Source organism: Serratia sp. TSA_130.1 (genome assembly GCF_052691795.1).
Genome location: NZ_JBQZFS010000009.1, coordinates 1 through 56,336, shown reverse-complemented (window position 1 = coordinate 56,336; position 56,336 = coordinate 1). Strand labels below are relative to the sequence as shown.

Annotated in this window: 53 protein-coding genes, 1 pseudogene and 1 riboswitch (1 of these 55 running past the window's edge); of the genes and pseudogenes, 25 read left to right on the top strand and 29 right to left on the bottom strand. The window is 60.1% G+C overall.

What is annotated here, in order from left to right; all coding sequences use genetic code 11:
- Together envC and gpmM are read right to left on the bottom strand one after the other, a co-directional pair.
- Positions 1-93: the beginning of a murein hydrolase activator EnvC gene (gene envC / locus ACUTQY_RS23095; protein ID WP_028128084.1), read on the bottom strand. 1,242 nt of this gene lie to the left of the window's left edge; 93 of the gene's 1,335 nt are visible here — the first part of the coding sequence; its start codon is at positions 91-93; the stop codon falls past the left edge of the window.
- A 9-nt stretch (positions 94-102) separates the two neighbouring features.
- Positions 103-1,647, bottom strand: coding sequence for a 2,3-bisphosphoglycerate-independent phosphoglycerate mutase (gene gpmM / locus ACUTQY_RS23090; RefSeq protein ID WP_033645200.1), 1,545 nt, complete (start codon positions 1,645-1,647; stop codon positions 103-105).
- A gap of 297 nt (positions 1,648-1,944) precedes the next feature.
- On the opposite strand from gpmM, the gene ACUTQY_RS23085 reads away from it, so the two are divergent.
- From ACUTQY_RS23085 to cysE, 5 genes are all read left to right on the top strand, one after another.
- The gene (locus tag ACUTQY_RS23085) at positions 1,945-2,379 is read left to right on the top strand and encodes a rhodanese-like domain-containing protein (protein ID WP_033645201.1); all 435 of its coding nucleotides are present in this window, start codon (positions 1,945-1,947) and stop codon (positions 2,377-2,379) included.
- Between the two features lie 28 nt (positions 2,380-2,407).
- Positions 2,408-2,656 carry a glutaredoxin 3 gene (gene grxC / locus ACUTQY_RS23080; protein ID WP_004931142.1) on the top strand — a complete coding sequence of 83 codons (249 nt, stop codon included), beginning with the start codon at positions 2,408-2,410 and terminating at the stop codon, positions 2,654-2,656.
- A gap of 57 nt (positions 2,657-2,713) precedes the next feature.
- Entirely contained in the window at positions 2,714-3,184 is a 471-nt protein-coding gene (gene secB / locus ACUTQY_RS23075; protein ID WP_004931139.1) for a protein-export chaperone SecB, read from the top strand.
- Positions 3,184-4,203, top strand: coding sequence for an NAD(P)H-dependent glycerol-3-phosphate dehydrogenase (gene gpsA / locus ACUTQY_RS23070; protein WP_033645202.1), 1,020 nt, complete (start codon positions 3,184-3,186; stop codon positions 4,201-4,203). The genes secB and gpsA overlap by 1 nt, the downstream gene beginning before the upstream one ends.
- Positions 4,204-4,309: 106 nt before the next feature.
- A complete protein-coding gene (gene cysE / locus ACUTQY_RS23065) occupies positions 4,310-5,131 on the top strand; it encodes a serine O-acetyltransferase (RefSeq protein ID WP_025304676.1) in 822 nt (273 codons plus the stop codon).
- 61 nt (positions 5,132-5,192) lie between these two features.
- On the opposite strand, the gene ACUTQY_RS23060 is transcribed toward cysE, so the two are convergent.
- From ACUTQY_RS23060 to cpxR, 5 genes are all read right to left on the bottom strand, one after another.
- Positions 5,193-5,864, bottom strand: a complete 672-nt coding sequence (locus tag ACUTQY_RS23060) for a DUF3313 domain-containing protein (RefSeq protein ID WP_033645203.1) — start codon at positions 5,862-5,864, stop codon at positions 5,193-5,195.
- Positions 5,865-5,968: 104 nt separating this feature from the next.
- Entirely contained in the window at positions 5,969-6,742 is a 774-nt protein-coding gene (locus tag ACUTQY_RS23055) for a CHAD domain-containing protein (protein WP_089195303.1), read from the bottom strand.
- A gap of 61 nt (positions 6,743-6,803) precedes the next feature.
- Positions 6,804-7,277, bottom strand: a complete 474-nt coding sequence (trmL, locus tag ACUTQY_RS23050) for a tRNA (uridine(34)/cytosine(34)/5-carboxymethylaminomethyluridine(34)-2'-O)-methyltransferase TrmL (protein ID WP_046687965.1) — start codon at positions 7,275-7,277, stop codon at positions 6,804-6,806.
- A 43-nt stretch (positions 7,278-7,320) separates the two neighbouring features.
- A complete protein-coding gene (gene cpxA, locus ACUTQY_RS23045) occupies positions 7,321-8,715 on the bottom strand; it encodes an envelope stress sensor histidine kinase CpxA (protein ID WP_015379421.1) in 1,395 nt (464 codons plus the stop codon).
- Positions 8,712-9,410, bottom strand: a complete 699-nt coding sequence (cpxR, locus tag ACUTQY_RS23040; protein ID WP_004931124.1) for an envelope stress response regulator transcription factor CpxR — start codon at positions 9,408-9,410, stop codon at positions 8,712-8,714. Before cpxR ends, cpxA begins: the two co-directional genes overlap by 4 nt.
- 148 nt (positions 9,411-9,558) lie before the next feature.
- Here cpxR and cpxP point away from each other — a divergent pair, with 148 nt between their 5' ends.
- From cpxP to ACUTQY_RS23020, 4 genes are all read left to right on the top strand, one after another.
- Positions 9,559-10,038 carry a cell-envelope stress modulator CpxP gene (gene cpxP, locus ACUTQY_RS23035; RefSeq protein ID WP_004931122.1) on the top strand — a complete coding sequence of 160 codons (480 nt, stop codon included), beginning with the start codon at positions 9,559-9,561 and terminating at the stop codon, positions 10,036-10,038.
- A 131-nt stretch (positions 10,039-10,169) separates the two neighbouring features.
- A complete protein-coding gene (gene fieF, locus ACUTQY_RS23030) occupies positions 10,170-11,072 on the top strand; it encodes a CDF family cation-efflux transporter FieF (RefSeq protein WP_033631333.1) in 903 nt (300 codons plus the stop codon).
- A 231-nt stretch (positions 11,073-11,303) separates the two neighbouring features.
- Positions 11,304-12,266, top strand: coding sequence for a 6-phosphofructokinase (pfkA, locus tag ACUTQY_RS23025; protein WP_004931116.1), 963 nt, complete (start codon positions 11,304-11,306; stop codon positions 12,264-12,266).
- A 183-nt stretch (positions 12,267-12,449) separates the two neighbouring features.
- Positions 12,450-13,439 (top strand): sulfate ABC transporter substrate-binding protein, encoded by a 990-nt coding sequence (locus ACUTQY_RS23020; RefSeq protein WP_445583329.1) that lies wholly within the window; start codon positions 12,450-12,452, stop codon positions 13,437-13,439.
- A 65-nt stretch (positions 13,440-13,504) separates the two neighbouring features.
- Here the strand turns inward: ACUTQY_RS23020 and tpiA are convergent, their stop codons facing one another.
- Together tpiA and ACUTQY_RS23010 are read right to left on the bottom strand one after the other, a co-directional pair.
- A complete protein-coding gene (gene tpiA / locus ACUTQY_RS23015) occupies positions 13,505-14,272 on the bottom strand; it encodes a triose-phosphate isomerase (protein ID WP_004931113.1) in 768 nt (255 codons plus the stop codon).
- Between the two features lie 127 nt (positions 14,273-14,399).
- The gene (locus ACUTQY_RS23010; protein ID WP_033645207.1) at positions 14,400-14,984 is read right to left on the bottom strand and encodes a DUF1454 family protein; all 585 of its coding nucleotides are present in this window, start codon (positions 14,982-14,984) and stop codon (positions 14,400-14,402) included.
- Positions 14,985-15,183: 199 nt separating this feature from the next.
- On the opposite strand from ACUTQY_RS23010, the gene ACUTQY_RS23005 reads away from it, so the two are divergent.
- On the top strand, positions 15,184-15,603 hold the full coding sequence (locus tag ACUTQY_RS23005; protein ID WP_016929710.1) for a DUF805 domain-containing protein: 420 nt from the start codon (positions 15,184-15,186) through the stop codon (positions 15,601-15,603).
- An 11-nt stretch (positions 15,604-15,614) separates the two neighbouring features.
- On the opposite strand, the gene fpr is transcribed toward ACUTQY_RS23005, so the two are convergent.
- Both fpr and ACUTQY_RS22995 read right to left on the bottom strand, forming a co-directional pair.
- Complete coding sequence (gene fpr / locus ACUTQY_RS23000) at positions 15,615-16,361, bottom strand: ferredoxin--NADP(+) reductase (protein ID WP_033645208.1); 747 nt, start codon at positions 16,359-16,361, stop codon at positions 15,615-15,617.
- A gap of 3 nt (positions 16,362-16,364) precedes the next feature.
- Complete coding sequence (locus ACUTQY_RS22995; RefSeq protein WP_033631328.1) at positions 16,365-16,976, bottom strand: helix-turn-helix transcriptional regulator; 612 nt, start codon at positions 16,974-16,976, stop codon at positions 16,365-16,367.
- A 298-nt stretch (positions 16,977-17,274) separates the two neighbouring features.
- Between ACUTQY_RS22995 and emrD the strand changes: the two genes are divergently transcribed.
- Positions 17,275-18,459, top strand: coding sequence for a multidrug efflux MFS transporter EmrD (gene emrD / locus ACUTQY_RS22990; protein WP_033645209.1), 1,185 nt, complete (start codon positions 17,275-17,277; stop codon positions 18,457-18,459).
- 194 nt (positions 18,460-18,653) lie between these two features.
- Here emrD and glpX read toward each other — a convergent pair whose 3' ends face one another.
- From glpX to ACUTQY_RS22975, 3 genes are all read right to left on the bottom strand, one after another.
- The gene (gene glpX / locus ACUTQY_RS22985; protein ID WP_033645210.1) at positions 18,654-19,664 is read right to left on the bottom strand and encodes a class II fructose-bisphosphatase; all 1,011 of its coding nucleotides are present in this window, start codon (positions 19,662-19,664) and stop codon (positions 18,654-18,656) included.
- A gap of 129 nt (positions 19,665-19,793) precedes the next feature.
- Positions 19,794-21,302: a glycerol kinase GlpK gene (glpK, locus tag ACUTQY_RS22980; RefSeq protein WP_025304664.1), complete on the bottom strand. Its 1,509-nt coding sequence runs from the start codon at positions 21,300-21,302 to the stop codon at positions 19,794-19,796.
- Positions 21,303-21,344: 42 nt separating this feature from the next.
- On the bottom strand, positions 21,345-22,190 hold the full coding sequence (locus tag ACUTQY_RS22975) for an MIP/aquaporin family protein (protein ID WP_004931095.1): 846 nt from the start codon (positions 22,188-22,190) through the stop codon (positions 21,345-21,347).
- 518 nt (positions 22,191-22,708) lie between these two features.
- Here ACUTQY_RS22975 and zapB point away from each other — a divergent pair.
- Positions 22,709-22,948, top strand: a complete 240-nt coding sequence (zapB, locus tag ACUTQY_RS22970) for a septal ring assembly protein ZapB (RefSeq protein ID WP_004931092.1) — start codon at positions 22,709-22,711, stop codon at positions 22,946-22,948.
- Between the two features lie 60 nt (positions 22,949-23,008).
- Here zapB and rraA read toward each other — a convergent pair whose 3' ends face one another.
- From rraA to priA, 7 genes are all read right to left on the bottom strand, one after another.
- Complete coding sequence (rraA, locus tag ACUTQY_RS22965; protein ID WP_004931090.1) at positions 23,009-23,494, bottom strand: ribonuclease E activity regulator RraA; 486 nt, start codon at positions 23,492-23,494, stop codon at positions 23,009-23,011.
- A gap of 75 nt (positions 23,495-23,569) precedes the next feature.
- On the bottom strand, positions 23,570-24,487 hold the full coding sequence (locus ACUTQY_RS22960) for a 1,4-dihydroxy-2-naphthoate polyprenyltransferase (RefSeq protein WP_046687964.1): 918 nt from the start codon (positions 24,485-24,487) through the stop codon (positions 23,570-23,572).
- Positions 24,488-24,583: 96 nt separating this feature from the next.
- Entirely contained in the window at positions 24,584-25,918 is a 1,335-nt protein-coding gene (gene hslU, locus ACUTQY_RS22955) for an HslU--HslV peptidase ATPase subunit (RefSeq protein ID WP_033645212.1), read from the bottom strand.
- Between the two features lie 12 nt (positions 25,919-25,930).
- Positions 25,931-26,461 carry an ATP-dependent protease subunit HslV gene (gene hslV, locus ACUTQY_RS22950; RefSeq protein ID WP_004931085.1) on the bottom strand — a complete coding sequence of 177 codons (531 nt, stop codon included), beginning with the start codon at positions 26,459-26,461 and terminating at the stop codon, positions 25,931-25,933.
- Positions 26,462-26,563: 102 nt separating this feature from the next.
- Positions 26,564-27,496, bottom strand: coding sequence for a cell division protein FtsN (ftsN, locus tag ACUTQY_RS22945; protein WP_033645213.1), 933 nt, complete (start codon positions 27,494-27,496; stop codon positions 26,564-26,566).
- Between the two features lie 65 nt (positions 27,497-27,561).
- Entirely contained in the window at positions 27,562-28,590 is a 1,029-nt protein-coding gene (cytR, locus tag ACUTQY_RS22940) for a DNA-binding transcriptional regulator CytR (RefSeq protein ID WP_025304661.1), read from the bottom strand.
- A 291-nt stretch (positions 28,591-28,881) separates the two neighbouring features.
- Positions 28,882-31,077: a primosomal protein N' gene (gene priA / locus ACUTQY_RS22935; RefSeq protein ID WP_046687963.1), complete on the bottom strand. Its 2,196-nt coding sequence runs from the start codon at positions 31,075-31,077 to the stop codon at positions 28,882-28,884.
- A 200-nt stretch (positions 31,078-31,277) separates the two neighbouring features.
- Here priA and rpmE point away from each other — a divergent pair, with 200 nt between their 5' ends.
- Positions 31,278-31,493, top strand: a complete 216-nt coding sequence (gene rpmE / locus ACUTQY_RS22930; protein WP_004931078.1) for a 50S ribosomal protein L31 — start codon at positions 31,278-31,280, stop codon at positions 31,491-31,493.
- 77 nt (positions 31,494-31,570) lie between these two features.
- Here the strand turns inward: rpmE and metJ are convergent, their stop codons facing one another.
- Positions 31,571-31,888: a met regulon transcriptional regulator MetJ gene (metJ, locus tag ACUTQY_RS22925; RefSeq protein WP_004931076.1), complete on the bottom strand. Its 318-nt coding sequence runs from the start codon at positions 31,886-31,888 to the stop codon at positions 31,571-31,573.
- Positions 31,889-32,192: 304 nt separating this feature from the next.
- Between metJ and metB the strand changes: the two genes are divergently transcribed.
- The 3 genes from metB to metF all read left to right on the top strand — a co-directional run bounded on the left by metB (position 32,193) and on the right by metF (position 36,916).
- The gene (gene metB / locus ACUTQY_RS22920) at positions 32,193-33,353 is read left to right on the top strand and encodes a cystathionine gamma-synthase (RefSeq protein WP_033645215.1); all 1,161 of its coding nucleotides are present in this window, start codon (positions 32,193-32,195) and stop codon (positions 33,351-33,353) included.
- A 2-nt stretch (positions 33,354-33,355) separates the two neighbouring features.
- Positions 33,356-35,791: a bifunctional aspartate kinase/homoserine dehydrogenase II gene (locus tag ACUTQY_RS22915; RefSeq protein WP_046687962.1), complete on the top strand. Its 2,436-nt coding sequence runs from the start codon at positions 33,356-33,358 to the stop codon at positions 35,789-35,791.
- Positions 35,792-36,019: 228 nt separating this feature from the next.
- On the top strand, positions 36,020-36,916 hold the full coding sequence (gene metF / locus ACUTQY_RS22910; protein WP_033645217.1) for a methylenetetrahydrofolate reductase: 897 nt from the start codon (positions 36,020-36,022) through the stop codon (positions 36,914-36,916).
- A 104-nt stretch (positions 36,917-37,020) separates the two neighbouring features.
- Here metF and ppc read toward each other — a convergent pair whose 3' ends face one another.
- Together ppc and argE are read right to left on the bottom strand one after the other, a co-directional pair.
- Positions 37,021-39,657, bottom strand: coding sequence for a phosphoenolpyruvate carboxylase (gene ppc / locus ACUTQY_RS22905; RefSeq protein ID WP_004931070.1), 2,637 nt, complete (start codon positions 39,655-39,657; stop codon positions 37,021-37,023).
- 261 nt (positions 39,658-39,918) lie between these two features.
- A complete protein-coding gene (gene argE / locus ACUTQY_RS22900; protein ID WP_015379410.1) occupies positions 39,919-41,064 on the bottom strand; it encodes an acetylornithine deacetylase in 1,146 nt (381 codons plus the stop codon).
- A 216-nt stretch (positions 41,065-41,280) separates the two neighbouring features.
- On the opposite strand from argE, the gene argC reads away from it, so the two are divergent.
- The 4 genes from argC to argH all read left to right on the top strand — a co-directional run bounded on the left by argC (position 41,281) and on the right by argH (position 45,768).
- Positions 41,281-42,285 carry an N-acetyl-gamma-glutamyl-phosphate reductase gene (gene argC, locus ACUTQY_RS22895; protein ID WP_025304655.1) on the top strand — a complete coding sequence of 335 codons (1,005 nt, stop codon included), beginning with the start codon at positions 41,281-41,283 and terminating at the stop codon, positions 42,283-42,285.
- A gap of 20 nt (positions 42,286-42,305) precedes the next feature.
- Positions 42,306-43,079, top strand: coding sequence for an acetylglutamate kinase (argB, locus tag ACUTQY_RS22890; protein WP_033645219.1), 774 nt, complete (start codon positions 42,306-42,308; stop codon positions 43,077-43,079).
- Positions 43,080-43,104: 25 nt separating this feature from the next.
- Positions 43,105-44,325 (top strand): argininosuccinate synthase, encoded by a 1,221-nt coding sequence (locus ACUTQY_RS22885; protein WP_004931061.1) that lies wholly within the window; start codon positions 43,105-43,107, stop codon positions 44,323-44,325.
- Positions 44,326-44,394: 69 nt separating this feature from the next.
- Positions 44,395-45,768 carry an argininosuccinate lyase gene (argH, locus tag ACUTQY_RS22880; RefSeq protein ID WP_004931059.1) on the top strand — a complete coding sequence of 458 codons (1,374 nt, stop codon included), beginning with the start codon at positions 44,395-44,397 and terminating at the stop codon, positions 45,766-45,768.
- A gap of 33 nt (positions 45,769-45,801) precedes the next feature.
- Here the strand turns inward: argH and ACUTQY_RS22875 are convergent.
- From ACUTQY_RS22875 to ACUTQY_RS22865, 3 genes and pseudogenes are all read right to left on the bottom strand, one after another.
- Positions 45,802-45,882, bottom strand: a pseudogene (locus ACUTQY_RS22875) (toxin-antitoxin system HicB family antitoxin); the annotation flags it as partial.
- 208 nt (positions 45,883-46,090) lie between these two features.
- Positions 46,091-47,539, bottom strand: coding sequence for a dihydrolipoyl dehydrogenase (locus ACUTQY_RS22870; RefSeq protein ID WP_033645220.1), 1,449 nt, complete (start codon positions 47,537-47,539; stop codon positions 46,091-46,093).
- Between the two features lie 72 nt (positions 47,540-47,611).
- Complete coding sequence (locus ACUTQY_RS22865; protein WP_015379403.1) at positions 47,612-48,343, bottom strand: glutathione peroxidase; 732 nt, start codon at positions 48,341-48,343, stop codon at positions 47,612-47,614.
- Between the two features lie 151 nt (positions 48,344-48,494).
- On the opposite strand from ACUTQY_RS22865, the gene oxyR reads away from it, so the two are divergent.
- The gene (oxyR, locus tag ACUTQY_RS22860) at positions 48,495-49,412 is read left to right on the top strand and encodes a DNA-binding transcriptional regulator OxyR (RefSeq protein WP_033652202.1); all 918 of its coding nucleotides are present in this window, start codon (positions 48,495-48,497) and stop codon (positions 49,410-49,412) included.
- Here oxyR and sthA read toward each other — a convergent pair.
- A complete protein-coding gene (gene sthA / locus ACUTQY_RS22855) occupies positions 49,395-50,792 on the bottom strand; it encodes a Si-specific NAD(P)(+) transhydrogenase (protein ID WP_004931047.1) in 1,398 nt (465 codons plus the stop codon). The two genes, oxyR and sthA, sit on opposite strands and share 18 nt — an antisense overlap.
- A 218-nt stretch (positions 50,793-51,010) precedes the next feature.
- Between sthA and fabR the strand changes: the two genes are divergently transcribed.
- Entirely contained in the window at positions 51,011-51,643 is a 633-nt protein-coding gene (gene fabR, locus ACUTQY_RS22850; protein WP_004931044.1) for an HTH-type transcriptional repressor FabR, read from the top strand.
- A 15-nt stretch (positions 51,644-51,658) separates the two neighbouring features.
- Complete coding sequence (locus ACUTQY_RS22845; protein WP_025304650.1) at positions 51,659-52,030, top strand: YijD family membrane protein; 372 nt, start codon at positions 51,659-51,661, stop codon at positions 52,028-52,030.
- A gap of 34 nt (positions 52,031-52,064) precedes the next feature.
- On the opposite strand, the gene trmA is transcribed toward ACUTQY_RS22845, so the two are convergent.
- Complete coding sequence (trmA, locus tag ACUTQY_RS22840) at positions 52,065-53,168, bottom strand: tRNA (uridine(54)-C5)-methyltransferase TrmA (RefSeq protein ID WP_033645222.1); 1,104 nt, start codon at positions 53,166-53,168, stop codon at positions 52,065-52,067.
- 122 nt (positions 53,169-53,290) lie between these two features.
- A riboswitch (cobalamin riboswitch) is annotated at positions 53,291-53,503 on the top strand.
- A 69-nt stretch (positions 53,504-53,572) separates the two neighbouring features.
- On the opposite strand from trmA, the gene btuB reads away from it, so the two are divergent.
- Together btuB and murI are read left to right on the top strand one after the other, a co-directional pair.
- A complete protein-coding gene (gene btuB / locus ACUTQY_RS22835) occupies positions 53,573-55,444 on the top strand; it encodes a TonB-dependent vitamin B12 receptor BtuB (RefSeq protein WP_033645223.1) in 1,872 nt (623 codons plus the stop codon).
- Entirely contained in the window at positions 55,389-56,252 is an 864-nt protein-coding gene (murI, locus tag ACUTQY_RS22830) for a glutamate racemase (protein ID WP_025921004.1), read from the top strand. Before btuB ends, murI begins: the two co-directional genes overlap by 56 nt.
- Positions 56,253-56,336: the final 84 nt, after the last annotated feature.

The window sequence follows — 56,336 nt, the reverse complement described above, 5'->3', positions numbered from 1 at the left end:
CGTCCTTGGCGCGGTGCGTTCAGGCAGCGGCCGGCTGCCTGCGTTTGCGCTTCGGGTTACCCTTGATAGTGCAAAAAACGCCTTCTCCCTCATGGAGAAGGATTATTCCACGATGAACAGCGGCTTACCAGTCATCTCTTGCGGGATTTCCATTCCCATCAGCGTTAACAGGGTTGGCGCGATGTCCGAAAGCTTGCCGCCTTCGACCGCCTGCGCCGGTTTGCCGACGTAAATCAGCGGCACCGGCAGGCTGGTGTGGGCGGTATGCGCCTGGCCGGTGGCCGGATCGCGCATCTGCTCGGCGTTGCCGTGATCGGCGGTGATCAGCAACTGACCGTCGACGTCGCGCACCGCGTCAACCACCTGGGCGATGCAGGCGTCCAGCGTTTCCACCGCTTTGACCGCCGCTTCATACACACCGGTATGCCCCACCATGTCGCCGTTCGGGTAGTTGCAGATAATGGCGTCGTATTTGCCGCTGCGGATGGCGGTCAACAGTTTGTCGGTCAGTTCGGCGGCGCTCATCTCAGGCTGCAGATCGTAGGTGGCGACCTTCGGCGAATTGACCAGCACGCGGTCTTCCCCTTTGAACGGCGCTTCCACGCCGCCGTTATAGAAGAAGGTGACGTGGGCGTATTTTTCGGTTTCCGAGATGCGCAGCTGGGTTTTGTCGTGCTTCATCAGCCATTCGCCGAAGGTGTTGGCCAGCGACGCCGGCGGATAGGCGCAGGCGGTGTCGATGTCGGCGGCGTACTCGGTCAGCATCACGAAATCGCCGAACTGCACCTGTTTGGCGCGTGGGAAACCGTCGAAATCCGCGTTCACGAAGGCGCGGGTGATCTGGCGCGCGCGGTCAGCGCGGAAGTTCATGAAGATCAACGCATCGCCGTCCTGCATCGCGGCATCGGCCTCGCCGGCGGCGCGAATGACGGTCGGTTTGACGAACTCGTCGTTTTCACCGCGCTGGTAGGCGGCCTGCAAACCGGCTACCGCATCGTCGGCCACGTAGTCGCCTTTAGCCGCGGTCAGCAGGTCATAGGCCAGCTGCACGCGATCCCAACGGTTGTCGCGATCCATGGCGTAGTAGCGCCCAATGAGTGAAGCGATGCGCCCGACGCCCAGCGTGGCGAAGGCCTCGCGGCAGCGCTGCAACGGGGCTTCGGCGCTGCGCGGCGGCGTGTCGCGTCCGTCGAGGAAGGCATGCAGATAGACGGCTTTGGCGCCGCGCCGGGCGGCCAGTTTAATCATGGCCAGGATGTGCTCGTCGTGGCTGTGCACGCCGCCCGGCGACAGCAGGCCCATGATATGCACCGCTTTGCCGGCCGCCACGGCCTTATCGACGGCGGCGGTCAGGACCGGATTGGCGAAGAAGTCGCCGTCGGCGATCGCTTTGTCCAGCCGGGTCAGATCCTGGTATACGATGCGCCCGGCGCCCAGGTTGACGTGGCCGACTTCGGAGTTGCCCATTTGGCCGTCGGGCAGGCCGACATCCAGTCCTGAAGCGGCGATCAGCGTATGCGGCTGCTCCCGCCACAGGCGATCCATCACCGGGGTGCCGGCGTTCAGGATCGCGTTGTCCTGCCGCTCTTCACGGTGGCCGTAACCGTCCAGGATCACCAGTACCATCGGTTTTTTGTTGCTCGACATTGCATTGACCTCTTATGAACTTTTTAAGCTGCGAATAGCCATGCGCCCGCCGGAAGCATGGCTGTTCGCCCTCGAAAAACCGGCTGATTTTACACCGCCGCCGGCGATAAATAGCCCAAAGAGATCAAGGTTGCGGCGAATCGCGCGGGCTTTTATGCTCTGACCTCGGGAATTTCTCAGCGCAGCCCGCAGTTTCTACAATCGCGCTTGCTTATTGGCTGTATTTGCCGCACTCGGCAGGTATACTCTGGAACCTTGACTTATTTATCCCTTAACTGACGGGAGTTGTTACACCCCATGCTGCAAGAAATTATGCCATTCGTAAGCAGACACCCTATTCTGAGCCTGGCTTGGATCGCTCTGCTGGTCGCCGTGATCGTCATGACCTTCAAAAGCCGTTTCTCCAAGGTCAAAGAGATCGCTCGCGGTGAAGCTATCCGCCTGATCAACAAAGAAGATGCCGTGGTGGTCGACACCCGCAGCCGCGACGATTTTCGCCGTGGTCACCTGGCCAGCGCCATCAACCTGACCGCCAGCGAAATCAAAAGCGGCAGCCTGGGCGAGCTGGAAAAACACAAAGCGCAGCCGATCATCGTCGTGTGCGCCAACGGCACCGCCTCCCGCGAACCGGCGGAGAACCTGAGCAAGGCCGGTTTTGAAAAGGTGACGATGCTGAAAGACGGCATCGCCGGCTGGAGCGGAGAAAACCTGCCGCTGGTGCGCGGCAAGTAACCGTTAAACCTATTTGAGGTGGCAATCCATGGCTAACATTGATATCTACACCAAAGCGACTTGCCCGTTCTGCCATCGCGCCAAGGCGCTGTTGAACAGCAAGGGCGCGGCGTTTAACGAGATCGCCATCGATGGCGATAACGCCAAGCGCGAAGTGATGATCGAGCGCAGCGGGCGCACCACCGTGCCGCAGATTTTCATCGACGGCCGGCATATCGGCGGCTGTGATGATTTATATGAACTCGATGCTCGCGGCGGCCTGGATCCGCTGCTTTAAGCAGCTTGCCGGTTCACCGAGTGTCAATAAGGACGTTTAACCAAGGGTATTACTCACATGTCAGAACAAAACAGCACTGAAATGGCTTTCCAGATCCAACGTATTTATACCAAGGACATCTCCTTCGAAGCGCCGAACGCGCCGCAGGTTTTCCAGCAGGAATGGCAGCCGGAAGTTAAACTTGATCTGGATACCGCGTCCAGCCAACTGGCTGACGAAGTGTATGAAGTGGTACTGCGCGTAACCGTGACGGCGACCCTGGGCGAAGAGACGGCGTTCCTGTGCGAAGTGCAACAGGCGGGCATCTTCTCGGTAGCAGGCATCGAAGGCACGCAGCTGGCGCATTGCCTGGGCGCATACTGCCCGAACATCCTGTTCCCGTATGCGCGCGAGTGCATCACCAGCCTGGTTTCCCGCGGCACATTCCCGCAGCTGAACCTGGCACCGGTCAACTTTGACGCGCTGTTCATGAACTATCTGCAGCAGCAGGCGGAAGGCGAAGGTGCCGCACCACATCAGGATGCCTGATGAACACCGTCAATGCTTCAATGACTGTCATCGGTGCCGGCTCGTACGGCACCGCATTGGCCATCACGCTGGCGCGTAACGGCCACACCGTGGTGTTGTGGGGGCATAACCCCGCGCAAATTCAAACGTTGCAGCGCGATCGCTGCAATCAGGCGTTTCTGCCCGACGTTCCTTTCCCCGATACCCTGCTGCTTGAAGCCGATTTGGCGCGTGCGCTGGCCGCCAGCCGCGACGTGCTGGTGGTGGTGCCGAGCCATGTGTTCGGCGACGTGTTGCGCCAGCTGAAGCCGCATCTGCGCCCTGACGCCCGCATCGTGTGGGCCACCAAGGGGCTGGAGGCCGAAACCGGCCGGTTGCTGCAGGACGTGGCGCGTGAGGCATTGGGCGAGGCGATCCCGCTGGCGGTGCTCTCCGGGCCGACGTTCGCCAAAGAGCTGGCCGCCGGCCTGCCGACGGCGATTGCGCTGGCGGCGACCGATGCGCAGTTCGCCGACGATCTGCAACAGCTGCTGCACTGCGGCAAGAGCTTCCGCGTCTACAGCAATCCCGACTTCATCGGCGTTCAGCTTGGCGGCGCGGTGAAGAACGTGATCGCCATCGGCGCCGGCATGTCCGACGGCATCGGTTTCGGCGCCAACGCCCGCACCGCGTTGATTACGCGTGGGCTGGCGGAAATGAGCCGTCTGGGTTCTGCGCTGGGCGCCGATCCTTCGACGTTCATGGGCATGGCGGGGCTGGGGGATCTGGTGCTAACCTGCACGGACAACCAGTCGCGCAACCGCCGCTTCGGCATTATGCTGGGGCAGGGCAAAGGCGTGCAGGAAGCGCAGGACAGCATCGGTCAGGTGGTCGAGGGCTATCGCAATACCAAAGAGGTGTTGGCGTTGGCGCAGCGGCACGGCGTGGAAATGCCGATCACCGAACAGATCTATCAGGTGCTTTACTGCCACAAGGACGCCCGCGAAGCGGCGCTGAGCCTGCTGGGGCGAGCCCGAAAGGACGAAAAACCCAGCGCGTGACATAAAACGATATGTCGGGGCAGCGGAATGCTGACCCCGCAAATGACCTGGGCCGCTCCGCGCCACCGTGTGAAGCGGCCCGTTTGGCAAGGCAAAGGGGTATGTGATGTCGTCAGAAGAGTTGGAACAGGTCTGGAACAGCATTAAATCAGAAGCGCGAGCACTGGCTGATTGTGAACCGATGCTGGCCAGCTTTTTCCATGCGACGTTGCTCAAGCATGAGAACCTGGGCAGCGCGCTCAGCTATATGTTGGCCAACAAGCTGGCGACGCCGATCATGCCCGCCATCGCGGTGCGCGAGGTGGTGGAAGAGGCCTACAAGTCCGACAATCAGATGATCGTTTCGGCGGCGCGCGATATTCTCGCGGTGCGGCTGCGTGACCCGGCGGTCGATAAATACTCCACGCCGCTGCTTTACCTGAAAGGGTTCCACGCGCTGCAGGCTTACCGCATCGGCCACTGGCTGTGGCAGCAAGGGCGGCAAGCGCTGGCGATCTACCTGCAAAATCAAATTTCCGTCGCCTTCGGCGTAGACATCCACCCGGCGGCGACCATCGGCTGCGGCATCATGCTCGACCACGCCACCGGCATCGTGATTGGTGAAACGGCGGTGGTGGAAAACAACGTCTCTATTCTGCAGTCGGTCACCCTGGGCGGTACCGGGAAAACCAGCGGTGACCGTCACCCGAAAATTCGCGAAGGGGTGATGATTGGCGCCGGCGCCAAAATTCTCGGCAATATCGAAGTGGGCAAGGGCGCCAAGATCGGCGCGGGCTCGGTGGTCTTGCAGGCGGTGCCGCCGCACACCACCGCCGCCGGCGTACCGGCGCGTATCGTCGGGCGCCCGGAGAGCGATACGCCGTCGATGGATATGGATCAATACTTCAACGGCACCAACCACGGATTCGAGTACGGCGACGGCATTTGAGTGCCGTCTGCGCAGCCATTCAGGGGGAGCTTCGGCTCCCCCTGTGTTTTTCAAGCGGCGGTCAGCCCTGTTTCGGGAACTGGGTGATATCGGTAACGATATCGTCGATCGCCGCCTTGACGTCATCCGCCGTGACCGGCGTGCTGTCGTTGTTGACGGTTTTACCGTAGGCCTTGCGCACCACTTCCATCACCGTTTTACCGGTATCCTGGTCGATCAACTCGCCTTCGATATACAGCGCGGTATTTTGCGTCCGGTGCCCGGTAGCCGCCATGGTGCTGGCAACCACCGCAGCAACCGGCACCACCTCATAGAACTTCATGTCTTCGTTTTCGGCCGAAACGGCGGTGATGGCGAGTTTGGCCACCAGCACGCGCGAGCCCGCCGGGCTTGGCAGAATGGTAAAGCGGTTCTGCAGCGCGGTTTTGATCCGCTGGGTCGCGTAGGCCTTAATCTTGTTCAACGTGTCCTGGCTGACGCGCGCCGTGGGTTTCTCCGCCGGGAAATAGACCACCGGTTGGAAATAGATGCCGCGATAGTTGGATTCCTTGTAACTCGGATCTACCCAGCGCAGCGTTTTATGACCGCTTGGCGAGGTGGTTTCCTGCAGTTTGCTGTAATCGGACAAGAAGCCCGAATATTGCGACGTTTGGGTGACTTTGGACGAACAGCCCGCCAGCAACAGGCCCGCTGCCAGAACGGCCATGGCAACGCTCAAGCGTTGTTTTTTCATGTGGTTTCCTATGATGAGTGGTGATTACCCTTACAAAACATAGCGCATTATCTGCGGCGTAGCGGGCATTTTCGGGGCCGGGCGTGCCCTGTCGCGGCCTTTTTTCAGGATCGTGATGCGCCGCCGGTTTTTGTCGCCAGCGCCGGTGATAAGGCGGCGAGTGAGGCATCCGCTCTGGCCCGCGTCAGGCGTAGCTCAGCTTGCCACTGTGGCAACAATGGCCAGAGATCCGCCTGATGTTCGGCTTGCAGGCACCAAACCTCCCGGTCGTGCCAATCACCGAGGGCATTTTGCGCCGCTTTCAGGCTCGTCATCGCGGTGGGAGAAAGGGGAAGGCGTTGCGGGTAGGCTTCGGCCGCGTAACGCAGGCGTTTAACCAGCAGCCGAAGACGGTGGCGATCGTAGCCGGTATCAGCCAACGCCCGGCGCAATTGCCGTTGCTGGCGCTGCAGGTGTCGGTTCACACGGTGTTTGGCGGCGCGTTGCGCGGTGCGGCGAAAGCGGTGCGGCCAGGCGTGCAATAGCGAAGGGAAGCTGATGAGCTGCGGGTTGGCGAGCAGTTGGCGGCAGCGGGCCTGAAAATCGCTCTGGCGCACGTTGGCCTGCCAATCCAGATGATGGTGCGCCAGTTCGGCGATCAGCACCTCGAGATCGCGCAGCGGCGTCGTGAGCCTGCCCAACTGGGCGGCGGCCCGATCGAGCCGCGTTGCGCCGGGGCAACCGTGCAACGGGCGCAGCAGACTGCGGATACGGCGCAGACTGACGCGCAAATCGTGCAGCGCTTCGCTGTCCGGCGCCTGTTGCAGCCGCTGTAGCGCCTCGTTCAGCGCCGACTCGAGCCGGCGAAGCGGGGTGACAATATCCTCGACGAAAGCCATGTGCCGTTCCTGGAGAGAGCATCGCAACGATGCCTCCTTCAGTATGGCGCGTCGTTGCGGATTACGCCTTGATCAGCGCGCCGGCATAGTCCAGCTGCCGCCAGGCTTCATAAACCACCACCGCGACGGCATTCGACAGGTTCATGCTACGGCTTTGCGCCTGCATCGGGATGCGGATTTTTTGCTGCGCGGGCAGCGCATCGAGGATGTCGGCGGGCAACCCGCGCGTTTCCGGGCCGAACAGCAGGTAGTCGCCGGCCTGATAGCTGACGGCGCTGTGCGCCGGCGTGCCTTTGGTCGTGAGAGCAAACAGCCGTTGCGGATCCTCGGCGGCGAGAAAAGCGGCGTAGTCGGCATGACGGTGGACGTGGGTGAACTCATGGTAATCCAGCCCGGCGCGGCGCAGACGCTTGTCGTCCCACGGAAAACCCAGCGGTTCGATCAGATGCAGATTAAAGCCGGTATTGGCGCACAGGCGGATGATATTGCCGGTATTGGGTGGAATCTCGGGTTCAAATAAAACGATGTTCAGCATGTTGCAGGCCCCTCGTGAACGAGGGGCGCAGGATAGCAAACTCTTACTGTTCTGTCTTAGACGATAGGCGTTGATGATGCAGCGGCAGCCACAGCACCAGCCGCAGGCCGCCGAGCGGGCTGTCTTCGGCCTTCACCCAGCCGCGATGCTGATTGACCGCCGCCTCGACGATCGCCAGACCAAGGCCGGTGCCGCCGGACTCACGGTCGCGCGCCTCATCGGTGCGGTAGAACGGGCGGAAAATCTGCTCGCGATCTTCGGCGCTGACGCCGGGGCCGTCGTCGTCAACCTGGATGGTCACGCCCTGATTGTCGGCGCTGAACGCCACGGCGATGCGGGTGTGCGAATAACGCAGGGCGTTGCGCACGATGTTTTCCAACGCGCTGTCCAGCGCGCTCGCGTTGCCGAACAGCGTCCACGGGCCGGGAGGCGCAGCGATCTCCAGCTGCTTGCCCATCTGTTCCGCTTCGAAACGGGCGTTGTCCAGCACGTCGGCCCACAGTTCGTTGGCCTTCAACTGCTCGCGCGCCAGCTCGCCCTTCTGCTGCCCGCGCGACAGCGCCAGCAGATCGTTGATCATCGAATCCAGCCGCTGCGCTTCGGTTTCGATGCGCGCCAGTTCGTGGCCTTCGCCGTGGCGGCGGCGCATCAGCGCGGTGGCCAACTGCAGGCGAGTCAGCGGCGTGCGCAGCTCGTGCGAGATGTCCGAGATCAGCCGCTGCTGCGCGTTCATCATGCGCTCCAGCGCGCTGACCATTTGGTTGAAGCTGGCACCGGTAGCCAGGAACTCCTGCGGACCGGCCTCCAGCTCCGGATGCTGCTTCAGGTTGCCGCGCGCCACGTCATCGGCGGCGTTCTTCAGCTTGCGCGCCGGCTTCGCCAGGCTCCAGGCCAGCCACAGCAGCAGCGGGGCGCTGATCAGCATGGTGACGATCAGCAGCAGCAGCGGCCGGTCGAACATCAGGTTGATGAAATCGGATTGCGGGCTGTTGGCGGGACGGATCAGGTACAGCTGGTAGTTGTCTTCGCCGTCGCGCACCGCGAACGGCCCGACCAGCTCGACGCGGCCGTATTTTTTCTTCTTCGGATGATCCGAGTTATCGGATTGGCCGATGAAGTTGCGGACGATCTGCATTTCGTTGCGCTGCGCGCCGATCACCCGGCCTTCGCTGGTGACCAGCAGCAGGCGTTGGCCCGGCGGTGCCCATTTGTCGATGGCGCGGAACAGGCGGCGCCACCACATCAGATCGTTGGCCGGATCGTTTTGCAGCTCGGCCTCGACGTGCTGTTCCAGCATCAACCCCTGCCGCTGCTCGCTGTCGAGCAGCGAGGTCATTTGGCGGGAGTCGAGCTTGGGCACCATCAGCACCAGCATTAGCACCAGGGCTAACGTGAACCAGAAAATGGCGAAGATGCGTGCCGTCAAACTGTTGATCATGTTGCAGATACCATCAAATAACCACGCCCGCGCAGGGTTTTGAACCACGGATGCCCGTCTTTGCGATCCGGCAGCTTACGCCGCAGGTTGGAGATGTGCATGTCGATAGCGCGATCGAACGGAGTCAGGCGTTTGCCCAGCACTTCCTGGCTCAGCAGTTCGCGCGACACCACCTGGCCGAGATGCTGCGCCAGCAGATACAGCAGGGTGAACTCGGTGCCGGTCAGATCCAGCACCTGGCCGTCGAAGCTGGCCTCCTGGCGGCCGGGGTTCAGCTGCAGGCCATCGACATCCAGCGTCGGGGCGCCGCTGTCGACCTGTTGCTGCTGTTCGCTCCAGTTAGAACGGCGCAGAATGGCGCGAATGCGCGCGACCAGCTCGCGATCGTTGAAGGGTTTCGGCAGGTAATCATCGGCGCCCAGCTCCAGGCCCAGCACGCGGTCCAGCTCGCTGCCGCGCGCGGTCAGCATGATGACCGGCGTTTGGTGATGTTGGCGCAGTTCTTTCAGCGTATCGATGCCGTTTTTCTTCGGCATCATGATGTCGAGCAGCAGCAGATCGACGGAGCTGTCCAGCAGCGACAACGCCTGCTCGCCATCGTGCGCGACGACGATATTAAAACCTTCCATTTCAAGCAGTTCTTTTAACAGCGAGGTCAACTCGCGGTCGTCGTCAACTAACAGAATCTTGTTCATTATGATTTACCTCCAGACGCAAAATACGTCATCAACTGTTGCCATTCCATGACTTTACGTAGTTTTACATGCACTGACGCAGGTTTTCAGGTGTGGCGGTACACTGCTCCTCGTTGATTCGCAAAGTGAGAAAGCTTGAGGAGTTGAAATGCGTAAGGTGACCGCATTAGTTATGGCATCACTGCTGGCAATTGGTTCGACCGCTGCCTTCGCTGCCGACACTATACCGGACACAGCCCAACCTCCCGGCAACGACGCGATGACCCGAATACCCGGCCAGCACCATATGTTCGACGGTGTCAGCCTCAGCGAACAGCAGCGCCAGCAAATGCGCGATTTGATGCGCCAGGCCCGGCACGATCTGCCTGGTGTCAATGTAGCTGAAATGGAAGCCATGCATAAACTGGTGACCGCAGAGAAATTTGACGAAGCCGCCGTGTACGCCCAGGCGGAAAAGATGGCCCAACAGCAGGTCAAGCGCCAGGTCGAAATGGCCCGGGTGCGCAACCAAATGTATAACCTGCTGACGCCAGAGCAAAAAAGTGTTTTAGACCAGAAACATCAGCAGCGCATGCAGCAGATGGAGCAACAAATTTCTGGTTTGCAGCAAGCTTCTGCCCAGAAGTGAAGTACGACTGAGTAGTCCCCTGTTTTTCCTTGCCATAGACACCATCCCTGTCTTCCCCGCCATGATGGCGGGGTTTTTTTTATCCGACATTTCGCTATATTGAGCGCCACACCTTTTGGCCGGGGCCCCTTATGGAACAGCGCTATGCACGCCTGGTAAAGTCCGCCGCGTTGGCCGCAACCGCGCTGGCGTCGTCGCTGCTGTTGATCAAAATCGTCGCCTGGTACCACACCGGTTCGGTCAGCCTGTTGGCGGCGCTGGTGGATTCGTTGGTCGATATCGCCGCCTCGCTGACCAACCTTCTGGTGGTGCGCTATTCGCTACAGCCGGCCGATGCCGAGCACACCTTCGGCCACGGTAAAGCGGAATCGCTGGCGGCGCTGGCGCAGAGCATGTTTATTTCCGGCTCCGCCCTGTTTTTGTTCCTCACCGGCTTCCAGCACCTGTATGCGCCGCAAACGCTGCGCGATCCCGGCGTCGGGGTCGTGGTGACAGTGATCGCGTTGGTCAGCACGCTGATTCTGGTCACCTATCAACGCTGGGTGGTCAGAAAAACGCGCAGTCAGGCCGTACGCGCAGATATGCTGCATTATCAGTCAGATGTCATGATGAATGGTGCTATTCTTATCGCTCTTGGGCTAAGCTGGTACGGCTTCCAACGGGCGGATGCGTTGTTCGCGCTGGGCATCGGCGTTTACATCCTCTATAGCGCGTTGCGCATGGGCTATGAAGCGGTGCAGTCGCTGTTGGATCGGGCGTTGCCGGATGACGAGCGCCAGGCGATTATCGCCGTGGTTTCCTCCTGGCCCGGCGTGAAAGGCGCACACGATCTGCGCACGCGTCAGTCGGGGCCGACGCGTTTCATCCAGCTGCATCTGGAGATGGAGGACACGCTGCCGCTGCGCGAGGCGCACCGGTTGGCCGATCAGGTGGAACAAGCCCTGCGGCAACGTTTTGCAGGGGCGGACGTCATCATTCACCTGGATCCGTGCTCCGTGGTGCCGCCGGGTAGGCAGGGGCATTGGGAGCTATAATCATATAGAGGCATAGCGCAACGTATTATCATGAATATCTGAGTTAGCTCAGCGTGCCATGCGGTGTTTTAACCGTTATATTGCGTGACTTGAATCAATTCAGCTGGGTGTTTTTGATATAATATCCAGCAATAAGCCGTAAAGCTGGTTTTCTGCAGCCGGAGAGGTTTCAAGACGATCGGCGGAGACAGAATTCTTAAGAAATTGCATCTACACAGTTCAGAGGTAGTCATGATCAAGAAAATCGGTGTACTGACGAGCGGCGGTGATTCGCCGGGTATGAACGCTGCAATCCGCGGCGTTGTGCGTTCTGCGCTTTCAGAAGGTCTGGAAGTTTTTGGTATTTACGATGGCTACCTTGGCTTGTACGAAGATCGCATGGAGCAGCTGGACCGCTATAGCGTGTCCGACATGATCAATCGCGGCGGCACCTTCCTCGGCTCTGCCCGCTTCCCGGAATTCAGGGATGAAAACGTGCGCGCCAAGGCGATTGAAAACCTGAAGAATCGCGGTATCGACGCGCTGGTGGTGATCGGCGGCGACGGTTCCTACATGGGCGCCAAACGCCTGACGGAAGAAGGCTTCCCGTGCATCGGCCTGCCAGGCACCATCGATAACGATGTCGCCGGTACCGACTACACCATCGGTTACTTCACCGCGCTGGAAACCGTGGTGGAAGCGATCGACCGCCTGCGCGATACCTCCTCGTCGCACCAGCGCATCTCTATCGTGGAAGTGATGGGCCGTTACTGCGGCGATCTGACGCTGGCGGCGGCGATTGCCGGCGGCTGCGAATTCATCGTGCTGCCTGAAATCGAATTTAATCGCGAAGATCTGGTGTGCGAAATCAAGGCCGGTATCGCCAAGGGCAAAAAGCACGCCATCGTAGCGATCACCGAGCACATCTGCGACATCGATGAGTTGGCGCGCCACATCGAGCAGGAAACCAAGCGTGAAACCCGCGCTACCGTGCTGGGCCACATTCAACGCGGCGGTTCACCGGTCGCCTATGACCGCATCCTGGCCTCGCGCATGGGCGCCTACGCCATCGAACTGCTGCTGCAGGGTTACGGCGGCCGCTGCGTCGGTATCCAGAACGAAAAGATGGTGCATCACGACATCATCGACGCGATCGAAAACATGAAGCGTCCGTTCAAGGGCGACTGGCTGGAAACGGCGAAAAAGCTGTACTGATTCGCCGCTCACCGCGCGCCGAAAGCCTCCGCTTGCGGGGGCTTTTTTATGCTCGCCGGTGACATATTCCAGAATCATCTAGCCCAAAATTTTTTATTCTTTAATTGCCGGGAAAGTTTCTGGCAGGCTCTGATGCTAAATCAACCGATTGAGGTTGCGTTAATTTTCTGGGAGAGCCTGTCGATGCGTAAATGGGGTGTAGGTCTGACATTGGTGCTGTTGGCGTCCGGCGCCATGGCGAAGGATATTCAGTTGCTGAACGTGTCATACGATCCGACGCGTGAGTTCTATCAGGCTTACAACACGGCATTCAGCAAGCACTACCAGGCGGAAACCGGCGACAAGGTGACGGTGCGTCAGTCGCACGGCGGCTCCGGCAAACAGGCGACTTCGGTGATCAACGGCATCGAGGCCGACGTGGTGACGCTGGCGTTGGCCTATGACGTCGACGCCATCGCCGAACGCGGGCGCATTGAGAAAGACTGGATAAAACGCCTGCCGGACAACTCGGCGCCTTACACGTCGACCATCGTCTTCCTGGTGCGCAAAGGCAACCCGAAACAAATTCATGACTGGCCTGACTTGATCAAGCCGGGCGTGTCGGTGATCACCCCGAATCCGAAAACCTCCGGCGGCGCCCGCTGGAACTACCTCGCCGCCTGGGGCTACGCGTTGCATCACAACAACAACGATAAGGCCAAGGCGCAGGCGTTCGTCAAAGACCTGTACAAGAACGTAGAAGTGCTGGATTCCGGCGCGCGCGGCTCGACCAACACCTTCGTTGAGCGCGGCATCGGCGACGTGCTGATCGCCTGGGAAAACGAAGCGCTGCTGGCGGAGAAAGAGCTGGGCAAAGACAAGTTCGAGATCATCACCCCGAGCGAATCGATTCTGGCCGAACCGACGGTGTCGGTGGTGGATAAGGTGGTCGATAAACGCGGCACCCGCGACGTGGCGACCGCCTACCTGAAGTATCTGTATTCGCCGGAAGGGCAGACTATCGCGGCGCAGCACTATTATCGCCCGCGCGATGCGGCGGTGGCGGCCAAGTTCGCCGGTCAGTTCCCGCAGCTGAAGCTGTTCACCGTGGGTGACACCTTCGGCGGTTGGACCGAAGCGCAGAAGGTGCACTTCGCCACCGGCGGCGTCTTCGACGAGATAAGCAAACGCTGATCCCGTTTGAGCGGCAATAAAAAACCCCGGCTTGCCGGGGTTTTTTTATGGCAAGCCTAAGACAATCAGGCTTTTTTCGCTGCGGCAGCGGCTTTGACGATCACGGCGAAAGCGTCGGCTTTCAGCGAGGCGCCGCCCACCAGCGCGCCGTCGATGTCCGGCTGGGAGAACAGCTCTGCGGCGTTCTTGTCGTTCACCGAACCGCCGTACTGGATGATGATTTCAGCGGCGACCGCGGCATCGTGTTTGGCGATGTGATCGCGGATAAATTTGTGCACGGCCTGCGCTTGCGCAGGGGTGGCGGATTTGCCGGTACCGATGGCCCAGACCGGCTCATAGGCGATCACGGTGCCTTTCATCGCCGGTGCGCCCAGCGTTTTCAGTACGGCGTCGATCTGGCGCGCACACACTTCTTCGGTTTTGCCCGCTGCGTTTTCCGCTTCGGTTTCACCGATGCACAGCACCGGGATCAGACCGGCTTCTTTCAGCACGGCGAATTTCTCGGCGATCACTTCGTCGCTTTCTTTGTGGTAGGTGCGACGCTCGGAGTGGCCGATGATGATGTACTGAGCGCCGACGTCTTTCAGCATGTTGGCGGAAACTTCACCGGTGAAGGCGCCGGACAGGTTAACGTCCACGTTCTGCGCGCCCAGCGCGATGCGGCTGCCGGCCAGCGCGTGCTTGGCCTGATCCAGATACATCACCGGCGGGGCGATGGCGACGCCACAGCCGTCAACGCTGCTCAGCTCATTGCGCAGACCGGCGATCAGTTCGTTGACCATGTGGGTGCTGCCGTTAAGCTTCCAGTTACCCATAACTAATGGATGACGCATGTTTTTTCCTCCAACTAGGGAACGCGAGAGTCGAAATGACAACTGCCGGACCGGCAGTTTACCTGCCCAACAGTATAGAGATCATTAAGCGCGAAGGCTTTGCTTTTCGTCATTAAATGCCGCGCCGTTACGGCTCGGAAAGCGCCAGCTTAATCGGTTCAACCGCGAAGGTGACCCCTTTATCGCCGTTGTCCGAGACGACATAGCGAATGGCGCCGACTTGCTGTTGGTAAAAACGCGAGCCTTTGCCTTTTTCCAGCAGGCTGTTCACCTTGTTCTGACTCTGTTCCACCGTCAGCGCCGGTTCGAACTGACGCATCAGCGCCGCCATGTAGTTGATGGCGATGGCGCGCGCGGCTTTTTCTTCATTGGCCTGCTGCAGCGGCAGATGTGTGATCTGCAACGTTTTGATTTTACCGGTACCTTTCTCCAGTGCGGTGGAGGCGTACAGGTTTTCGTTGAGTTTACTGGCGGCGCGCGTCAGCAGCGGCGAATCGTCTTCGGCGGCGGGAATGGCGCGGAATTCGCCAATCGGCAGCTTCGGGTTATCGCGGTTGTACTTTTCGCGGAATTTAATCACCGTCAGGTCGAACGTCGGCGCGCCGGCCAGCAGGTAAGGCGCGGTCGGTTTCGCTTCGGCGGCGGGCGGTTCGGCCCAGGCGCTGGCGGCGGCCTGCAGCAGGCAGGCGATGGCGAGGGTTTTTCTCAGCATGGCGTATGGCATCAAGGACAAAGATGGCTCCGATTAAAGCGATAACCCGCAGGCCTTGTCAAAGATCCCACGCCATTATCGGTTCGCTGACGAGAAAGCTGTGCGGCGCGCCGCGTTATGCGAGGCGGAAAACTCGGCCCGGCAGCGCCTATGTTACACTGCGGCGCAGAATATGGGCAGGCTTAGAGCGCAGGAATCGATGACGTTACAACAGTGGTGTTTTTCTTTTAAGGGCCGCATCGGGCGGCGCGACTTCTGGATCTGGATGGGGCTGTGGCTGGTGCTGATGGCGGCGGCGTTTACGCTGGCCAACTATCAGCTGATCGCCATCCAATCCATCGCTTTCTTTATCGTGGCGCTGCTGTGGCCGACGGCGGCGGTGCTGGTCAAGCGCCTGCACGATCGCAACAAGGCCGGCTGGTGGGCGCTGCTGCTGATCCTGGCGTGGATGCTGGCGGCGGGGAACTGGCAGATGCTGGCGCCGATCTGGCAATGGGGCGTCGGGCGTTTCATTCCGACGCTGATTATCGTGATGATGATGATCGATTTGGGTGCCTTCGTCGGCACGCCGGGAGACAATCGGTTCGGCCCGGAAGCCGAACCGGTGAAGTTCCGCTGATCCCCGCCGGGTTACCAGTAGTGTTCGCTGGTGATATGGCCCGGCTTGCGGCGCAGGTGCTTGCGCATCTGGCGTTGGTCTTTCAGCGTTTGCTGCGTATCTCGCACCATTTGCGGGTTGCCGCACAGCATCACGTGGCTGGTTTCGGCGTCGATGGTCAAGCCGATCGCCGCTTCCAGTCGGCCGTCCTCGATCAGCGCCGGCACGCGGCCGGTCAGTGAGCCGGGCGTCTCTTCACGGCTGACGACGGTCTGGATGCGCAGCTTGCCGTTGTAGCGTTGCTGCAGTTGCTGCATCAGCGGCAGGTAGCTCAGGTCGCGCGCAAAACGCGCGGCGTGCACCAGCACCAGGTTGTTAAAGCGCTCAAGGCCGGCGCCTTGCTGCAGAATCGATAAATAGGGGCCGATGGCGGTGCCGGTCGCCAGCATCCACAGCGTGTCGCAGTCGGGCACCTCGTCCAGCACGAAGAAGCCGGCGGCTTCTTTGGTCACCATCAGGTCCGATCCCGGCTGCAGCTGATTGAGACGCGGGCTCAGTTTACCTTCCGGCACCGTGACCAGATAGAACTCCAGGTTGGCGTCATCGGGGGCATTGACGTAGGAGTAGGCGCGCTGCACCCGTTCACCGTCGATCTCCAGCGCCAGCTTGGCGAATTGCCCGGCGGTGAAAGGATCGATGGGGGCATTGACCACCAGGCTGAACAGCCCGTCGGTCCATTGTTTTACCTGCGTAACCTTGCCGTTTACCCATTCAGCCATACTCTAAAGCTCCCGTGGTCGAATCAAATAAGCACAATGTCGTGAGCCGGAAATGGCGTGCGCGGTGCGCTCTACCCGGTAGTCGTTGCCGAACAGGCGGTGAAACAGCTGCAGCTCGGAATTGCACAGGCTGCTGCAGTTGGAACCGGCCACGCCGATCGGACAGTGGTTTTCCACCAGCAGCGCACCGTGCGGATGATCGAGCAATTCGGCCATGTAACCGTCGTGTTGCCGCAGGCGAACCAGGCGGGTTAGCCGATCCTGATGGCTGCGCTCGGCGGACAGCTCTTCGGCATAGCGCAGATAAAGCTGCTCTTCGCGCGCGATGAGCAACGGTTCCACGCCGGCGCCGCCAAACAGCTGCAGCGCGGATTCCCGCAGTCGCTCCTGATCGTCGGCCGTGTAGGCGTGCCCCCGCTCGGTCAGCGACCAGTAGCGCGTCGGGCGGCCGACCTTGCTGCGCGCTTCTTCGTAACAAACCAGCTCACGTTTTTCCAGGGATTGCAGATGTTGTCGGATGCCCATCGGCGTGATGTCCAGACGCTCCGCCAGCATTTTGGCGGAGTGCGGGCCGAGAGCCTTTAACTGCAATAAAATCAGCTCAGGTGTTTTCATGAACCAAATCCCTATGGTGTTATTTTATTTCAAGTTGATGAAAATAATTATCGATTAAATGCTAAAGCGCAGCTACTGCAAACGCGCTAATTTTTACCCCCAAAGCGTTAGACGTACAGTTTAATTTACGAGCCTGGTCGGGTTTGCTGCCAGTGTGACCTGGATCAATATTTGTCTGAAACTCGCTAAAAAAATCAGATTTGATTAGCTTATGCCGCCATAGAGGGCTGCTCGCCGTTCTGGCTGCTGCAACGGCCATACCGGGACGCTGTGACGAGTTGAAACGTTAACGAAGATAATGAGAAAACTAGAGAACTTTCACCTGCTGGTGATGCTTATCCTGTTGGTCGCCGTCGGTCAGATGGCGCAAACCATTTATGTTCCCGTCATTGCTGACATCGCTCACGATCTGTCGGTGCGCACCGGCGCCGTGCAGCGGGTGATGGCGGCGTATCTGCTGACCTACGGTTTCTCCCAGCTGATTTACGGGCCGATATCGGATCGTATCGGGCGTCGTCCGGTGATCCTGACCGGCATGATGATCTTCCTGGTGGGGGCGCTGGGCGCGCTGCTGTCCACCAACCTGACGATGCTGGTCGCCGCCAGCGCCATCCAGGGCATGGGCACCGGCGTGGCGGGCGTGATGGCGCGCACCATGCCGCGCGATCTGTATGCCGGCACCGCGCTGCGCTATGCCAACAGCCTGCTGAATATGGGGATTTTGGTCAGCCCGCTGTTGGCGCCGGTGATCGGCGGCGCGCTGGCGATGGTGTTCGGCTGGCGAGCCTGTTACGCCTTCCTGCTGGCGCTGTGCGCCTGCGTCGCCTTCGCGATGTTCCGCTGGCTGCCGGAGACCCGTCCGGTCCAGACAGAAAAACGCCGCATGCTGGCCAGTTTCCGCCAGCTGTTGAGCGACAGCACCTTCAGTTGCTATCTGGTGATGCTGATCGGCGCGCTGGCGGGGATTGCGGTATTTGAAGCCAGCTGCGGCGTGTTGATGGGCGGTGTGTTGGGGCTGAGCGGCCTGACCGTCAGCATCCTGTTCATTCTGCCGATCCCGGCGGCGTTTTTCGGCGCCTGGTACGCCGGGCGCGACGGCAAGACCTTCCACACCCTGATGTGGCATTCGGTGATTAGCTGCCTGCTGGCGGGAGCGATGATGTGGATCCCGGGCTGGTTTGGCGTGATGAACATCTGGACGCTGATCGTGCCGGCTGCATTGTTCTTCTTCGGCGCCGGCATGCTGTTCCCGCTGGCGACCACCGGGGCGATGGAGCCGTTTCCCTATCTGGCCGGCGCGGCGGGCGCGTTGGTGGGCGGCATGCAGAACATGGGCTCCGGTCTGGCGACCTGGCTTTCCGCCATGCTGCCGCAAACCGGGCAGTTCAGCCTCGGTTTGCTGATGTTCGCGATGGCGGTGCTGATCCTGCTGTGCTGGTGGCCGCTGTCCAACCGGATGCAGCATCAGGGACACACCGCATAACGACAGGGCGCCATTCGGCGCCCTCATTCCGTTGACAAAGGGGAGAAAAAGCGTGGTTTCCCCCCCCTTTGCGGGGATCAGCCGAAAATCAATGAATTGATTTTCCTTGTTTTCTATTTGCTGCTCTCTGTCAACCCGGCAAGGGCATGAGGTTTGTCATCAATCATCAGGGCGCCCTTCGGCGCCCTGTTTCGTTACAGCAGAAACTCGTGCAGCGCCGGGTCTTTGCGATCCAGATAGTGGGTCGAACGGATACGGCGAAGGGTGCGCGACTTGCCGCGGATCAGTAACGTTTCGGTCGTGGCCATGTTGCCCTTGCGGCTGATGCCCTCCAGCAAATCGCCCTTGGTGATGCCGGTGGCGGAGAAGATGACGTTGTCGTTGCGCGCCATCTGGTCCAGGCGCAAGACCTGACCGGCCTCGATGCCCATCTCACGGCAGCGCGCCAGCTCCTGCTCGCCGAGGCGGCGGTTCTCGGGGCTGTCGCCTTTCACTTCATGGCGTGGCAGCAAACGCGCCTGCATGTCGCCGTCCAGCGCGCGGATCACCGCGGCGGAGATCACCCCTTCCGGCGCGCCGCCGATGCCGTACATCACATCGACCTCGCTTTCCGGCATGCAGGTGAGAATGGAGGCCGCCACGTCGCCGTCAGGAATGGCGAACACCCGCACGCCCAACTGCTGCATCTGCGCGATGACGCCGTCGTGGCGCGGTTTGGCCAACACGATGACCGTCAGCTGTGACAAGGGTTTGTCCAGCCGCGCGGCGACGTTCCGCAGGTTCTCCGCCAGCGGCAGATTGAGATCGATGGCGCCGCGCGCCGCCGGGCCGACCACCAGCTTCTCCATGTACATGTCCGGCGCGTGCAGGAAGGTGCCGCGATCGCCCACCGCCAAGACCGCCAGCGCGTTGGACTGGCCCATGGCGGTCATGCGGGTGCCTTCGATCGGATCGACCGCGATGTCGACCGCGTCGCCCTGGCCGCTGCCGACCTGCTCGCCGATATACAGCATCGGCGCTTCGTCGATCTCGCCTTCGCCAATCACGATGCGGCCATCGATATCCACCTTGTTGAGCATGATGCGCATGGCGTGAACCGCCGCGCCGTCGGCGGCGTTCTTGTCGCCGCGTCCCAGCCATTTGTAGCCCGCCAGCGCGGCGGCTTCGGTAACGCGGGAAAATTCGATGGCTAATTCACGTTTCATGGCAAACCTGTCTGTGAGAAAGGGAAGAAAATATCGGCAAAGTCTATCACAGCGCGGCGGCGGCGGGGCGGGGCAAAAAAAAGCGCCGCCCGCAGGCAGCGCAATTTGGGGGTAACGGCAAGGCTGGGTTTAATCGTGATCTTCCCATGCCTGCGCGCGAGCCACCGCTTTTTTCCAGCCGCTGTAGCGGTAGTTGCGTTCGGTGGTTTCGATGCTTGGGCGGAATTCACGCTCAATCACCGCTTTGCTCTTCACTTCATCCAGATCGTTCCAGTAGCCGATGGCCAGGCCCGCCAGGAACGCGGCGCCCAACGCCGTCGATTCACGCACTTCAGGGCGCTCTACGCGGGTGCCGAGGATATCGGACTGGAACTGCATCAGGAAGTTGTTGGCGACCGCGCCGCCGTCCACGCGCAGCGATTGCAGGCGGGTGTTGGCGTCGGCCTGCATGGCGTCCAGCACGTCGCGCGTCTGGAAGGCGATGGATTCCAGCGTGGCGCGGATGATGTGGTTACTGTTGGCACCGCGGGTCAGGCCGAAGATGGCGCCGCGGGCATACGGATCCCAGTAGGGCGCGCCCAGGCCGGTGAAGGCCGGCACCACATAGACGCCGTTGCTGTCTTTCACCTTGGTGGCGAAATATTCGGAGTCGGCGGCGTCGCTGATCAGTTTCAGCTCGTCGCGCAGCCACTGGATAGACGCACCGCCGATGAACACCGCGCCTTCCAGCGCATAGTTCACTTCGCCGCGCGGGCCGCAGGCGATGGTGGTCAGCAAACCGTTTTTCGAGCGCACCGCTTCTTTGCCGGTGTTCATCAGCAGGAAGCAGCCGGTGCCGTAGGTGTTCTTCGCCATGCCCGGTTGAACGCACAGCTGGCCGTACAATGCCGCTTGCTGGTCGCCGGCGATACCGGCGATAGGAATACGCGTGCCGCCCTTGCCGCCGATGTTGGTCTGGCCGTATACCTCGGAGGAAGGACGGACTTTCGGCAGCATGGCGCGCGGAATGTCCAGCACTTCCAGCATGCGTTCGTCCCAGTCCAGCTCGTGGATGTTGAACATCATGGTGCGTGAGGCGTTGGTGTAATCGGTGACGTGTACGCGCCCCTGGGTCATCTTCCACACCAGCCAGGTATCGACGGTGCCGAACAGCAGTTCGCCGCGCTTGGCGCGCTCGCGGGCACCTTCGACGTTGTCCAGGATCCATTTCACCTTGGTGCCGGAGAAGTAGGGGTCAACCACCAGGCCGGTGTTGTGACGGATGTACTCTTCCAGGCCGTCGCGCTTGAGCTTCTCGCAGATGTCGGCGGTGCGGCGGCACTGCCAGACGATGGCGTTGTAGACCGGCTTGCCGGTCTCTTTTTCCCAGACGATGGTAGTTTCGCGCTGGTTAGTGATGCCGATGCCGGCGATTTGATCGGAATTGATGTCGGCCTTCGCCAGCACTTCTACCAGCGTCGAGCTTTGCGACGCCCAAATCTCCATCGGGTCGTGCTCAACCCAGCCGGCCTTTGGATAGATCTGCGGGAATTCGCGTTGCGATACCGCAACGATGTTGGCGTCGTGATCGAGCACGACGGCGCGTGAGCTGGTGGTCCCTTGGTCGAGTGCGACAATGTATTTTTTTTCTACAGTCATGGTAATTATCCTGCTGTTGTTAACCGTTTAAAACTGCACCCATCACGCTTTACGCTGCTGGGTCTTGGCGTCGGGCTCTTCTTCCGTCACGCAGACGTCGCACGGCAGGTGGCGGCCAATCAGCGCGCGGTAACCGAAAGCGCCCAGGCCACAGCCGACGATAGGGGCGAAGATCGGCACCAGGAAGTACGGGATGTCGCGCGCGCCGGTGAAGGCGACTTTGCCCCAGCCGGCCAGGTAGGCGAACAGTTTCGGCCCGAAGTCACGCGCCGGGTTCAACGCAAAGCCGGTCAATGGTCCCATGGAGGCGCCGATCACGGCAATCAGAATACCGATCAGCAGCGGCGCCAGCGGGCCGCGCGGAATGCCGTTGCCGTCGTCGGTCAGCGCCAGGATCAGGCACATCAGGATCGCAGCGATCACCATTTCTACCAGGAAGGCCTGGCCGACGGAGATGTGCGCGTTAGGGTAAGTCGAGAAGATGCCGGCCAGTTCAAGGCTTTCGTTGCTGCCGCGCACCATATGGTGAGCCGCTTCGAAGTCGAAGAACAGGTTGTAGTACAGCCCGTAGACCAGGGCGGCGGCGCAAAAGGCGCCGGCGATCTGCGCAATGATGTAAGGCACCACTTTGCGCCCGTCGAAGCAGGCGAACAGCCACAGGGCGAGGGTGACCGCCGGGTTGAGATGCGCGCCGGAAATGGCGGCGGTCAGATAGATGGCCATGGCGACGCCGAGGCCCCAAATGATGCTGATTTCCCACTGGCCGAAGCTGGCGCCCGCCAGTTTCAGTGCGGCAACGCAGCCTACGCCAAAGAAGATCAGCAGCGCCGTGCCGAGAAACTCGGCGATGCACTGGCCTTTTAATGTCGGACTGGTGGTTTGGCTCATAATGTTGGTGTCCTGCAAAACGGCGGTTGTTGGTTTATAGGCTCAGCCAGGTATACATCTGACCTATGGGCACAGTTTTTTTCATCTCGTCCAATTATTGAATGAGGACGTGATGTAAATTTATCGTTAACGAACATAAACGAGAAATAGCGAAATCAAAATGTGTGTGGCGCGTCATAAAATTGAGCGATTTCGCGTCGTTCAGTGTTCTTTCTGAGCCATAAAAGTGTGATCTGACCAGTGGTTTAGCGAGGGGCGTTAACAACTCGCGGCGGCGGGGATTTTCAGTTTTTACTGATGGCGAGGGCAGGAAAATTGCAACAGACTGCGCGATGATCCGGTATGTTGCTAGACAGGCGGAGACTGGCTACTTACAATCGTTTTTAACGAATCGAGACTGGCGCGCCTTCCGTAACGGCGCGCGTCACTGAGCGCGATGCAATATTCGCAGTAGCTGCAGCCGACGTTGCGGCCGCTACTTATAGATGTACGCCTTGCTATCATGAGGGGACTGAAGCATGTCATTTGAAGTATTTGAGAAACTGGAAGCAAAAGTACAGCAGGCGATTGATACCATCACCTTGTTGCAGATGGAAATTGAAGAGCTGAAAGACAAAAACAACTCTCTGTCGCAGGAAGTGCAGGCTGCCTCCGGCAACCACGAAGCGCTGGTGCGCGAAAACCAACAGCTGAAAGAAGAACAGCACGTATGGCAAGATCGCCTGCGCGCGCTGCTGGGCAAAATGGAAGAGGTTTGATTCCTTACGCCATGCAGCAACGAAAAGGGCGCCTGAGGCGCCCTTTTTCATGTCCGAAAATCACTCGATGTCGAGCGGGTCTTCGGAGAGGATGATGCCGGTGTTGTCGGCATACAGGTGGTCGCCGGAGAAGAAGGTGACGCCGCCGAAGTTGACGCGGATATCGCTTTCGCCCACGCCTTCGCTTACGGCACCCGCCGGGATCGCCGCCATCGCCTGAATGCCGATGTCGAGCTCTTCCAGATCGTCCACCTGGCGCACCGCGCCGTACACCACGATGCCTTCCCATTCGTTCTGGGCGGCCAGGCGCGCCAGTTCGGCGTTGATCAGCGCCCGGCGTACCGAACCGCCGCCGTCGACCAACAGCACGCGGCCGCGACCGTTTTCTTCAAGCAGATCGAATAACAGGCCGTTATCCTCAAAGCATTTCACCGTGGTGATCTGCCCGCCAAATGAAGTACGCCCGCCAAAATTGGAGAACAGAGGTTCAACAACGTTCACCTCTTCATGATAGATGTCGCAAAGTTCGGAAGTATCGTATTTCATAGGATTTTACGTCTGTTTGCCGCAGGAATGTTCAGTATATCCCTTTATTCGCCCTGTTGGCAAAATCATCAGTTTTTAACTGAGCGCCACGCCGATGGCGAACAGCAGGTTGGCCAGCAACGCCGCCTTGACCATATGCTCCAGCATCGGCCGCATGCCGACCGGCGTCGGATCGCGCAGCACGCGCAGGCCGTGGCGCACCAGCAGCGGGATCGCCAGCACGAACAGCCAACCCCACAGGCTGTGGAGGTTGAACAGCGTAAACAGCGCGAAACACAGCACCGCGCCGCCGAGCAGCAGGGCGTGGTAAATGCGCGCCTTGTGCGGGCCGAGACGCACCGCCAGCGTATTCTTGCCGTTTTCGCGATCGCTTTCGATATCGCGCAGATTGTTGATGTTGAGTACCGCCGTCGCCAGCAGGCCGCAGGCGGTGGCCGGTAGCATCACGACGCTGTCGAAGGTGTGCGTCTGCAAATAGTAGGTGCCGGCCACGCTCAGCCAGCCGAAGAACACCAGCACCGAGATGTCGCCCAGCCCCAAATACCCGTAGGGTTTGTTGCCGACGGTGTAGGTGATGGCCGCCACGATAGACAGCCCGCCCAGCACCAGGAAGCCCACCACGTCGCTGGGTTGCTCGCAGGCGACGGCGATCAGCGAACAGCCGGCGAGGGCGATCAGCACTACCGTCACCACCAGCGCCCGTTTCATCTGCGCCTGGGTGATCATGCCCTTTTGCATGCCGCGCAACGGCCCGATGCGATCTTCTTTGTCGCTGCCTTTGACCGCATCGCCGTAGTCATTCGCCAGGTTGGAGAGGATCTGCAGCAGACCGGCGGTCACCAGCGCCAGCAGCGCCACTTCAGGTTTCAGGCTGCCGTGCCAGGCGGCGATCGCCGAGCCGACCACGATGGAGGCAAAGGCCAACGGCAGGGTGCGGGGGCGTAGACTTTCGAGCCATGCGGAAATCGGGGTGGTGGAGGTTGATGAGCTCATGTTTCGCTTCTGTCAGTAAGTTGCGGTGTCCGTTAGAAATAATTGTGGGAGGCAATGCCTCCCACACAGATGACTGACAAGACAATGATTGAGCGATTATAGGATAAAACGACTCAAATCTTCATCCGCCACCAGTTCATCCAGATGACTGCGCACGTAATCCGCATCAATTGTAATGGATTGGCCATTAATTTCACTCGCATCGTAGGAAATATCTTCCATCAGACGCTCCAGCACGGTGTGCAGACGACGCGCGCCGATGTTCTCGGTGCTTTCGTTGACCTGCCACGCGGCTTCGGCGATGCGGCGGATGCCGTCGGCGGTGAACTCGATATTGACGCCTTCGGTGCCCATCAGCGCTTTGTACTGTTCGGTCAGCGACGCGCTCGGCTCGGTCAGGATGCGCTCGAAGTCTTCGGTGGTCAGCGCCTGTAGCTCAACGCGGATCGGCAGACGGCCCTGCAGTTCCGGGATCAGATCCGACGGATTGGCGGTCTGGAACGCGCCGGAAGCGATGAACAGAATGTGGTCGGTTTTCACCATGCCGTGCTTGGTGGACACGGTGCACCCTTCCACCAGCGGCAGCAGATCGCGCTGCACGCCTTCGCGGGAAACGTCCGGGCCGGAGCTTTGGCCGCCGCGCTTACAGATTTTGTCGATCTCATCGATAAACACGATGCCGTGCTGCTCAACCGCTTCGATCGCCTGCTCTTTCAGCTCTTCCGGGTTCACCAGCTTGGCGGCTTCTTCTTCCACCAGCAGCTTGAAGGCTTCTTTGATCTTCAGCTTGCGCGGTTTTTGCTTTTGGCCGCCGAGGTTCTGGAACATCGACTGCAGCTGGTTGGTCATCTCTTCCATGCCCGGAGGCGCCATGATTTCCACGCCCATCGGCGCGGCGGCCAGATCGATTTCGATCTCTTTGTCATCCAGCTGGCCTTCGCGCAGTTTCTTGCGGAATGCCTGGCGGGCGGCGGACGGTTCCTGGCCTTCTTCCGGCTGGCCCCAGTTGTTTTTGGCCGGCGGGATCAGCACGTCGAGAATGCGCTCTTCGGCCAACTCTTCGGCACGGGTGCGATTTTTCTCGATCGACTGCATGCGCACCATTTTGATGGCGGCATCGGTCAGATCGCGAATGATGGAGTCCACTTCTTTGCCCACATAGCCCACTTCGGTGAACTTGGTGGCTTCAACCTTGATGAACGGCGCGTTGGCCAGCTTCGCCAGACGGCGGGCGATTTCGGTTTTACCGACGCCGGTCGGGCCGATCATCAGAATGTTTTTCGGGGTCACTTCGTGACGCAGCATCTCGTTGAGCTGCATCCGGCGCCAGCGGTTGCGCAGGGCAATGGCGACAGCGCGTTTGGCCTTGTTTTGGCCAATGATATAGCTGTCCAGTTCGCTGACGATCTCGCGCGGGGTCATTTCAGACATGGTATTCGATCCTTACGCTTTGGAAGGCAATTCTTCAATGGTGTGGAAATGGTTGGTGTAAATACAGATGTCGCCGGCGATGTTGAGGGATTTCTCAACGATGTCGCGGGCGCTCAGCTCGGTATTTTCCAACATGGCGCGGGCGGCGGCCTGGGCGTACGGGCCGCCGGAGCCGATGGCGATCAGATCGTTTTCCGGCTGCACCACATCGCCGTTGCCGGTGATGATCAGCGAGGCGGTTTCATCGGCGACCGCCAGCAGCGCTTCGAGCTTGCGCAGCATGCGGTCGGTGCGCCAGTCTTTCGCCAGCTCGACGGCGGCTTTCACCAGGTGGCCCTGATGCATTTCCAGTTTGCGTTCAAACAGTTCAAACAGCGTGAAGGCGTCAGCGGTGCCACCGGCGAAACCGGCGATCACTTTGTCGTTATACAGGCGACGCACTTTCTTGACGTTACCCTTCATCACCGTATTACCCAGGGTTGCCTGGCCATCACCACCGATGACGACCTGGCCGTTGCGGCGTACGCTTACAATTGTTGTCACGAGCAGACCCTCGTTAAAGACGGAAAGAAGTCCCCGCAGCGCCTGCTTTCGCAGACGCTACGAGGCATATTGAGAGTATAGATGGGGGGGGATTGACGCTTTTCAACCCCCAACGGAGAGGGGAATGCAACTCGACATGCCGACGCCCTTCAGGCGCGAAAGGGTTTTGTCCGCTGCGGCGCGGCTGCTGTAGGGGCCGAGCACCACGCGATTCCAACCGCCACCGGCGGTGATGCGGCTCTCGATGCCCTCGAACGCCAGGCGCGCACGCACGGATTCAGCCTGATCGGTGGCGCGGAACGAACCGCATTGCACCATCCACTTCTGTTTCGATTCCGGTTTGGTGTCCTGCTTGGCCGTTTCCTGTTTCACTTCCGGTTTGGGCTCCGGCTTCGGTTGCGGCTTCGGCTCAGGCTGTTTCACCTGCGCCGGCGGCGGGGTGACTTGCTTCGGCTGCTGGTGCTGCTGCACCGGCGCGGTGGTGGCCCCGTTGTTGAACGGGTTGCGCGGCGCCTGAGTGACCTGCTGCTGTTGCTGTACCGGCTGCTGCTGCATTTGCGGTTGTTGCATCTGCTGCTGGCGGTTGCCGCGCGCGTTGGCCTGGCCCGGATCGTTATACGGCACTTCATTCAGCTGCGTCGGGCGCTGTTGCATGTCGGCCTGCATCTGCTCCAGCAGTTGCCGTTGTTCGGCGGTCAGCTGAGTTTTGGAATTGAGCTCGCCGCCAGCCGTCGGTTCGGTCGGGGTTTGCACGCCGATCTGTCGGTTTTCCAGCTCTTTGATATAGCGCCAGCGCTCTTCCGGCTTCGGCGGCAGGCCGTTGCCTGGGCGAGTGGTGTGCGCAGGCAACAACGGCGCGTCTTCCGGCTTGTTGTGCGTAATGAAATAGAGGCCACCGACAAAGACAACCAGCAACGCGACGGCTAACGCCAGCACGGTTTTGGAAACCTTCGGAGAACTGCGTTTTTTACGGCTGGGGGTTTTGCGCTTAGCTCCTGCTGCGCGCCCACGGCTTACATAGTCTTTTTGTGCCACTATTATTCCGCTGTGTCCTGATGAGAGGATAAGTCCGTCATGTTACTGAACCCTAAAATATTTGACTAGCGTTTCGGAGCAGCGGTGCTGCCTCTGATAATCAATTCACTGTCCAAGAGTCGGGAGCCGCTGGCCACCGTCTGGCCGTTCAACTGCTCCAACAGCAACAACATCGCCTGCTGGCCGATCTGGAAGCGCGGCTGCGCCACCGTGGTCAGCGGCGGATCGCAATACTGCGCCAGCTTGAGGTCGTCAAAGCCGACGATCGACAGATCCTGCGGTACCCGCAGCCCCATTTTCTTCGCCTGGGACAGCACGCCGATCGCCATGACGTCGCTGTGGCAGAACACCGCCGTCGGCGGTTTCGGCTGAGCCATCAACTGGGTCAGCGCTTGCGCGCCGGCTTCGTAGGTAAAATCACCCCGGGTAATATAGCTGCTTTCGACGGTAATGCCATTACGGCGTAGCGCTTGAACATAACCTTGCAGCCGATAATGGCTCAGCGGCATCTGTTCCGGCCCGGCGACGCAGGCGATCTGCCGGTGGCCCAATTGATGCAAATAATGCACGGCTTCAAAGGCGGCGGTCAGGTTGTCGATATGCACCGTCGGCAGTTCCAGCTCGGGCGCGAACTCATTGGCCATCACCATCGGCGGCAGGTTGCGCTGCTCTTCCTTGCTGGCGTCGAACGGTAGATTAGAGCCCAGCAGCAGCATGCCGTCGATCTGTTTGGTGATGATCAGATTGACGAAGGTGCGTTCTTGCTGGTTCTGCTGCGCGCAGTCGCCGATCAGCACCAGATAGCCTTGTTGGGCGGCGGTCTGTTCGATCCCCTGGATCACATCCGCGAAAAACGGATCGCAGATGTCGGGCACGATCACCAGGATGGTGCGAGATTCGTTGCGTTTGATATTGCGTGACAGAGCATGAGGAGAATAACCCACGGCCAGCACGGCCTGTTCCACTTTCTGACGCGTTGGCGTTGACACCTTTTCCGGATTCATCAGCGCACGCGATACGGTAGCCGTTGAAACGCCCGCCATTTCGGCGACGTCTTTCATGGTCGCCATGGATAACTCTTTCTTGTGTTCCAACGCCTTTCTCCTTGCGTCAGCCCCATGCCGACGCCACTACTGCTGTTTGCTCACAATGTCCGGCATGCGGTGGCGGGATTGTTGTCATTGAGCGCCACTCGCGTTCGAGCACTCCGTCGCGCTGCGATGTGGCGACAAAATTTGCCCTCGCAGACATTCTAAACAGAATACGCCCCGCCTTTGTTACCTAATTTGCATAAAAAATGTGACCTGAGAAGGTTTTTTAGCGTTCGCTCGCAATTTAAAGGGTAAACGTTTGCATGACGGCAGCTAAATCGGACTTTTCCGGGATCAGCTGTCGATCGGATCGACATCCAGCGTCCATTTCACCTTGCGCGTTTGCGGCAGGGTGCCGATCAGCGGCAGCGAGCTTTTCATCAGCTGTTGCAGGACGCGCCGTGTCGGATGCTGCAGCAGCAGCTGCCAGCGGAAACGGCCGCCGCGTTTGGACTGCAGCGCCGGCACCGGGCCCATCACCCACAGCGAATCGTCCTTAAGCGGACTGGCTTCCAACAGATTGCGCAGCTGCTGCAGGAACAGCGGGGCCTGTTGGTTATCGTGATCTTCGGCGCGCACGATGATGTGGCTGGTGTAGGGCGGCAGAAACACGCTGTTGCGCTCCGCCAGCGTCTGTTTGGCGAAGGCGTCGTAACCTTGTTGCAGCAGCACCTGCAATAACGGGTGCTCCGGGTGGTGGGTTTGCAGCAGCACTTCACCCTGTTTGCCCGCTCGCCCCGCGCGCCCGGAGACCTGGGTATAGAGCTGAGCGAAACGCTCGGCGGAGCGGAAGTCGGCGGAGAACAGCGCGCCGTCCACGTCCAGCAACGCCACCAGCGTGACGTCGGGAAAATGGTGGCCCTTGGCCAGCATTTGCGTGCCGATCAGAATGCGCGCTTCGCCGCGATGAATATCCGCCAGGTGCTGTTCCAGCGACCCTTTGCGGCTGGTGGTGTCGCGATCGATGCGGGTGATCGGCGTGTCGGGGAACAGCGGCGCCAGCTCATGTTCCAGCTGTTCGGTGCCGACGCCGACCGATACCAGGTGGGTGGAGCCGCACTGCGGGCATTGGTGCGGCACCGGTCGCTGGCTGTCGCAGTGGTGACAGCGCAGCTGGCGCTGATGCTGGTGGAAGGTGTAATAGTGATCGCAGCGCTGGCACTCGGCGATCCAGCCGCACTCGTGGCACAGCAGCGCCGGGGCGTAACCGCGGCGGTTGAGGAACAGCATCACCTGATTGCCGGCTTTTAAATGGTGCTGCATGCTTTTCAAAAGCGGCTGCGACAGGCCGACCTTCAGCGGCAACCCTTTCAGATCGATCAGATGCTGCGCCGCCGGTTTGGCGTTGCCTGCCCGTTGGGTGAGCTTCAACTGGCGATATTTGCCCAGTTGCACGTTGTGCAGCGTTTCCAGTGCCGGCGTGGCGGAGCCCATCACCATCGGGATATCTTCTTCCCGGGCGCGGAACACCGCCAGATCGCGGGCGTGGTAGCGCCAGCCTTCCTGCTGTTTATAAGAGCTGTCGTGCTCTTCGTCGATGATGATAACGCCCAGTTGCCGGAACGGTGTGAACAGCGCCGAGCGGGTGCCGATGACGATCGCGGCTTCGCCGCTGCGCGCGCGCAGCCAAACCGCCAGCCGTTCGCTGTCGTTCAGCCCGGAGTGCAGCACGTCCACCGGCGCGTTGAAGCGCTCGCGAAAGCGGGCGATGGTTTGCGGCGTCAGGCCGATTTCCGGCACCAGCACCAGCGCCTGCCGGCCTTTGGCCAACACGTTTTCCAGCACGCTGAGATACACCTCGGTCTTGCCGGAGCCGGTGACCCCGGCCAGCAGCCAGGCGGCAAACTGCTCATCTTCGCTTCGGATCGCCCCGACGGCGGTGGCCTGTTCGGTATTCAGCCGCAGCCGCTCGCCGAGCACCGCAAAGTTGGGGCGCCAGTCCTGCGTGGCCGCGACCTGAGCGCGCAGATCGATCAGCCCTTTGGCGCGCAGCGCCTGCAGGGCGCTTTCCGTCAGCTCAAGCTGGCTGACCTGATGGCGATAGACCGGGCGTTGCAACAGCGCCGCCAGCGCCTGCTGCTGTTTCGGCGCGCGTTTCAGGCTTTCGGGCGGCGTGGCGCGCCCCTCTTCGGTGGCGAACCACTGCCACAGCGGCGCGGCCTCGGCCGGTTTGCCTTGGCGCAGCAGGATCGGCAGCGCGTGGAACAGCACTTCGCCGATGGGATAGTGGTAGTAATCGCTGGCCCAGCGCAGGATGCGCCACAGGCTGGGGGAGAACAGCGATTCCGTGTCGATCACGCTGTCGATCGGTTTGAGCTTGTCCAACGGCAGTTCGCTGGTGTCGCTGCAGCCGGTGACGATGCCGATTGCATGCTGCCTGCCCCAGGGCACGCCCACGCGCGCGCCGGCCACCGGCTGCATGCCGGGCGGCAGCAGATAGTCGAAGGTGCGGGCGAGGGGGACCGGCAAAGCAACGTGTACGACGGGCATGATCTCATCCAAATTGAAAAAAAGTGGGCATCAGTTTACACGGCGCATCGTCAAATGTACGGTTCCGATTGCGCGCCCCGACTAATGCTGTATAATTTGCCGCCTTTGGTATAATTCGATACCAAAATTCTATTATCAACCACGTGTGGTGTCTGGCGAAACAGGGCTGGATAGCGACACGGCCTTAACTGAGGTTTCCCATGAAACAAGGTATCCACCCAAAATACGAAGAAGTTACTGCTAACTGCTCTTGCGGTAACGTGATGAAGATCCGCTCCACCGTGGGCCACGATCTGAACCTGGACGTTTGTGGCGCATGCCACCCGTTCTACACTGGCAAGCAGCGTGACGTTGCTACCGGTGGCCGCGTTGACCGCTTCAACAAGCGTTTCAGCGTACCAGGCGCTAAGAAATAAGATTTCTTATCGACCGATGAAAAAGGCGCCCTGGGCGCCTTTTTTCTTTTCTGCCGCCGACGTTCGCCGGGCGGTTCTCAATATTCCCAGGTATCGGGATCGACACCCAGTTCGCGCATCAACGCTTTTGCGGCTTCCGGGATTTCATCGCTGCGCTCTTTGCGCAGGTCTTCATCGTTCGGCAGCGGCTGGCCGGTAAAGGCATGCAGAAACGCTTCGCACAGAAGTTCGCTGTTGGTGGCGTGGCGCAGGTTGTTCACCTGGCGACGGGTCCGTTCGTCGGTGAGGATTTTCAGGACCTTCAGCGGAATGGATACCGTGATCTTTTTGACTTGCTCGCTTTTTTTACCGTGTTCAGCGTAAGGGCTGACATACTCGCCGTTCCACTCAGCCATGGGACACCTTAACTTTGTCAGAAAAATTACAAAATTCTAAAAACCGGCCAATTATGCCCGATCTTCACTGTTCTCACTAAATAAATGTCAATTTTACGCGACCAGGGTCACTGAATGCCCCGCTTCGGCCAGGCATTGCCGCTTAACATCTTATCGTCATGTCATATCGGCATAATTTTAGCGGGTATTGTGTCATTGCTCAATCTATACGCAAAGAAGTTTAGATGTCCAGATGTATTGACGTCTATCAATCCTGCGATTACTCTTTAGGCCTCATTCACCGAACCGAGAGCCGAGCGAGCCCATGACGCGTAAACCAGCCACGATTGCCGTACGCAGCGGCCTGAACGACGACGAACAGTACGGCTGCGTTGTCCCGCCGATTCATCTGTCCAGCACCTATAACTTTACCGACTTCAATCAACCTCGAGCTCATGACTACTCGCGCCGCGGCAACCCGACGCGCGACGTGGTGCAGCGCGCGTTGGCGGAGCTGGAAGGCGGCGCCGGCGCGGTGATGACCGGCAGCGGGATGTCGGCGATCCATCTGGTGACCACCGTACTGCTGAAGCCCGGCGATCTGCTGGTGGCGCCGCACGACTGTTACGGCGGCAGCTATCGGTTATTCGACAGCCTGAGCAAGCGCGGCGCTTATCGCGTGCTGTTCGTCGATCAAGGCAATGAGGCCGCCCTGCAACAGGCGCTGGCGCAAAAGCCGAAGCTGGTGTTGATAGAAAGCCCCAGCAATCCGCTGCTGCGGGTGGTGGACATCGCGGCGATCTGCGCTGCCGCGCACGCGGCGGGCGCGTTGACGGTGGTGGACAACACGTTCCTCAGCCCGGCCCTGCAACAGCCGATCGAACTCGGTGCCGATCTGGTGGTCCATTCTTGCACCAAATACCTGAACGGGCATTCGGACGTGGTGGCCGGCGCGGTGATCGCCAAAGATCCTGAGCTGGCGGTCGAGCTGGCCTGGTGGGCGAACAACATCGGCGTGACCGGCGGCGCGTTCGACAGCTATCTGTTGCTGCGCGGCATGCGCACGTTGTCGCCACGCATCAAGGCGGCGCAACAAAACGCTGAAGCGATTGTTGACTATTTACAGCAGCAACCGCTGGTGAAAAAGCTGTATCATCCTTCCCTGCCGGAGAATCCGGGGCATGAGATCGCCCGTCGTCAGCAGCGCGGTTTCGGCGCGATGCTGAGTTTTGAACTGGACGGCGATGAAGCGGTGCTGCGCCGTTTTCTCTCTGCCCTTGAGCTGTTTACTCTGGCAGAATCGTTGGGCGGCGTAGAAAGCCTGATCTCGCATGCAGCGACCATGACTCACGCCGGCATGGCGGCGGAGGCGCGGGCAGCGGCCGGCATCTCCGAGAGCCTGCTGCGCATTTCCGTGGGTATTGAAGACAGTGAAGATTTGATTGCCGATCTGGAACGCGCTTTCCAGGCGGCGGCAACGAGGTAAGCATGAATGCAATTGCTGTAGCAGGGCCGGTGAGCGGGCGTCAACTGCACAAGTTTGGCGGCAGCAGTCTGGCGGATGTGAAGTGTTATCTGCGTGTGGCCGGGATTATGGCGGAATACAGCCAGCCGGGCGACATGATGGTGGTATCGGCCGCCGGCAGTACCACCAACCAGTTGATCAACTGGCTGAAGCTCAGCCAGAGCGATCGCCTGTCTGCGCACCAGGTGCAGCAGACGTTGCGTCGTTATCACAGCGATCTTATCAGCGGCCTGTTGCCGCCGGAAAGCGCCGAGCCGCTGATCGCCGAGTTCATTCAGGATCTGGAACGCCTGGCGGCGCTGCTGGACGGCAATGTCGACGAGGTGTGCTACGCCGAAGTGGTCGGGCACGGCGAGATTTGGTCGGCGCGCCTGATGGCGGCGGTGCTCAACCACCTGGACATGCAGGCGGCCTGGCTGGATGCGCGTGACTTCCTGCGCGCCGAGCGCGCCGCGCAGCCGCAGGTGGATGAAGGCCGTTCTTACCCGCTGTTGCAACAATTGATGGCCCAACACCCGGGTAAACGCCTGGTAGTGACCGGGTTCATTTCGCGCAACGACGCCGGGGAAACCGTGCTGTTGGGGCGTAACGGCAGCGACTACTCCGCCACTCAGGTCGGCGCGCTGGCCGGCGCTGCGCGCGTCACCATCTGGAGCGACGTGGCCGGGGTTTACAGCGCCGATCCGCGCAAGGTGAAAGACGCCTGCCTGCTGCCGCTGCTGCGTCTGGACGAAGCCAGCGAGCTGGCGCGTCTGGCTGCGCCGGTGTTGCACACCCGTACCCTGCAGCCGGTCTCCGGTAGCGATATCGATCTTCAGCTGCGCTGCAGCTATCAGCCGGAGCAGGGCTCGACGCGCATTGAGCGCGTATTGGCTTCCGGCACCGGCGCCAAGATTGTCACCAGCCACGACGATGTGTGCCTGATTGAACTGCACGTTGCCGCTCAGCATGACTTCAAACTGGCGCAGAAAGAGTTGGATCTGGTGCTCAAGCGCGCGCAGATCAAACCGCTGGCGGTGGGCATCCACCCAGACCGCAACCTGGTGCAGCTGTGCTACACCTCCGAGGTGGTCAACAGCGCGCTGGCGACGCTGCAGGCCGCGGTGCTGCCAGGCGAGCTGCGCCTGCGCGAAGGATTGGCGCTGGTGGCGATGGTCGGCGCCGGGGTGTGCAAGAACCCGCTGCACAGCCACCGTTTCTATCAGCAGCTGAAAGATCAGCCGGTCGAGTTTATCTGGCAGGCGGAAGATGGCATCAGCCTGGTGGCGGTATTGCGCCAGGGGCCGACCGCGCTGCTGATCCAGGGGCTGCACCAAAGCCTGTTCCGCGCCGAGAAGCGCATCGGTCTGGTGCTGTTCGGCAAGGGCAACATCGGCTCGCGCTGGCTGGAGCTGTTCGCCCGCGAGCAGACCCATATCTCCGCGCGCAGCGGCTTCGAATTCATCCTGGCGGGGGTGGTGGACAGCCGCCGTAGCCTGCTGAACTACGACGGGCTGGACGCCAGCCGCGCATTGGCGTTCTTTGAGGACGAGGCGCAGGAACTCGACGAAGAATCGTTGTTCCTGTGGATGCGCGCGCACCCGTTCGACGATCTGGTGGTGCTCGACGTGACCGCCAGCGAAGAGCTGGCCGGGCAGTATCTGGATTTCGCCAGCTACGGTTTCCACGTGATCAGCGCCAACAAGTTGGCGGGGGCCTCGTGCAGCGACAGCTATCGCCAAATACGCGACGCCTTCGCCAAAACCGGCCGCCACTGGCTGTATAACGCCACCGTCGGCGCCGGCCTGCCGGTCAACCATACGGTGCGCGATCTGCGCGACAGCGGCGACAGCATTCTGGCGATCAGCGGTATCTTCTCCGGCACGCTCTCCTGGCTGTTCCTGCAGTATGACGGCACGGTGCCGTTCACCGAGCTGGTGGATCAGGCCTGGCAGCAGGGGCTGACCGAACCGGATCCGCGGGTCGATCTCTCCGGCCAGGACGTGATGCGCAAGCTGGTGATCCTGGCGCGCGAGGCGGGCTACGACATCGAACCGAACCAGGTGCGGGTCGAGTCGCTGGTGCCGGCGGGGTGCGAGCTGGGCTCCGTCGATCAGTTCTTCGAGAACGGTGAGGCGCTGAATCAGCAGATGCAACAGCGCTTTGAGGCCGCCAGCGAAATGGGCCTGGTGCTGCGCCACGTGGCGCGTTTCGACGCCAACGGCAAGGCGCGGGTCGGCGTGGAGGCGGTGCGCCCTGAGCATCCTCTGGCCTCGCTGTTGCCGTGCGACAACGTGTTCGCCATCGAAAGCCGCTGGTATCGCGATAATCCGCTGGTGATCCGCGGGCCGGGCGCCGGCCGCGATGTGACCGCCGGCGCGATCCAGTCAGACCTTAACCGATTGGCGCAGCTGCTTTAATCCTCTGCGGGCGCGGGCTCACCGCGCCCCTTGGCTTTTCCTGCCATACTTATCTTTGTCGCGATCATGAAATTCCCTCGTTGAGCGGGTGAGGATTAATCATCTTATTCCCCTCATTTTCCTGTTGACTCTTTAGCCAACATGCGGCATTTTCTATCTAGACGTCTAAACGTATAGACGCTCATCAAGATGAAATAAAAACAGTGATCGATAAGAGGTGAGCAGGGTATGAGTTTTTTCCACGCAAACCAGCGGGAAGCGCTGAATCAGAGTCTGGCGGAGTTGAACGGCCAGATTAACGTATCATTCGAGTTCTTCCCGCCACGCACCAGCGAGATGGAAGAGACCCTGTGGCAGTCGATCGATCGTCTGAGCATTCTCAAACCTAAATTCGTTTCCGTCACCTACGGCGCCAACTCCGGCGAGCGCGATCGCACCCACAGCATCATCAAAGGGATCAAGGAACGCACCGGCCTGGAGGCGGCGCCGCACCTGACCTGCATCGACGCCAGCCCGGCGCAGCTGCGCGACATCGCGACCGATTACTGGAACAGCGGCATCCGCCATATCGTGGCGCTGCGCGGCGATCTGCCGCCGGGCGGCGGCAAGCCGGAAATGTACGCGACCGATCTGGTGGCGCTGCTGAAAGACGTGGGTGACTTCGACATTTCCGTCGCCGCTTACCCGGAAGTGCACCCGGAGGCGAAGAGCGCCCAGGCCGATTTGATTAACCTGAAACGCAAGATCGATGCCGGCGCCAGTCGCGCGATTACCCAGTTCTTCTTCGACGTTGAGAGCTACCTGCGCTTTCGCGACCGCTGCGTCGCCGCCGGTATCGACGTGGAAATCGTGCCGGGCATTCTGCCGGTGTCCAACTTCAAGCAGCTGCAGCGCTTCGCCACCATGACCAACGTGCGGGTGCCAAGCTGGATGACCAGCATGTTCGAAGGGCTGGACGACGATGCGGAGACCCGCAAAATGGTTGGTGCCAACATCGCCATGGACATGGTGAAGATCCTGAGCCGCGAAGGGGTGAAAGATTTCCACTTCTATACCCTGAACCGCGCCGAGATGAGTTACGCCATCTGCCACACGCTGGGCGTGCGACCGGTGGCCGCCGCCTGACGGGTCTGTTCCATTTAAAAGGGCGCCGCTTTACCGCGGCGCCCTTTTTTTGTGGGGGAGACATAAAAAAACGGCCCCGATAAACGGGGCCGCGATGAGGCTCACTAGCCGGTGTTGCGCATCCCGGCGGCGACGCCGGCGATGGTAACCATCAGCGCCTGCTCCACGCGGGCGTCCGGCTGCTCCTGCTGGCGCGAACGGTGCAGCAATTCGGCCTGCAAGACGTTCAACGGGTCGGTATAGACGTTGCGCAGCGCGATGGATTCGGCGATCCACGGCAGGTCTTCCATCAGGTGCGCATCGTTGGCGATGGTCAGCACCACCTTGATGTCGCTTTCCAGCTGATCGCGCAGCTGTTGGCCCAGCGGCCACAGCGATTTATCCACCAGGCGCTGATCGTAGTATTCCGCCAGCCACAGGTCGGCTTTGGCGAACACCATTTCCAGCATGGCGATGCGGGTGGAGAAGAACGGCCAGTCGCGACACATCGCCTCCAGCTCCGCCTGTTTGCCGGCTTTCACCGCTTCCTGCAATCCGGCGCCGGCGCCGAGCCAGGCCGGCAGCATCAGGCGGTTCTGCGTCCAGGCGAAGATCCACGGAATGGCGCGCAGGCTCTCTACGCCGCCGTTCGGCTTGCGCTTGGCCGGGCGCGAGCCCAGCGGCAGTTTGCCCAGCTCCAGCTCCGGCGTGGCCGCGCGGAAGTAAGGCACGAAGTCCGGGTTTTCACGCACGTAGCCGCGATACATTCGGCAGGAGGTCTCGGATAGGTCGTCCATCAGCGCCCGCCATTCTTTCTTCGGTTCCGGCGGCGGCAGCAGGTTGGCCTCGAGGATCGCGCCGGCATACAGCGCCAGGCTGCTGATGGTGACTTCCGGCAGGCCGAACTTGAAGCGGATCATCTCGCCCTGTTCGGTGACGCGCAGGCCGCCCTTCAGGCTGCCCGGCGGCTGCGACAGCAGCGCCGCATGCGCCGGAGCGCCGCCGCGGCCGATGGAACCGCCGCGGCCGTGGAACAGCGTCAGCGCCACGCCGGCCTTTTCACAGGTTTTGATCAGCGCGTCCTGCGCGCGGTACTGCGCCCAGGAAGCGGCCATCACGCCGGCGTCTTTCGCCGAGTCGGAATAGCCGATCATCACCATCTGTTTGCCCTGGATGAAGCCGCGATACCAGTCGATGTTCAGCAACTGGGTCATTACGTCGTCGGCGTTGTTCAGGTCGTCGAGGGTTTCGAACAGCGGGGCGACCGGCAGCGCGAACGGGCAGCCGGCCTCTTTCAGCAGCAGATGCACCGCCAGCACGTCGGAAGGCGTGCGCGCCATAGAAATCACATAGGCGGCGATCGAGCCCTGCGGCGCTTCGGCAATCACCCTGCAGGTTTCCAGCACTTCCTGCGTGTCGGCGCTCGGTTGCCATTTCAGCGGCACCAGCGGGCGTTTGGAGTTCAGTTCGCGGATCAGGAACGCCTGTTTATCGGCTTCCGACCAGCTTTCATAATCGCCCAGCCCCAGATAGCGGGTCAGCTCGGCGATGGCTTCGGTATGGCGGGTGCTCTCCTGACGCACGTCGATGCGCACCAGCGGCACGCCGAAGCAGCGCACGCGGCGCAGGGTATCCAGCAGTTGACCATTGGCGATGATGCCCATGCCGCAGGCCTGCAGCGACTGGTAGCAGGCATACAGTGGCTCCCACAGCTGCTCGTTGTTCACCAGCAGGTCGTGCGGTTTCAGCACGCGCTCGCCCTTCAGGCGACCTTCAAGATAAGCCTGGGAACTCATCAGCTGGCTGCGCAGCTGCTTCATGATTTCGCGGTAAGGCTCCTGCACCTCATCGCCGCCGGCGCGGGCGCGCAGCTCAGGGGTGCACTCGGTCATCGACAGCTCGGAGACCAGCACCTGGATGTCGCGGGTAAACAGGTCGCAGGCTTTCCAGCGGCTGAGCAGCAGCACATGGCGGGTAATTTCGGCGGTGACGTTCGGGTTGCCGTCGCGGTCGCCGCCCATCCAGGAGGTGAAGCGCACCGGCACCGCTTCTACCGGCAGGCTGTAATCGATGGAGTTTTCCAGCTGTTCGTTGAATTCGCGCAGGAACGCCGGCACGCCTTCCCACAGGCTGTTTTCCACGACGGCAAAACCCCATTTGGCTTCGTCGATCGGGGAAGGGCGGTGTTTGCGAATTTCATCGGTGTGCCACGACTGGGCTACCAGCTGGCGCAGGCGGCGCATGATCTTGTTGCGCTCGTAGTCGGCCAGATCGTTGTGATCGAGCTGGCTGAGGCAGGTGTTGACCTCCACCAGCTTGTGGATCAGGGTGCGGCGGGTGATCTCCGTCGGGTGCGCCGTCAGCACCAGCTCGATGGAGAGTTGCGACACCGCGTGCTGCAGCTCTTTGTCGCTGAGCTTTTTGTCTTTGAGGCGGCTGAACAGTTGGGCCAGCGCTTCCGGGTTGCTGGCGGCTTCGCCGTTGGGCGAAATGCTGTGGTACTGCTCGGCGACGTTGGTCAGGTTGAGGAACTGGCTGAAGGCGCGCGCCACCGGCAGCAGCTCGTCGTTGGACAAGTTCTGCAGGGTGGAGAGCAGCTCCTGGCGATGCGCTTCGTTGCCGGCGCGTGAGGATTTGGAAAGCTTACGGATGGTCTCAACGCGATCGAGAATATGCTCGCCCAGCGCTTCTTTGATGGTATCGCCGAGCAATTTGCCGAGCATACTGACATTACTGCGCATTGCCGAATATTGTTCGTTCATATAACCCCTGACCCAGTTCTGTATGTATGATTTTTATCTTGTAAATAAATTTCACGCGTCAGGCGCAGACCGCCTGCCTGATCCCATCGCGTTCCTGTCCAATCGTCAATTGACACTATTTTTAGCAAAAAAACATCAAAATCGGCGCATTTTCTGAAATTTAATTACGCCGCGTGGGTTATCAGCGTGGCTTATTTCGCTGCTTTCTACTTATTTTGAGTTAGGGGAAGCATAAAGCATTTCCCCTGCTAAATGTCGGGTTTATTGCCGGCAAAAGTGATTGACCAGCTGGCCCAACAGTTTGCGCGTCGGTTCGATAAACGCGGTGTCGATGTATTCGTCCGGCTGGTGGGCCTGATCGATGGAACCGGGGCCGAGCACCAAGGTCGGGCAGACCTGTTGCACGAACGGCGCTTCGGTGCAGTAGTTGACCACCTGCGTGCGGGTGCCCAGCAGCTCCTCGATCACCGCTACCATGCGGTGGTCGGTCGGGCATTCGTAGCCCGGTACCGACGCGTGCAGCTCTTCGATGGTCAGGCGGCCCGGCCAGCGTTGGCTCACTGGCTCCAGCGCCTGATGCATCAGTTCGTTGATGTTGTCGAGCGTCATGCCGGGCAGCGGGCGGATATCCAGATGCAGTTCGCAACAGGCGCAGATGCGGTTGGCCGCGTCGCCGCCGCTGATATGGCCGAAGTTCATGGTGGGATAAGGCACGGCGAACGCCGGGTTGTTGTAGCGCTCCTGCAGGGTCTTGCGCAGCTCCATCAGGCGGCCGATGGACTCGTGCATCAGATCGATGGCGTTGACGCCGCGCGCCGGATCGCTGGAGTGGCCGGACTGGCCGACGATGCGAATGGCGTTGGCCATGTGGCCCTTGTGCGCGCGCACCGGCTGCAGCGAGGTCGGCTCGCCGATGATGGCGAAATCCGGACGAATGGCGGTAGAGGCGGCGAAGTAACGCGCGCCGGCCATCGTCGTTTCTTCATCTGCGGTGGCTAAAATGTACAACGGCTTGGTCAGCTTGCTCGCGTCGATATCGCGCACCGCATCCAGAATAAAGGCGAAGAAGCCTTTCATGTCGGCGGTGCCCAGCCCGTAGAGCTTGTTGTCGTGCTCGGTCAGGGTGAAGGGATCGCGCGTCCAGCGGCCTTCGTCGTAAGGCACCGTATCGGTGTGGCCGGCCAGCAGCAGGCCGCCGCTGCCTTCGCCGATGCTGGCCAGCAGGTTGAATTTGTGGCGCGACTCCGGCACCGGCTGTACGTCGACGCGAAAGCCCAGGTCGGCAAACCATCCGGCCAACAAGTTGATTAACGCCTCATTGCTCTGATCGAGGCCGGCATCGGTGGCGCTGATTGACGGAGTGGCGATCAACGCCCGGTACAGCTCAATAAATGGAGGTAATTTCATCTTCACTGTTGACAGCCTTAGGTTAGGATAGTATCAATATTCATGCATTTATTTTGAATAAAAATACAGTAAGCCGAAGCGTAAGGGAACCCGATGCCCGGATGTTTATAAAAGCATCAACGCCTGGCTCCGTGGGTGAACGGCGCAACAACGCTGGCTAGCCCTGTTACCTGGGTCGCAAGCGACCGCACGTCAGTTTAGAAGGTGAAAGGCCACATGTTGAATACGCTGATCGTTGGTGCCAGCGGTTACGCCGGAGCGGAGCTCACGGCTTACCTGAATCGCCACCCACACATGAACATAACCGCTTTAGCGGTTTCAGCGCAAAGTGCAGATGCAGGAAAGTTGCTTTCCGATCTCCATCCCCAGTTGAAAGGCATCGTCGATCTGCCGCTGCAGCCGTTGACTGACGTCGCCAAGGCGGCGCAGGGCATCGACGTGGTGTTCCTCGCCACCGCCCATGAAGTCAGCCACGATATCGCACCGGCTTTCCTGGCGGCGGGCTGCGTGGTGTTCGATCTGTCCGGCGCCTTCCGCGTGCAGGACGCCGGTTTTTATAGCCAGTACTACGGTTTCGAGCATCAGCATGGCGCTCTGCTGGAGCAGGCTGTGTACGGCCTGGCGGAGTGGCAGAGCGACAAGATTAAACAGGCGCAGCTGATCGCGGTGCCGGGCTGTTACCCGACGGCGGCGCAGCTGGCGCTGAAACCGTTGATCGAAAAACAGCTGCTGAATCTGGATCAGTGGCCGGTGATCAACGCCACCAGCGGCGTCAGCGGCGCCGGGCGCAAGGCCAGCATGACCACCAGCTTCTGCGAAGTGAGCCTGCAGCCGTACGGTATTTTCACTCATCGGCACCAGCCGGAGATCGCCGCGCACCTGGGCGTGCCGGTCATCTTTACGCCGCATCTGGGCAATTTCCCGCGCGGCATCCTTGAAACCATCACCTGCCGTCTGAAAGCCGGCGTGACCGCGCAGGACGTCGCGGCCGCCTATCATGCCGCCTATGACGACAAGCCGCTGGTGCGGCTGTACGACCAGGGCGTGCCGGCGCTGAAAGCGGTGGTGGGGCTGCCGTTCTGCGACATCGGTTTTGCGGTGCAGGGCGAGCATCTGATCGCCGTGGCGGTGGAAGACAATCTGCTGAAAGGCGCGGCGGCGCAGGCGGTGCAATGCCTGAATATCCGTTTCGGCTTCCCGGAAACCCAATCACTCCTTTAAACCAGCGTGAGTAAACAGCAATGAACCCGTTAATTATCAAGTTAGGTGGCGTGTTATTAGACAGTGAAGAAGCGCTGGAGCGTCTGTTTACCGCGTTGGACAGCTATCGGCAGCAGCACCAGCGCCCGCTGGTGATCGTGCACGGCGGCGGCTGCGTGGTGGACGAACTGATGAAGCAGCTCGCTTTGCCGGTGGTGAAAAAGAACGGCCTGCGGGTCACGCCGGCCGATCAGATCGACATCATCACCGGGGCGCTGGCCGGCACCGCCAACAAAACGCTGCTGGCGTGGGCGATTAAACACCAAATCAACGCCGTCGGCCTGAGCCTGGCGGACGGCGGCAGCGCGGTCGTGACCCCGCTCGATCCGGCATTGGGCCACGTCGGCAACGCGCAGCCCGGTTCGCCCGCGCTGCTCAATACCCTGCTGGGCGCCGGCTACCTGCCGGTTGTCAGCTCCATCGGCATCACCGCCGAAGGGCAGTTAATGAATGTGAACGCCGATCAGGCGGCGACGGCGCTGGCGGCGACGCTGGGGGCGGACCTTATCCTGCTGTCGGACGTCAGCGGCATCCTCGACGGCAAGGGCCAACGCATTGCGGAAATGACGGCGCAAAAAGCGGAACAACTGATCGCGCAAGGCATCATCACCGATGGTATGGTGGTGAAGGTGAATGCGGCGCTCGACGCTGCCCGCACCCTCGGCCGCCCGGTGGATATCGCCAGCTGGCGCCATGCCGATCAGCTTCCTGCTTTGTTTAACGGCGTGTCGATTGGCACCCGGATCCTCGCTTAATTTTAGAATTAGAAAGGAATAGATCATGCAAAACCAAGGCATCAAAAAAATCGTTCTGGCGTACTCCGGCGGCCTGGATACCTCGGCCATCATTCCATGGCTGAAAGAGAACTACGGCGGCTGTGAAGTGGTGGCGTTCGTGGCGGACATCGGCCAGGAGCGCAGCGATCTGGAAGGCGTGGAGCAAAAAGCCCTGCAGTCCGGTGCCTCTGAATGTCACGTGGTCGATCTGCGTGAAGAATTTATCCGCGATTACGTTTATCCGGTGCTGCAGACCGGCGCCCTGTACGAGGGCAGCTACCTGCTGGGCACCTCGATGGCGCGGCCGATCATCGCCAAGGCGCAGGTCGAGCTGGCGTTGAAAGTGGGCGCAGACGCGCTGTGCCACGGCGCGACCGGCAAAGGCAACGATCAGGTGCGTTTCGAAACCACCTATACCGCGCTGGCGCCGCAGCTGAAAGTGGTAGCGCCGTGGCGCGAGTGGAACCTGCGTTCCCGTGAAGCGCTGCTGGATTACCTGAAAGAGCGCAATATCCCGACCACCGCATCGCTGGAGAAAATCTACAGCCGCGATGAGAACGCCTGGCACATCTCCACCGAAGGCGGCGTGTTGGAAAGCCCGTGGAACGCGCCAAACAAGGATTGCTGGGTATGGACCGTCGATCCGCAGGAAGCGCCGGACCAGCCTGAGCAGGTGACCGTTACCGTCGAGAAAGGCCGCGTCGTGGCGGTTAACGGTAAAGCGCTATCGCCGTACCAGTGCCTGGAAACCCTGAACGCGCTGGGCGCCAAGCACGGCGTCGGCCGTATCGACATCGTGGAAAACCGTCTGGTGGGCATCAAATCCCGCGGCTGCTATGAGACCCCGGGGGGCACCATCATGGTGGCGGCGCTGCGCGCCATCGAGCAGCTGGTGCTGGATCGCGACAGCTTCAAATGGCGCGAGCAGCTGGGCCTGGAGATGTCCTATGTGGTGTACGACGGCCGTTGGTTCGCGCCGCTGCGCCGCTCGCTGCAGGCCTCTGCCGAAGCATTGGCTGAAGAGGTGAACGGTGAAGTGGTGCTGCAGCTGTACAAAGGCCAGGTGACGGCGACCCAGAAAAAATCCGCCAACAGCCTGTACTCCGAAGAGTTCGCCACCTTCGGCGAAGACGAAGTTTACGATCACAGCCACGCGGGCGGCTTTATCCGCCTGTTCTCTCTGTCTTCACGCATCCGCGCGTTGAACGAGAAAAAGAATAAATAACCGATTGGCGTGACTCTGCAAGGGCGCAGCATGCTGCGCCCTTTCGCATAAAAATTCAGGAGTAAAGGTATGGCACTTTGGGGCGGACGGTTCACTCAGGCGGCGGATCAGCGGTTCAAGCAACTCAACGATTCGCTGCGGTTCGATTATCGCCTGGCGGAGCAAGATATCGTGGGCTCGGTGGCTTGGTCGAAGGCGCTGGTGACCGTTAACGTGTTGACGGCAACGGAGCAACAGCAGCTGGAGCAGGCGCTGAATGCCTTGCTGACGGAAGTTCAGGCCGATCCTTTGGCGATCGTCCAAAGCGATGCCGAAGACATCCACAGCTGGGTGGAGCAGAAGCTGATCGAGAAGGTCGGCGATTTGGGCAAGAAGCTGCACACCGGCCGCAGCCGCAACGATCAGGTCGCGACCGATCTGAAGCTGTGGTGCAAACAGCAGATCGGCGATCTGCATCAGGCGATCGTCCAGCTGCAGCAGGCGCTGGTGGAGACCGCCGAAGCCAACCAGGATGCGGTGATGCCGGGGTATACCCATCTGCAACGCGCGCAGCCGGTGACTTTCGCGCACTGGTGCCTGGCCTATGTCGAGATGCTGGCGCGCGATGAAAGCCGCCTGCAGGATACCCTTAAACGGCTGGACGTCAGCCCGCTGGGCAGCGGCGCGCTGGCCGGCACCGCGTATCCTATCGATCGCGAGCAGCTGGCCGGCTGGCTGGGTTTTGCCTCGGCGACCCGCAACAGCCTGGACAGCGTATCCGATCGCGATCACGTGCTGGAGCTGCTGTCCAACGCCGCCATCAGCATGGTGCACCTGTCGCGCTTCGCCGAAGATCTGATCTTCTTCAACAGCGGTGAGGCGGCGTTTGTCGAGCTGTCTGACCGCGTGACCTCCGGCTCTTCGCTGATGCCGCAGAAGAAAAACCCGGACGCGCTGGAGCTGATCCGCGGCAAGTGCGGCCGCGTACAGGGCGCGCTGACCGGCATGATGATGACGCTGAAAGGCCTGCCGTTGGCGTACAACAAAGACATGCAGGAAGACAAAGAAGGGCTGTTCGACGCGCTCGACACCTGGATGGACTGCCTGCAGATGGCGGCGCTGGTGCTGGACGGCATTCAGGTTAAGCGCCCGCGCTGCCGGGAAGCGGCGGAGCAGGGTTATGCGAATGCCACCGAGCTGGCGGACTACCTGGTCGCCAAAGGCGTGCCGTTCCGCGAAGCGCACCATATCGTCGGTGAGGCGGTGGTAGAAGCCATTCGCCAGGGCAAACCGCTGGAAGCGCTGCCGCTGGCGGATTTGCAGCAGTTCAGCGCGACGATCGGCGACGACGTCTATCCGATCCTGGCGTTGCAATCCTGCCTGGACAAACGTGCGGCCAAAGGCGGCGTCGCGCCGCAGCAGGTGGCCGCGGCAATCGCCGCCGCGAAACAGCGTTTGGCTTGACGACGAGGGCGGCCTGGCGCCGCCCTTGAACCTTTACCCCGCCAGGCGTGCGCAGAGATAACGGTTCAGGCTCACGCCTTCTTCCATCGCGCCGATCGCCAGCCGGCGATGCTGTTCTGCCGCTGTTGCAAATCAGCGATGTCATCCCTGATCTCGTTCAGTTGCCTTTGTTTTAGTATCGTTATTGATATCACTTCAATATCGAAGCATAAAAAATGAGCGCAGGAGGGCCGTGAGGCAAGAGGAGGGAGGAAAATCTGGAAAGCGCTGCGCAAAAAAACCGGGCCTGAAGGCCCGGTAGGTGTGAACGGATAAGAAGGCGTTATTCGCCCGGACAGCGCTGACAGCGTTCGATTTCGGCCGTGCCGAGTTTGAGCTTCGCCTGCAGGTCGCGCAGCGCAGTGCGCAAGCCTTCTTCGATCACCGGATGATAGAACGGCATGTCCAGCATCTGATCGACGGTCATCTGCTGTTGGTGCGCCCAGGCTAACAGGTGCGCAATGTGTTCGGCGTCCGGGCCGATCATTTCCGCGCCGAGGAAACGGCCGGTGCCTTGCTCGCCGTAAACGTGCAGAACGCCCTTGTTGCGCAGCATCACCCGCGAGCGGCCCTGATTCTCAAACGAGACCTTGCCCACTTCAAAACATCCGCAGGCGCTGAACTTCTCGCTCAGCTCGCGGAAGGTCGAGCCGACCATGGCGATCTGCGGATCGGAGAACACCACCGAAATCGCGCTGCGGCGCAGACCCGGATTGATCTCCGGGAAGCTGCCGGCATTGGCGCCGGCGATGCGTGCCTGATCGCTGGCCTCATGCAACAGCGGCAGTTGGTTGCTGGCGTCGCCGGCGATAAAGATATGCGGCACGCTGGTTTGCATCGTCAGGCGGTCGGCCAGCGGCACGCCTCGAGCGTCGAGCTGTAGGCCGGTGTTTTCAAGACCCAGCCGATCGACGTTGGGGCGGCGGCCGGTGGCGGCCAGCACGTAGTCCACCAGGATCTCCTGCGACTGGCCCTGCAGATCCTGATAGCGGATAAATACGCGGTCGCCTTCGCGCTGCATCATCTCCACTTTCACGTCGGCGTCGAGGTAGAATTCTTCCCCCAGCGCCTTCGCAGCGTAATCGCGCACGGCGCTGTCGGTCAGCGGCCCGACGGCGCCGCCGATGCCGAAGACCTTGGTGTCGACGCCGAGGCGGTGCAGCGCTTGCCCCAACTCCAGCCCGATCACGCCAGGGCCGAATACCGCCACGGACTGCGGCAAGTCATCCCAGTTGAACAGATCGTCGTTGACGATCAGGCGATCGCCCAGTTCATTCCACGGCGCCGGCCAACTGGGGCGAGAGCCGGTGGCGATCACGATGCGCTGCGCCACGATGCGCGTATGGTCATCGACCTGCAGCGTGTTGTCGTCGATAAAGCGGGCATAGCCCTGAATTTTGTCGGCGGCCGGGATCTCGTCCACGCCTTCCAGCACGAAGCCGACGAAACGATCGCGTTCGCGTTTGACGCGCGCCATCACCTCGCGTCCGTCGATACGCGTTTTGCCGGTTGGGTGCACGCCAAAGCCCGGCGCACGTTCGATTTGATGCACCGCTTCGGCGGCGGCGATCAGTAATTTGGATGGCATGCAGCCAACGCGCGCACAGGTGGTGCCGTAAGGCCCGCCTTCAATCATCACCACGCTGGGGGTAGACAGTTTGGCCGCGCGATAGGCGCCGAGCCCTGCGGTGCCGCCGCCGATGACCGCGACATCAACGTTCAACAGTTTCATATCCGCTCCTGAAAGGTAAAAAAAGGGCGGGCCGTAGCCCGCCAAAGTTCACGTTGGCTTTGTTATTACTTATTAAGCTGACAGGAATGTTTCCAGATCGTCGCTGCCGCCAATGTGACGGCCGCCGATGAAGACCTGCGGCACCGTGGCGCGGCCGCTGACGGCGCGCAGGCTGACGGTGGTAGCGTCTTTGCCCAGCACAATCTCTTCATACTGAATGCCGCGCTCTTGCAGCATCTGCTTGGCTTTGGCGCAGAATGGGCAGCCCGGTTTGGTGAACAGGGAGACCGATTCCTGCACTTTGAATTCCGGCGCCAGGTATTTCAGCATGGTGTCGGCGTCGGACACTTCAAACGGGTCGCCCGGCTTGTTCGGCTCAACAAACATTTTCTCGACCACGCCGTTGCGTACCAGCATCGAGTAGCGCCATGAGCGAGGGCCAAAGCCCAGATCCGCTTTCTCGACCAGCATGTTCATGCCTTTGGTGAATTCACCGTTGCCGTCCGGCACGAAGGTGATGTTTTCCGCATGTTGGTCGGCTTTCCAGGCGTTCATGACGAAGGTGTCGTTCACGGAGACGCAAAGAATGCTGTCGACGCCGTGCTGCTTGAATACGCTGGACAGTTCGTTGTAGCGCGGCAGGTGGCTCGAAGAACAGGTCGGCGTGAACGCGCCCGGCAGCGAGAAAACAATGACGGTTTTGTTTTTGAACAGGTCATCAGTGGTCACATCAATCCATTGGTCGCCCTGACGGGTGTGGAAAGTAACCTGAGGAACTTTCTTGCCTTCTTGACTGGTAAACATTGATTAACCCCTTAATTAGGAAAAGTAATTTTTAGCATTTAGCGCGATATCGCTTCGTTGGGACACATTATTGTCGCTGGGGCTTGATAGATCTAATCGCTCATTGCTATCTTATCTATCGCCATGAGCTATCATGGAATGGAGGGAAACAATGAATATTCGTGATTTAGAGTATCTGGTCGCCTTGGCCGAGCACCGGCACTTCCGCCGCGCGGCCGATTCATGCCATGTAAGCCAACCCACGCTGAGCGGGCAGATCCGCAAGCTGGAAGACGAGTTGGGCGTCATGCTGCTCGAACGCACCAGCCGCAAGGTGCTGTTCACCCAGGCGGGTCTGTTGCTGGTGGAGCAGGCGCGTACTGTGCTGCGAGAAGTGAAAGTATTGAAGGAGATGGCCAGCCAGCAGGGCGAAGCCATGTCCGGGCCGTTGCACATCGGCCTGATCCCGACCGTGGGGCCTTATCTGCTGCCGCAGATCATCCCGACGCTGCACAAAACGTTCCCGAAACTGGAAATGTACCTGCACGAAGCGCAAACCCATCAGCTGCTGGCGCAACTCGACAGCGGCAAACTGGACTGCGCCATTCTGGCATTGGTTAAGGAAACCGAGGCGTTTATCGAAGTGCCTTTGTTCGATGAACCGATGAAGCTGGCGGTGTACTCCGATCACCCGTGGGCGCAGCGCGAGCGCGTGCCGATGCCGGATTTGGCGGGTGAGAAACTGCTGATGCTGGAGGATGGCCACTGCCTGCGCGATCAGGCGATGGGCTTCTGCTTCCAGGCGGGCGCGGACGAAGATACCCACTTCCGCGCCACCAGTCTGGAAACGCTGCGCAATATGGTCGCGGCCGGCAGCGGCATTACCCTGCTGCCGTCACTGGCGGTACCGCCGCAGCGCGAACGCGACGGCGTCTGCTATCTGGATTGCTACAAGCCGGAGCCGAAGCGCACCATCGCGCTGGTGTACCGCCCCGGCTCCCCTTTGCGCAGCCGTTATGAGCAACTGGCCGAGGCGATCCGCGAACACATGCAGGGCTACATCGACAGCGCGTTAAAACAGGCGGTTTAAGCCGTTTAGCGCCGCCACCCGGTAGGCTTCGGCCATGGTCGGATAGTTGAAGGTCGTATTAACGAAATACTCGATAGTATTGCCTTCACCTTTCTGTTCCATGATCGCCTGGCCGATGTGGATGATCTCCGCCGCACGCTCGCCGAAGCAGTGGATCCCAAGGATCTGCAGGGTGTCGCGATGGAACAGGATCTTCAGGCTGCCGACGTTCATCCCGGCTATCTGCGCGCGCGCCAGATGCTTGAACTGGGCGCGGCCCACTTCATACGGCACCTTCATCGCGGTCAGTTCCTGCTCGGTTTTGCCGACGGAGCTGATTTCCGGAATGGTGTAGATGCCGGTCGGGATATCTTCGATTAAGTGACCGCTGGCTTCGCCGGAGGCGATCGCTTGCGCGGCGATGCGGCCCTGATCGTAGGCGGCGGAAGCCAGGCTCGGATAGCCGATCACGTCACCGACCGCATAAATGTGCGACAGCGCGGTTTGATACATGCTGTTCACTTTCAGCAGCCCGCGGCTGTCCGACTCCAGGCCGACGTTCTCCAACCCCAGCGAATCGGTGTTGCCGGTACGGCCGTTGGCGTACAGCAGGCAGTCCGCTTTCACCTTCTTGCCGGACTTCAGGTGCACGATCACGCCGTCTTCGGTGCCTTCGATCTTCTCGAATTCTTCGTTGTGGCGGATCACCACGCCGTTGTTCCAGAAGTGGTAAGAGAGCGAATCCGACATCTCCTGATCGAGGAACGCCAGCAGACGATCGCGGGTGTTGATCAGATCGACCTTGACGTTCAGGCCGCGGAAGATGGACGCATACTCGCAGCCGATCACCCCGGCGCCGTAAATGATCACGTGGCGCGGCTCATGGCTCAGCTCGAGAATGGAATCGCTGTCGTAGATGCGCGGATGGTTGAAGTCGACGCTGGCCGGATGGTAAGGACGCGAGCCGCAGGCGATCACGATGTGATCGGCGCGGATGGTGTCCTGGGTGCCGTCCATGTAGCTGACGCTGACGGTGTTGGCGTCGATGAAGCGCGCGTCGCCGGCGAACAGTTTGCACTGGTTCCGCTCATAGAACCCTTGGCGCATTCGGGTCTGCTGGCTGATGACGTTATCGGCGTGGCGTAAAATGTCAGGGAAGGTCGCGCTGAGCGTGCGCGAGTTGTTGTAAAGCGGGTTCTGGTTGAATTCGATAATGCGGCTGACGGCGTGGCGGAGGGCTTTGGAGGGGATGGTGCCCCAATGGGTACATCCGCCGCCTACGTTATTGTACCGTTCGATAACGGCCACGCGGGCGCCTTGTTTCACCAGCCCCATGGCGGCACCTTCACCACCAGGGCCCGAGCCAATCACAATGGCATCAAATTGATAGTGCTGTTGCATGTAGGAGAGACCTGTTTTTTTATACAAGATTACAACGGTATCTTAACATCATAGCGCTGCTCACCCAATCACCATTAGGCTTTTTGAGTCAAAGCACAATCGGCTCAGGGCGGAAGTGTGATAGAGCGCGTTAGTATAAATGCTGTTGCAATAAAATTTGCTATATTGCCGAGTCTAGGGCGTTAGACTGAGAAAATGGAACCTATCCGGATATGCATATGGGCGTCAGAGCACAACAAAAAGAACGGACTCGTCGTTCCCTGATCGAAGCCGCTTTCAGCCAGCTGAGCGCCGAACGCAGCTTCGCCAGTCTGAGCCTGCGGGAAGTTTCACGCGAGGCGGGCATCGCGCCCACGTCGTTTTATCGCCATTTCCGCGATGTGGACGAGTTGGGGCTGACCATGGTGGATGAAAGCGGCCTGATGCTGCGTCAGTTGATGCGCCAGGCGCGCCAACGCATCGCCAAGGGCGGCAGCGTGATCCGCACCTCGGTGTCCACCTTTATGGAGTTTATCGGCAACAACCCGAACGCCTTCCGCCTGCTGCTGCGCGAGCGCTCCGGCACGTCGGCGGCATTCCGTGCGGCGGTGGCGCGCGAGATCCAGCATTTCATCGCCGAACTGGCGGACTACCTCGAGTTGGAAAATCACATGCCGCGCAGCTTTACCGAAGCGCAGGCGGAAGCGATGGTCACCATCGTGTTCAGCGCCGGCGCGGAAGCGCTGGATATCGACGTCGAGCAGCGGCAGCAGCTGGAAGAACGGCTGGTGCTGCAACTGCGGATGATCTCCAAAGGGGCGTATTACTGGTATCGTCGCGAACAAGAAAAAGCTTCTGTGTCCCACGTATAAAAAAGGTAAAAAATGATGGAAAAACCAGGCCGTGAAAATGGCACCTTACTGCTGGCGTTGATTGCCGGCCTTTCGATCAACGGTTCCTTTGCCGCGCTGTTCAGCTCGGTGGTGCCGTTTTCGATCTTCCCGCTGATCGCGTTGGTGCTGGCGGTGTACTGCCTGCATCAGCGTTACCTGAACCGCGCCATGCCGGATGGCATGCCGAAGCTGGCGGCGGCCTGTTTCCTGCTGGGGCTGCTGTTGTACAGCGCCATCGTGCGCGCCGAGTATCCGCAGATCGGCTCCAACTTCCTGCCGTCGGTGATCTGCGTGGCGCTGGTGCTGTGGATCGGCATGAAACTGAAGGCGCGCAAGGCGCCGGATGCGCCGACTCAAGAATCGTAATGAAACGGGGCGCCATCATGGCGCCCCTGTCATATCAGCGGTGCTTTTCCAGCAACACGCCGCACTCCATGTGATGGGTATACGGGAACTGATCGAACAGCGCCAGACGGCTGACCCGGTGGGTGGCCTGCAGCGTTTCCAGGTTGGCGCACAGCGTTTCCGGATTGCATGAAATATACAGAATGCGCGGGTAAGCCTGCACCATCTTCACCGTTTCATCGTCCAGCCCGCTGCGCGGCGGATCGACGAAAATCGTCTCGCAGTTGTAGCCGCTCAGATCGATGCCTTTCAACCGGTTGAATTCGCGTACTCCATTCATCGCCTGAGTGAAGTCTTCCGCCGCCATGCGGATGATCTGCACGTTGTCGATATGGTTGGCGGCGATGTTGTACTGCGCCGCCGCCACCGACGGTTTGGCGATCTCGGTCGCCAGCACGCGCTCGAAATTGCGCGCCAGCGCCAGCGAGAAGTTGCCGTTGCCGCAGTACAGCTCCAGCAAATCGCCTTTGGAACCGGCGGTGACCGCCAACGCCCACTCCAGCATCTGCACGTTCATGGCCGCGTTGGGCTGAGTGAAACTGTTTTCCACCTGGCGATAAATCATGTCGCGGCCGGCGACCGGCAGCACTTCGTCAACATAATCCTGGTCGAGCATGATCTTGGTCTTCGACGCTCGGCCGATCAGCTGCAGGTCGAAACCCTGCGCGCGCAGCTCGTCGCGCAACTGCTCGGCGCGCTGTTGCCAAACGTCATCCAGCTTGCGGTGATACAGCAGCGAAGCGATGATTTTGCCGCTTCGCGTCGACAGATAATCTATCTGGAACAGCTTGTGGCGCAGGATCGGCTCCGGTTTCAGCGCGGCGATCAGGGCGGTCATCAGGCGGTTGATCAGCTCGCTGGCCGCCGGGAACTGATCGACGCGAATACGCTGCTTGGTCTGCTGATCGAACATGATGTGATACATGTCGTCTGCGTCGTGCCAGATGCGGAATTCGGCGCGCATGCGGTAGTGGTCGACTGGCGAGCGGAACACTTCCGGCTCGGGCGCCGCGAACGGTGACATCAACGTCTTCAGGCGGGCGACTTTCTCCGCCAGTTGGTCATCGTAACGTTCAATAGGCAAATTCTCGGGCGTCATGTGTTTCTTCTCGTCAGGCAAATTTGATCAGCGGGGATTGTAGGGAATCAGCCCGTGAAGTCCAGTTTTGTCGCGTTTATTATTTGTAACATTAATGGCAGTCTAGACATCTATTTGCATTGATCGTAGCATTGCCGTCCGGCCTCAAGCAGCGAGTGAAAAGGGAATCCGGTGTGAATCCGGAGCTGACGCGCAGCGGTAAGGGGAAGTCACGGCGATAGCGTTTCGACGCAGACACTGTCCACTGCAGGATGGGAAGTCATCGCCCGTTGCCGGTCGCGCCCTGCGGCCCGCAAATCCCAAGCCCGAAGACCTGCCGGTGTTACGTCGCAATGTCCGTGGCCGTCGCGAACTACCGGCCATGATCCTGCGGCATCCGCCAATTAAGTTTGGATGCTTTTCTCATGACAATTACAAAAAATACGCTGCTGGCGGTGGTCTCTTCCGTCACGGCTTTTTCTGGATGGGCGCAAGACAACACCACAGCCACGAATGGCGATAACCTGGTGGTTACCGCCAACCGTTTCCCGCAGCCGGTTTCTTCCGTGCTGGCGCCGACCACCATCGTCACCCGTAACGATATCGATCGTTGGCAGGCCAAGAGCCTGACCGACGTGATGCGCCGTTTGCCGGGCGTGGACGTTGGCCAAAACGGCGGGTTGGGGCAAAAGAGCTCGCTGTTTATTCGCGGCACCAACTCCAGCCACGTGCTGGTGCTAATTGACGGCATTCGCCTTAATCAGGCGGGCGTCAGCGGCTCTTCTGACCTTAGCCAAATCCCGATTTCGTTGGTGCAGAAAGTCGAATACATCCGCGGCCCGCGCTCGGCGGTGTACGGCTCCGACGCCATCGGCGGCGTGGTCAACATTATTACCACCCGCGAAAAGAACGGTACTACGCTCTCAGCCGGCGTCGGCTCCAACGGCTATCAATCCTATGACGCGTCGACTCAACAGCAGTTGGGCGACAGCACCGTGGCGACGGTGGCGGGTGACTACACCTACACCAAAGGGTATGACGTGGTGGCCTACGGCAGCACCGGCATGCAAAGCCAACAGGATCGCGATGGCTTTATGAGTAAGTCGCTGTATGGTGCGCTTGAGCACCAGTTCAGCGAATCGGTCAGCGGTTTTGTGCGCGGGTATGGTTACGACAACCGCACGGCGTATGATAGTTATTATTCCTCACCGACCAGCCCTCTGCTGGATACGCGCAAACTGTATAGCCAAACCTGGGATACCGGATTGCGCTATAAAGAAGGCATTTACGCAACACAAGTGATTGGCAGCTACAGCCATAGCAAGGATTACGATTACGATCCTCGCCTCGGCATGCATGACAGCTCGGCCAGCCTGGTGGATTCCGAACAGTACAACCTGCAGTGGGGCAATACGCTGCAGGTTGGACAGGGTACCGTAAGCTCTGGCGTCGACTGGCAGCAACAGAAAATCAAACCGGATTCCACCACCGTGAAGGGTGAAAAAAGCCAACGTGATGCAGGCATCTACCTGACCGCGCAGCAACTGGTTGGCCCGGTGACGTTGGAAGGTGCGGTTCGAGGTGACGATCATTCCGAGTTTGGCTGGCATGGCACCTGGCAAACCAGCGCGGCCTGGGAATTCGTCGAGGGATACCGTTTTATCGCGTCGTATGGCACGGCGTTCAAAGCACCGAATATGAGCCAGCTATACGGCAACTTCGGTAACAACACCGATCTGAAACCGGAAGAAAGCAAGCAGTGGGAAGGTGGCTTTGAAGGGCTGACCGGCCCGGTGACCTGGCGCATCTCCGGTTATCGCAACGACATCGACAATTTGATCGATTCCACGGGGGAAACCAACTACGTCTATTACAACGTGGGTAAGGCGACCATCAAAGGGATTGAAGCTACGGCCTCATTTGATACCGGCCCGTTGACGCATCAGATTGGTTATGACTATGTCGATCCTCGCAACGCCAAGACCAATGAAGTGCTGCTGCGGCGCGCCAAGCAGCAGGTGAAATATGAGCTGGACTGGCAGCTGTATGACTTTGACTGGGCGGTGACTTATCAATATCTGGGTCAACGTTATGACAAGGATTACAGTACCTATCCGGAACAAAGCGTTAAACTTGGCGGCGTGAGTCTGTGGGATCTCGCAGTTTCGTATCCGGTCACATCTCATCTGACAGTTCGTGGTAGAATTGCCAACCTGTTTGATAAAGATTATGAGACGGCCTATGGCTACGCTACTCCAGGAAGAGAATACTACCTCACTGGAAGCTATACCTTCTAACAGTACCGCCACACCTCGCCCGACGGTGCTGGTTTTCGATTCCGGCGTCGGCGGGCTGTCGGTGTATCAAGAGATTCGGCAGTTGCTGCCGGATCTCCACTATATATACGCGTTCGACAACGTGGCGTTCCCCTACGGCGAGAAGTCAGAAGAGTTTATCGTTGAGCGCGTGCTGGAGATTGTCGGCGCGGTGCAGCAGCGTCATCCTCTGGCGATTGTCGTCATCGCCTGCAACACCGCCAGCACGGTCTCCTTGCCGGCCCTGCGCGAGCGTTTCAGTTTCCCTGTCGTGGGCGTGGTGCCCGCCATCAAACCGGCGGCCCGTCTTACCGTTAACGGCATTGTCGGCCTGTTGGCGACCCGCGGCACCGTACAGCGCAGCTACACCCATGAGTTGATTTCCCGTTTCGCCACCGACTGCAAGATTGAACTGCTGGGCTCTTCAGAACTGGTGGAGCTGGCGGAAGCCAAGCTGCATGGCGAAGCCGTGCCGCTACCGGTGCTGAAGAAGATCCTGCATCCGTGGCTGAGCATGCGCGAGCCGCCGGATACGGTCGTTCTGGGCTGCACCCATTTCCCTCTTTTAGCTGAAGAGCTGATGCAGGTGTTGCCGGAAGGCACCCGATTGGTGGATTCCGGCGCGGCGATTGCCCGTCGCACCGCCTGGCTCATCTCTACGCAGGAAAACCTGGTCTCGAGCCAGGAAGAGAATCTGGCGTATTGCATGGCGTTAAATGAAGATACTGACGCTTTATTGCCCGTTTTGCAGGGCTATGGCTTTAAATCGTTGAAAAAACTGCCGCTTTAACGGTGTTTTGGTTAAACATTCAACGGTCAGAAAAAATATTGAAAATAGGGGTTGCGGCCCGCCGAGAACTCCCTATAATGCGCC

Bases quoted from the DNA above. Each gene is read 5' to 3' on its own strand.
- gpmM (WP_033645200.1), bottom strand. From the start codon at position 1,647: ATGTCGAGCAACAAAAAACCGATGGTACTGGTGATCCTGGACGGTTAC.
- ACUTQY_RS23085 (WP_033645201.1), top strand. From the start codon at position 1,945: ATGCTGCAAGAAATTATGCCATTCGTAAGCAGACACCCTATTCTGAGC.
- grxC (WP_004931142.1), top strand. From the start codon at position 2,408: ATGGCTAACATTGATATCTACACCAAAGCGACTTGCCCGTTCTGCCAT.
- secB (WP_004931139.1), top strand. From the start codon at position 2,714: ATGTCAGAACAAAACAGCACTGAAATGGCTTTCCAGATCCAACGTATT.
- gpsA (WP_033645202.1), top strand. From the start codon at position 3,184: ATGAACACCGTCAATGCTTCAATGACTGTCATCGGTGCCGGCTCGTAC.
- cysE (WP_025304676.1), top strand. From the start codon at position 4,310: ATGTCGTCAGAAGAGTTGGAACAGGTCTGGAACAGCATTAAATCAGAA.
- ACUTQY_RS23060 (WP_033645203.1), bottom strand. From the start codon at position 5,864: ATGAAAAAACAACGCTTGAGCGTTGCCATGGCCGTTCTGGCAGCGGGC.
- ACUTQY_RS23055 (WP_089195303.1), bottom strand. From the start codon at position 6,742: ATGGCTTTCGTCGAGGATATTGTCACCCCGCTTCGCCGGCTCGAGTCG.
- trmL (WP_046687965.1), bottom strand. From the start codon at position 7,277: ATGCTGAACATCGTTTTATTTGAACCCGAGATTCCACCCAATACCGGC.
- cpxA (WP_015379421.1), bottom strand. From the start codon at position 8,715: ATGATCAACAGTTTGACGGCACGCATCTTCGCCATTTTCTGGTTCACG.
- cpxR (WP_004931124.1), bottom strand. From the start codon at position 9,410: ATGAACAAGATTCTGTTAGTTGACGACGACCGCGAGTTGACCTCGCTG.
- cpxP (WP_004931122.1), top strand. From the start codon at position 9,559: ATGCGTAAGGTGACCGCATTAGTTATGGCATCACTGCTGGCAATTGGT.
- fieF (WP_033631333.1), top strand. From the start codon at position 10,170: ATGGAACAGCGCTATGCACGCCTGGTAAAGTCCGCCGCGTTGGCCGCA.
- pfkA (WP_004931116.1), top strand. From the start codon at position 11,304: ATGATCAAGAAAATCGGTGTACTGACGAGCGGCGGTGATTCGCCGGGT.
- ACUTQY_RS23020 (WP_445583329.1), top strand. From the start codon at position 12,450: ATGCGTAAATGGGGTGTAGGTCTGACATTGGTGCTGTTGGCGTCCGGC.
- tpiA (WP_004931113.1), bottom strand. From the start codon at position 14,272: ATGCGTCATCCATTAGTTATGGGTAACTGGAAGCTTAACGGCAGCACC.
- ACUTQY_RS23010 (WP_033645207.1), bottom strand. From the start codon at position 14,984: ATGCTGAGAAAAACCCTCGCCATCGCCTGCCTGCTGCAGGCCGCCGCC.
- ACUTQY_RS23005 (WP_016929710.1), top strand. From the start codon at position 15,184: ATGACGTTACAACAGTGGTGTTTTTCTTTTAAGGGCCGCATCGGGCGG.
- fpr (WP_033645208.1), bottom strand. From the start codon at position 16,361: ATGGCTGAATGGGTAAACGGCAAGGTTACGCAGGTAAAACAATGGACC.
- ACUTQY_RS22995 (WP_033631328.1), bottom strand. From the start codon at position 16,976: ATGAAAACACCTGAGCTGATTTTATTGCAGTTAAAGGCTCTCGGCCCG.
- emrD (WP_033645209.1), top strand. From the start codon at position 17,275: ATGAGAAAACTAGAGAACTTTCACCTGCTGGTGATGCTTATCCTGTTG.
- glpX (WP_033645210.1), bottom strand. From the start codon at position 19,664: ATGAAACGTGAATTAGCCATCGAATTTTCCCGCGTTACCGAAGCCGCC.
- glpK (WP_025304664.1), bottom strand. From the start codon at position 21,302: ATGACTGTAGAAAAAAAATACATTGTCGCACTCGACCAAGGGACCACC.
- ACUTQY_RS22975 (WP_004931095.1), bottom strand. From the start codon at position 22,190: ATGAGCCAAACCACCAGTCCGACATTAAAAGGCCAGTGCATCGCCGAG.
- zapB (WP_004931092.1), top strand. From the start codon at position 22,709: ATGTCATTTGAAGTATTTGAGAAACTGGAAGCAAAAGTACAGCAGGCG.
- rraA (WP_004931090.1), bottom strand. From the start codon at position 23,494: ATGAAATACGATACTTCCGAACTTTGCGACATCTATCATGAAGAGGTG.
- ACUTQY_RS22960 (WP_046687964.1), bottom strand. From the start codon at position 24,487: ATGAGCTCATCAACCTCCACCACCCCGATTTCCGCATGGCTCGAAAGT.
- hslU (WP_033645212.1), bottom strand. From the start codon at position 25,918: ATGTCTGAAATGACCCCGCGCGAGATCGTCAGCGAACTGGACAGCTAT.
- priA (WP_046687963.1), bottom strand. From the start codon at position 31,077: ATGCCCGTCGTACACGTTGCTTTGCCGGTCCCCCTCGCCCGCACCTTC.
- rpmE (WP_004931078.1), top strand. From the start codon at position 31,278: ATGAAACAAGGTATCCACCCAAAATACGAAGAAGTTACTGCTAACTGC.
- metJ (WP_004931076.1), bottom strand. From the start codon at position 31,888: ATGGCTGAGTGGAACGGCGAGTATGTCAGCCCTTACGCTGAACACGGT.
- metB (WP_033645215.1), top strand. From the start codon at position 32,193: ATGACGCGTAAACCAGCCACGATTGCCGTACGCAGCGGCCTGAACGAC.
- ACUTQY_RS22915 (WP_046687962.1), top strand. From the start codon at position 33,356: ATGAATGCAATTGCTGTAGCAGGGCCGGTGAGCGGGCGTCAACTGCAC.
- metF (WP_033645217.1), top strand. From the start codon at position 36,020: ATGAGTTTTTTCCACGCAAACCAGCGGGAAGCGCTGAATCAGAGTCTG.
- ppc (WP_004931070.1), bottom strand. From the start codon at position 39,657: ATGAACGAACAATATTCGGCAATGCGCAGTAATGTCAGTATGCTCGGC.
- argE (WP_015379410.1), bottom strand. From the start codon at position 41,064: ATGAAATTACCTCCATTTATTGAGCTGTACCGGGCGTTGATCGCCACT.
- argC (WP_025304655.1), top strand. From the start codon at position 41,281: ATGTTGAATACGCTGATCGTTGGTGCCAGCGGTTACGCCGGAGCGGAG.
- argB (WP_033645219.1), top strand. From the start codon at position 42,306: ATGAACCCGTTAATTATCAAGTTAGGTGGCGTGTTATTAGACAGTGAA.
- ACUTQY_RS22885 (WP_004931061.1), top strand. From the start codon at position 43,105: ATGCAAAACCAAGGCATCAAAAAAATCGTTCTGGCGTACTCCGGCGGC.
- argH (WP_004931059.1), top strand. From the start codon at position 44,395: ATGGCACTTTGGGGCGGACGGTTCACTCAGGCGGCGGATCAGCGGTTC.
- ACUTQY_RS22870 (WP_033645220.1), bottom strand. From the start codon at position 47,539: ATGAAACTGTTGAACGTTGATGTCGCGGTCATCGGCGGCGGCACCGCA.
- ACUTQY_RS22865 (WP_015379403.1), bottom strand. From the start codon at position 48,343: ATGTTTACCAGTCAAGAAGGCAAGAAAGTTCCTCAGGTTACTTTCCAC.
- oxyR (WP_033652202.1), top strand. From the start codon at position 48,495: ATGAATATTCGTGATTTAGAGTATCTGGTCGCCTTGGCCGAGCACCGG.
- sthA (WP_004931047.1), bottom strand. From the start codon at position 50,792: ATGCAACAGCACTATCAATTTGATGCCATTGTGATTGGCTCGGGCCCT.
- fabR (WP_004931044.1), top strand. From the start codon at position 51,011: ATGGGCGTCAGAGCACAACAAAAAGAACGGACTCGTCGTTCCCTGATC.
- ACUTQY_RS22845 (WP_025304650.1), top strand. From the start codon at position 51,659: ATGGAAAAACCAGGCCGTGAAAATGGCACCTTACTGCTGGCGTTGATT.
- trmA (WP_033645222.1), bottom strand. From the start codon at position 53,168: ATGACGCCCGAGAATTTGCCTATTGAACGTTACGATGACCAACTGGCG.
- btuB (WP_033645223.1), top strand. From the start codon at position 53,573: ATGACAATTACAAAAAATACGCTGCTGGCGGTGGTCTCTTCCGTCACG.
- murI (WP_025921004.1), top strand. From the start codon at position 55,389: ATGGCTACGCTACTCCAGGAAGAGAATACTACCTCACTGGAAGCTATA.